The sequence below is a fragment of the Pontibacter russatus genome (genome assembly GCF_009931655.1).
GTDB classification, from domain to species: Bacteria; Bacteroidota; Bacteroidia; order Cytophagales; family Hymenobacteraceae; genus Pontibacter; species Pontibacter russatus.
On sequence record NZ_CP047984.1, the window covers coordinates 3,817,327 to 3,874,997 of the forward strand.

Annotated in this window: 49 protein-coding genes (1 of these 49 running past the window's edge); 29 read left to right on the forward strand and 20 right to left on the reverse strand. The window is 56.0% G+C overall.

The genetic code is table 11. From position 1 onward, the window contains the following. Positions 1–151: 151 nt before the first annotated feature. From GSQ62_RS15925 to GSQ62_RS15955, 7 genes are all read left to right on the forward strand, one after another. The gene (locus GSQ62_RS15925; RefSeq protein WP_237586685.1) at positions 152–889 is read left to right on the forward strand and encodes an SDR family NAD(P)-dependent oxidoreductase; all 738 of its coding nucleotides are present in this window, start codon (positions 152–154) and stop codon (positions 887–889) included. Positions 890–1,143: 254 nt separating this feature from the next. Beyond that, complete coding sequence (locus tag GSQ62_RS15930; RefSeq protein WP_161890423.1) at positions 1,144–1,404, forward strand: DUF4212 domain-containing protein; 261 nt, start codon at positions 1,144–1,146, stop codon at positions 1,402–1,404. Positions 1,405–1,431: 27 nt separating this feature from the next. Further along, positions 1,432–3,123, forward strand: coding sequence for a sodium:solute symporter family protein (locus GSQ62_RS15935; protein WP_161890424.1), 1,692 nt, complete (start codon positions 1,432–1,434; stop codon positions 3,121–3,123). A 260-nt stretch (positions 3,124–3,383) separates the two neighbouring features. After that, complete coding sequence (gene acs, locus GSQ62_RS15940; RefSeq protein WP_161890425.1) at positions 3,384–5,282, forward strand: acetate--CoA ligase; 1,899 nt, start codon at positions 3,384–3,386, stop codon at positions 5,280–5,282. A 393-nt stretch (positions 5,283–5,675) separates the two neighbouring features. Next, on the forward strand, positions 5,676–6,344 hold the full coding sequence (locus GSQ62_RS15945; RefSeq protein WP_161890426.1) for a hypothetical protein: 669 nt from the start codon (positions 5,676–5,678) through the stop codon (positions 6,342–6,344). A gap of 136 nt (positions 6,345–6,480) precedes the next feature. Next, positions 6,481–6,771: a nucleotidyltransferase family protein gene (locus GSQ62_RS15950; protein ID WP_161890427.1), complete on the forward strand. Its 291-nt coding sequence runs from the start codon at positions 6,481–6,483 to the stop codon at positions 6,769–6,771. A 27-nt stretch (positions 6,772–6,798) separates the two neighbouring features. Further along, positions 6,799–7,122, forward strand: a complete 324-nt coding sequence (locus GSQ62_RS15955) for a HepT-like ribonuclease domain-containing protein (protein WP_161890428.1) — start codon at positions 6,799–6,801, stop codon at positions 7,120–7,122. Between the two features lie 190 nt (positions 7,123–7,312). Here GSQ62_RS15955 and GSQ62_RS15960 read toward each other — a convergent pair whose 3' ends face one another. From GSQ62_RS15960 to aroQ, 5 genes are all read right to left on the reverse strand, one after another. Further along, complete coding sequence (locus GSQ62_RS15960) at positions 7,313–8,023, reverse strand: tRNA1(Val) (adenine(37)-N6)-methyltransferase (RefSeq protein ID WP_161890429.1); 711 nt, start codon at positions 8,021–8,023, stop codon at positions 7,313–7,315. Positions 8,024–8,297: 274 nt separating this feature from the next. Beyond that, positions 8,298–8,762 (reverse strand): ribonuclease HI, encoded by a 465-nt coding sequence (rnhA, locus tag GSQ62_RS15965; RefSeq protein ID WP_161890430.1) that lies wholly within the window; start codon positions 8,760–8,762, stop codon positions 8,298–8,300. A gap of 207 nt (positions 8,763–8,969) precedes the next feature. Beyond that, complete coding sequence (locus GSQ62_RS15970) at positions 8,970–9,530, reverse strand: MarC family protein (protein WP_161891484.1); 561 nt, start codon at positions 9,528–9,530, stop codon at positions 8,970–8,972. Between the two features lie 124 nt (positions 9,531–9,654). After that, a complete protein-coding gene (locus tag GSQ62_RS15975) occupies positions 9,655–10,716 on the reverse strand; it encodes an aminotransferase class V-fold PLP-dependent enzyme (protein ID WP_161890431.1) in 1,062 nt (353 codons plus the stop codon). A gap of 84 nt (positions 10,717–10,800) precedes the next feature. After that, positions 10,801–11,256: a type II 3-dehydroquinate dehydratase gene (gene aroQ / locus GSQ62_RS15980; RefSeq protein WP_161890432.1), complete on the reverse strand. Its 456-nt coding sequence runs from the start codon at positions 11,254–11,256 to the stop codon at positions 10,801–10,803. Positions 11,257–11,439: 183 nt separating this feature from the next. On the opposite strand from aroQ, the gene xerD reads away from it, so the two are divergent. Next, positions 11,440–12,339, forward strand: coding sequence for a site-specific tyrosine recombinase XerD (gene xerD, locus GSQ62_RS15985; RefSeq protein ID WP_161890433.1), 900 nt, complete (start codon positions 11,440–11,442; stop codon positions 12,337–12,339). Between the two features lie 154 nt (positions 12,340–12,493). On the opposite strand, the gene GSQ62_RS15990 is transcribed toward xerD, so the two are convergent. The 3 genes from GSQ62_RS15990 to GSQ62_RS16000 are packed head-to-tail and all read right to left on the reverse strand — an operon-like array spanning position 12,494 to position 15,329. After that, positions 12,494–13,900, reverse strand: a complete 1,407-nt coding sequence (locus GSQ62_RS15990) for an NAD(P)(+) transhydrogenase (Re/Si-specific) subunit beta (RefSeq protein WP_161890434.1) — start codon at positions 13,898–13,900, stop codon at positions 12,494–12,496. Positions 13,901–13,908: 8 nt separating this feature from the next. Further along, positions 13,909–14,199, reverse strand: a complete 291-nt coding sequence (locus tag GSQ62_RS15995) for an NAD(P) transhydrogenase subunit alpha (RefSeq protein WP_161890435.1) — start codon at positions 14,197–14,199, stop codon at positions 13,909–13,911. Further along, a complete protein-coding gene (locus tag GSQ62_RS16000; RefSeq protein WP_161890436.1) occupies positions 14,196–15,329 on the reverse strand; it encodes a Re/Si-specific NAD(P)(+) transhydrogenase subunit alpha in 1,134 nt (377 codons plus the stop codon). The genes GSQ62_RS15995 and GSQ62_RS16000 overlap by 4 nt, the downstream gene beginning before the upstream one ends. A gap of 719 nt (positions 15,330–16,048) precedes the next feature. On the opposite strand from GSQ62_RS16000, the gene GSQ62_RS16005 reads away from it, so the two are divergent. Further along, entirely contained in the window at positions 16,049–16,582 is a 534-nt protein-coding gene (locus tag GSQ62_RS16005; RefSeq protein WP_161890437.1) for a TetR/AcrR family transcriptional regulator, read from the forward strand. Positions 16,583–16,765: 183 nt separating this feature from the next. Here GSQ62_RS16005 and GSQ62_RS16010 read toward each other — a convergent pair whose 3' ends face one another. From GSQ62_RS16010 to kduI, 9 genes are all read right to left on the reverse strand, one after another. Next, positions 16,766–18,064, reverse strand: a complete 1,299-nt coding sequence (locus GSQ62_RS16010) for a TRAP transporter large permease (RefSeq protein WP_161890438.1) — start codon at positions 18,062–18,064, stop codon at positions 16,766–16,768. A gap of 155 nt (positions 18,065–18,219) precedes the next feature. After that, positions 18,220–18,714 (reverse strand): TRAP transporter small permease, encoded by a 495-nt coding sequence (locus tag GSQ62_RS16015; protein ID WP_161890439.1) that lies wholly within the window; start codon positions 18,712–18,714, stop codon positions 18,220–18,222. 9 nt (positions 18,715–18,723) lie between these two features. Continuing rightward, positions 18,724–19,779 (reverse strand): TRAP transporter substrate-binding protein, encoded by a 1,056-nt coding sequence (locus tag GSQ62_RS16020; RefSeq protein ID WP_161890440.1) that lies wholly within the window; start codon positions 19,777–19,779, stop codon positions 18,724–18,726. Next, complete coding sequence (locus tag GSQ62_RS16025; RefSeq protein WP_161890441.1) at positions 19,779–20,453, reverse strand: bifunctional 4-hydroxy-2-oxoglutarate aldolase/2-dehydro-3-deoxy-phosphogluconate aldolase; 675 nt, start codon at positions 20,451–20,453, stop codon at positions 19,779–19,781. The genes GSQ62_RS16020 and GSQ62_RS16025 overlap by 1 nt, the downstream gene beginning before the upstream one ends. A gap of 35 nt (positions 20,454–20,488) precedes the next feature. After that, positions 20,489–21,502 carry a sugar kinase gene (locus GSQ62_RS16030; protein ID WP_161890442.1) on the reverse strand — a complete coding sequence of 338 codons (1,014 nt, stop codon included), beginning with the start codon at positions 21,500–21,502 and terminating at the stop codon, positions 20,489–20,491. 178 nt (positions 21,503–21,680) lie between these two features. Continuing rightward, positions 21,681–23,096 carry a tagaturonate reductase gene (locus GSQ62_RS16035; protein WP_161890443.1) on the reverse strand — a complete coding sequence of 472 codons (1,416 nt, stop codon included), beginning with the start codon at positions 23,094–23,096 and terminating at the stop codon, positions 21,681–21,683. A gap of 82 nt (positions 23,097–23,178) precedes the next feature. Beyond that, a complete protein-coding gene (locus GSQ62_RS16040; RefSeq protein WP_161890444.1) occupies positions 23,179–24,228 on the reverse strand; it encodes a LacI family DNA-binding transcriptional regulator in 1,050 nt (349 codons plus the stop codon). A 42-nt stretch (positions 24,229–24,270) separates the two neighbouring features. Next, on the reverse strand, positions 24,271–25,059 hold the full coding sequence (locus GSQ62_RS16045) for a gluconate 5-dehydrogenase (protein WP_161890445.1): 789 nt from the start codon (positions 25,057–25,059) through the stop codon (positions 24,271–24,273). 7 nt (positions 25,060–25,066) lie between these two features. Then, positions 25,067–25,906 (reverse strand): 5-dehydro-4-deoxy-D-glucuronate isomerase, encoded by an 840-nt coding sequence (kduI, locus tag GSQ62_RS16050; RefSeq protein WP_161890446.1) that lies wholly within the window; start codon positions 25,904–25,906, stop codon positions 25,067–25,069. 1,182 nt (positions 25,907–27,088) lie between these two features. On the opposite strand from kduI, the gene GSQ62_RS16055 reads away from it, so the two are divergent. The 4 genes from GSQ62_RS16055 (at position 27,089) to GSQ62_RS16065 (ending at position 33,493) form a co-directional block, all read left to right on the forward strand. Then, positions 27,089–28,447 carry an alpha-L-fucosidase gene (locus tag GSQ62_RS16055; RefSeq protein ID WP_161890447.1) on the forward strand — a complete coding sequence of 453 codons (1,359 nt, stop codon included), beginning with the start codon at positions 27,089–27,091 and terminating at the stop codon, positions 28,445–28,447. Between the two features lie 281 nt (positions 28,448–28,728). After that, positions 28,729–28,839 carry a twin-arginine translocation signal domain-containing protein gene (locus GSQ62_RS20885; RefSeq protein ID WP_237586687.1) on the forward strand — a complete coding sequence of 37 codons (111 nt, stop codon included), beginning with the start codon at positions 28,729–28,731 and terminating at the stop codon, positions 28,837–28,839. A gap of 26 nt (positions 28,840–28,865) precedes the next feature. Further along, complete coding sequence (locus tag GSQ62_RS16060; RefSeq protein ID WP_237586690.1) at positions 28,866–30,002, forward strand: Gfo/Idh/MocA family oxidoreductase; 1,137 nt, start codon at positions 28,866–28,868, stop codon at positions 30,000–30,002. A gap of 71 nt (positions 30,003–30,073) precedes the next feature. Next, positions 30,074–33,493, forward strand: a complete 3,420-nt coding sequence (locus tag GSQ62_RS16065; RefSeq protein WP_161890448.1) for a family 16 glycoside hydrolase — start codon at positions 30,074–30,076, stop codon at positions 33,491–33,493. An 89-nt stretch (positions 33,494–33,582) separates the two neighbouring features. Here GSQ62_RS16065 and GSQ62_RS16070 read toward each other — a convergent pair whose 3' ends face one another. After that, positions 33,583–34,458 carry an AraC family transcriptional regulator gene (locus tag GSQ62_RS16070; RefSeq protein WP_161890449.1) on the reverse strand — a complete coding sequence of 292 codons (876 nt, stop codon included), beginning with the start codon at positions 34,456–34,458 and terminating at the stop codon, positions 33,583–33,585. 278 nt (positions 34,459–34,736) lie between these two features. Between GSQ62_RS16070 and fucP the strand changes: the two genes are divergently transcribed. The 10 genes from fucP (at position 34,737) to GSQ62_RS16120 (ending at position 47,137) form a co-directional block, all read left to right on the forward strand. Continuing rightward, a complete protein-coding gene (gene fucP, locus GSQ62_RS16075; protein ID WP_161890450.1) occupies positions 34,737–36,071 on the forward strand; it encodes an L-fucose:H+ symporter permease in 1,335 nt (444 codons plus the stop codon). Between the two features lie 90 nt (positions 36,072–36,161). Continuing rightward, positions 36,162–36,503: an L-rhamnose mutarotase gene (locus tag GSQ62_RS16080; protein WP_161890451.1), complete on the forward strand. Its 342-nt coding sequence runs from the start codon at positions 36,162–36,164 to the stop codon at positions 36,501–36,503. A gap of 21 nt (positions 36,504–36,524) precedes the next feature. Then, positions 36,525–37,289: an SDR family NAD(P)-dependent oxidoreductase gene (locus GSQ62_RS16085; RefSeq protein ID WP_161890452.1), complete on the forward strand. Its 765-nt coding sequence runs from the start codon at positions 36,525–36,527 to the stop codon at positions 37,287–37,289. A 93-nt stretch (positions 37,290–37,382) separates the two neighbouring features. After that, a complete protein-coding gene (locus tag GSQ62_RS16090; RefSeq protein WP_161890453.1) occupies positions 37,383–38,240 on the forward strand; it encodes a fumarylacetoacetate hydrolase family protein in 858 nt (285 codons plus the stop codon). Further along, positions 38,227–39,060: an amidohydrolase family protein gene (locus GSQ62_RS16095; protein ID WP_161890454.1), complete on the forward strand. Its 834-nt coding sequence runs from the start codon at positions 38,227–38,229 to the stop codon at positions 39,058–39,060. The genes GSQ62_RS16090 and GSQ62_RS16095 overlap by 14 nt, the downstream gene beginning before the upstream one ends. A gap of 13 nt (positions 39,061–39,073) precedes the next feature. Continuing rightward, positions 39,074–39,862, forward strand: a complete 789-nt coding sequence (locus tag GSQ62_RS16100; protein WP_161890455.1) for an L-fucose dehydrogenase — start codon at positions 39,074–39,076, stop codon at positions 39,860–39,862. A gap of 134 nt (positions 39,863–39,996) precedes the next feature. Then, positions 39,997–41,016 carry a zinc-binding alcohol dehydrogenase family protein gene (locus GSQ62_RS16105; protein WP_161890456.1) on the forward strand — a complete coding sequence of 340 codons (1,020 nt, stop codon included), beginning with the start codon at positions 39,997–39,999 and terminating at the stop codon, positions 41,014–41,016. A 118-nt stretch (positions 41,017–41,134) separates the two neighbouring features. Then, a complete protein-coding gene (locus GSQ62_RS16110; protein ID WP_161890457.1) occupies positions 41,135–42,787 on the forward strand; it encodes a UxaA family hydrolase in 1,653 nt (550 codons plus the stop codon). Positions 42,788–42,820: 33 nt separating this feature from the next. Beyond that, positions 42,821–43,273, forward strand: a complete 453-nt coding sequence (locus GSQ62_RS16115) for a hypothetical protein (protein ID WP_161890458.1) — start codon at positions 42,821–42,823, stop codon at positions 43,271–43,273. A 432-nt stretch (positions 43,274–43,705) separates the two neighbouring features. Continuing rightward, positions 43,706–47,137, forward strand: coding sequence for a HEAT repeat domain-containing protein (locus tag GSQ62_RS16120; RefSeq protein ID WP_161890459.1), 3,432 nt, complete (start codon positions 43,706–43,708; stop codon positions 47,135–47,137). Positions 47,138–47,210: 73 nt separating this feature from the next. Here GSQ62_RS16120 and GSQ62_RS16125 read toward each other — a convergent pair whose 3' ends face one another. Both GSQ62_RS16125 and GSQ62_RS16130 read right to left on the reverse strand, forming a co-directional pair. Next, positions 47,211–47,702: a VOC family protein gene (locus tag GSQ62_RS16125; protein WP_161890460.1), complete on the reverse strand. Its 492-nt coding sequence runs from the start codon at positions 47,700–47,702 to the stop codon at positions 47,211–47,213. Between the two features lie 139 nt (positions 47,703–47,841). Next, the gene (locus GSQ62_RS16130) at positions 47,842–48,543 is read right to left on the reverse strand and encodes a DsbA family oxidoreductase (protein WP_161890461.1); all 702 of its coding nucleotides are present in this window, start codon (positions 48,541–48,543) and stop codon (positions 47,842–47,844) included. 359 nt (positions 48,544–48,902) lie between these two features. On the opposite strand from GSQ62_RS16130, the gene GSQ62_RS16135 reads away from it, so the two are divergent. From GSQ62_RS16135 to GSQ62_RS16155, 6 genes are all read left to right on the forward strand, one after another. Next, positions 48,903–50,444, forward strand: coding sequence for an alpha-N-arabinofuranosidase (locus GSQ62_RS16135; RefSeq protein ID WP_161890462.1), 1,542 nt, complete (start codon positions 48,903–48,905; stop codon positions 50,442–50,444). Positions 50,445–50,608: 164 nt separating this feature from the next. Next, entirely contained in the window at positions 50,609–51,472 is an 864-nt protein-coding gene (locus GSQ62_RS16140) for a family 43 glycosylhydrolase (RefSeq protein ID WP_237586693.1), read from the forward strand. Further along, a complete protein-coding gene (locus GSQ62_RS20890) occupies positions 51,444–51,593 on the forward strand; it encodes a hypothetical protein (RefSeq protein WP_237586695.1) in 150 nt (49 codons plus the stop codon). The genes GSQ62_RS16140 and GSQ62_RS20890 overlap by 29 nt, the downstream gene beginning before the upstream one ends. A gap of 565 nt (positions 51,594–52,158) precedes the next feature. Beyond that, entirely contained in the window at positions 52,159–55,734 is a 3,576-nt protein-coding gene (locus GSQ62_RS16145; protein ID WP_161890463.1) for a PVC-type heme-binding CxxCH protein, read from the forward strand. Between the two features lie 82 nt (positions 55,735–55,816). Beyond that, complete coding sequence (locus tag GSQ62_RS16150; protein WP_161890464.1) at positions 55,817–56,689, forward strand: sugar phosphate isomerase/epimerase family protein; 873 nt, start codon at positions 55,817–55,819, stop codon at positions 56,687–56,689. Positions 56,690–56,766: 77 nt separating this feature from the next. Then, positions 56,767–57,671 carry the 5' portion of a Gfo/Idh/MocA family oxidoreductase gene (locus GSQ62_RS16155; protein ID WP_161890465.1) on the forward strand. Its footprint extends 220 nt past the window's final position, so 905 of the gene's 1,125 nt are visible here — the first part of the coding sequence; it begins with the start codon at positions 56,767–56,769; the stop codon falls past the right edge of the window.

The following is a 57,671-nucleotide window of genomic DNA, read 5'->3' on the forward strand; positions in this document are numbered from 1 at the left end:
GCGAGTATGCCATATGCGCAAAAACTAATTGATAGTGGTGCATAAATATTCCCATATACAGGTCAGCCTGCTACTTCCGCAACCACCGTATTTAATATCTTGCCCCGCCTTACATCCGTACATGCTAATTCCTAATTTTTAATTTCTTATCGTGAAAGCAGTGAACATCTATATCATCACAGGAGCCAGCAAGGGTATTGGCAAGGCAATAGCAGAAGAACTGTTAAAGGACGGAAACAACCAGGTGGTGGGCGTGCAGCGGACCAACAGCATCAGCCACCCGAACTACCGCCACCAGCCCCTGGATTTCTCTGACATCGATGCCGTGGAGCACAACCTCCAAAAAGTATTTCTGCCTTACCCGGGTGCCGCCAGGCTGGTGCTGGTGAACAATGCCGGTGTGCTGGGAGACATCGGGTATATAGGCGAAGGGATGCCGAACGAGCGCTTCGAGTTTGTCTTCGATGTGAACGTGGTGGTGCCAGCCATGCTGATGAACACCTTTCTGCAGGTATATAAAGATCATCCGGCGCAGAAAGTGGTGGTGAACGTGAGTTCCGGTGCGGGAAAGTACCCCGTGGACGGTTGGGCCAGCTACTGCGCCTCCAAAGCCGCTATTGATATGCTGTCGCTGACGGTGCAGAAAGAGCAGGAGGTGCGTGGCACCAGTACCCGCATATATGCCCTTTCGCCGGGGGTGGTGGATACGGCCATGCAGGAGAGCATCCGGGAAGCCGACGCCAGCCGGTTCAGTGCCGTGGAGAAGTTCCGGGATTACAAAGCCCACGGAGAGCTGGCCTCGCCGGAGGAAGTAGGCCGGAAGATCGTGCACTTCCTGTATAACACGGAAAACTATAAGGAAGTAATTGTGTCGGTGCGGGATATGTGAGGCCATATATGACACCATATGGCGCAAGCCTTCTGGCTCGTGCGCTATAGTTGCTTTCCAACATTCCTGGTGTCCGGAATGTCACAGCCATATAGCCCCGCCCGGAAAGGCGGGGCTTTCCGCTTTTGGAGGGATAGACAAATGTTAACAGAAGCGGAGGAAAACGGCTTCATTTATATCAGATTTTGCAAATGTTTGCTTAACTGCGCTGAAAAAAGTAATTTATTCCGGCAAATCATCAGAAGCTACCCAATATGGATCACAAGGCAAGCATGCAGCAGTACTGGAAGCGCAACGTGCGCATCCTCCTCACCCTGCTGGGGATATGGTTCATTGTTTCGTTCGGGTGCGGCATCTTGCTGGTCGACGAGCTGAACCGGTTCCGGCTGGGCGGCTTTAAGCTCGGTTTCTGGTTTGCCCAGCAGGGCGCCATTTACTTCTTCGTACTCATCATCTTCGCCTACGTGTGGCTCATGAACAGGCTCGACCGCGAGTTTGACGTTGACGAAGCATAACCTCCCTCACACCTAAACAAATCCGAAATGGGAATTTTAACCTGGACATACATTCTGGTGGGGCTGAGTTTCGCCCTTTACATCGGCATTGCCATCTGGTCGCGCGCCGGCTCCACGAAAGAGTTTTATGTGGCGGGCGGCGGCGTGTCGCCGCTGGCGAACGGCATGGCCACCGCCGCCGACTGGATGTCAGCGGCCTCCTTTATCTCCATGGCGGGCCTCATCTCCTTCATGGGCTACGACGGCTCGGTTTACCTGATGGGCTGGACGGGCGGCTACGTGCTGCTGGCCCTGCTGCTGGCGCCCTACCTGCGCAAGTTCGGCAAGTTCACCGTCCCTGATTTTGTGGGCGACCGCTATTATTCCCGGACCGCGCGGCTGGTGGCCGTGGTCTGCGCCATATTCATCTCGTTTACCTATGTGGCGGGGCAGATGCGGGGCGTGGGCATCGTGTTCTCCCGTTTCCTGGAGGTGCAGATAGAGACGGGCGTGGTGATCGGGATGGTGATTGTGCTGTTTTATGCGGTGCTGGGCGGCATGAAGGGCATTACCTACACGCAGGTGGCGCAGTATTGCGTGCTGATTTTCGCCTATATGGTGCCGGCCATTTTCATCTCGCTCATGCTCACCGGCAACCCCATCCCGCAGCTCGGCCTTGGCAGCGAACTGAAGGAGGGTGGTTATATGCTGGACAAACTCGACGGGATGCTGACGGAGCTGGGCTTCGCTGCCTTCACGAGCGGGAGCAAGGCCACCATCGACGTGTTCTTTATCACAGCGGCGCTGATGGTGGGCACCGCCGGGCTGCCGCACGTGATCGTGCGCTTCTTCACGGTGCCGCGCGTGCGCGATGCCCGGATGTCGGCTGGCTACGCGCTGGTTTTCATTGCCATTTTATATACCACCGCGCCGGCCGTCGGAGCTTTCGGGATGTACAACATGCTGCAGACCACCAGCAACCAGCCCATAGCCGATATGCCCCAGTGGGTGACCAACTGGCAGAAAACGGGCCTGATTGCCCTGGACGACAAGAACGGCGACGGACGCATCCAGTATGTAAAAGGCCCGGAGCAGAACGAGCTGATCATCGACAAAGACATCATGGTGCTGGCCAACCCCGAGATTGCGCAGCTGCCCAACTGGGTGATTGCGCTGGTGGCGGCGGGCGGGCTGGCGGCGGCGCTCTCCACGGCGGCGGGCTTGCTGCTGGTTATCTCCACGTCCATCTCCCACGACCTGCTGAAGAAGTCTTTCATGCCGGATATCTCGGAGAAAAGCGAGTTGATTGCGGCCCGCGTGGCCGCCGCTGTAGCCGTGATTGTCGCGGGGTATTTCGGCATCAACCCGCCGGGCTTTGTGGCCGAGGTGGTGGCTTTTGCCTTCGGCCTGGCCGCCGCGTCGTTTTTCCCGGTCATCATCATGGGCATCTTCTCGAAGCGCATGAACCGGGAGGGGGCCATCGCCGGGATGGTGACCGGGCTGGTGTTCACCATCGCCTATATATCCTACTTCAAGTTCATCAGCCCCGAGATGGACAAGCCTGAGAACTGGCTGTTCCATATATCGCCGGAGGGCATCGGGACGCTGGGGATGATCCTGAACTTTGCCGTCTCCTTCGCCGTCTCCCGGATGACGCCGCCTCCGCCCGTCGCTGTGCAGGAACTGGTGGAGGAGATACGGGTGCCGCGCGGTGCAGAAGCCGCCGCCGTGGCGCATTAGCACCGCCGCCTCCAGTGGAAGGAACGGCAGACAAAAGCAGCCTGTGCAGGTGCTTTTGTCTGCCGTTTTGCCTAACTTATATCGGAGCGGCCGCATATTTCCTGCCGCCCCGCCGCAGACAGGCCTAATACAGTTGTTTGAACACAGGAACCAGCGGGGAGCCACGGTCGCGTAGGATTTATATATCCCATGCCGCAGATGGACTGCGTATATATAAAAGCACTCAAAATATATAGTACCGCATATAAACACTTTGCTTTATGACGAACTACCAGATTAAAACCTATGAAGAATACCAGCAAGCCTATGCCCGTAGTGTAGAGGACCCGGAGAGTTTCTGGGCCGGCATCGCCGACACCTTCACCTGGCGCAAAAAGTGGGACAAGACGCTGGAGTGGAATTTTCAGGAGCCGGACATCAAGTGGTTCCAGGGAGGAAAGCTCAACATTACCGAAAACTGCCTGGACCGCCACCTGAAGACGCGCGGCAACAAGCTGGCCCTGATCTGGGAGCCGAACGACCCGAAGGAGCGTTTTATCCGCTACACCTACCGCGAGCTGTACGAGAAGGTCTGCCAGTTTGCCAACGTGCTGAAGAAGAACGGCGCGAAGAAGGGCGACCGCATCTGCATTTATATGCCCATGATTCCCGAGCTGGCTTTCGCCGTGCTGGCCTGCGCCCGCATCGGTGCCGTTCATTCGGTGGTGTTCGCCGGTTTCTCCGCCTCGGCGATGGCCGACCGCATCAATGACGCGCAGTGCAGCATGGTGCTGACCTCTGACGGCCTGAACCGCGGCGCCAAACAGATACCCGTGAAGCGCGTGGTGGATGAGGCGCTGGAGCACTGCGCCTCGGTGCAGAAAGTGATTGTGGTGGAGCGCCTGGGCTGGGCCGTGAACATGGTGGAGGGCCGCGACGTGTGGTACCATGACGAGGTGCAGGGGGTGAGCAAAGAGTGCCCCGCCGAGGAGATGGACGCCGAGGACATGCTCTTTATTTTATATACCTCCGGCTCCACGGGCAAGCCCAAAGGCGTGGTACACACCTGCGGCGGCTATATGGTGTACGCCCAGTACACGTTTATGAACGTGTTTCAGTACCAGGAGAGCGACGTGTACTGGTGTACCGCCGACATCGGCTGGGTGACGGGCCATACCTACCTGCTGTACGGGCCGCTGCTCTCGGGGGCCACCACGCTCATGTTCGAGGGCGTGCCCACCTACCCCGACAATGGCCGCTTCTGGCAGGTGGTGGACAAATTCAGCGTCTCGATTTTCTATACCGCGCCAACGGCCATCCGGGCGCTGATGGGCGGCGATATCGAGGATGTGCTGTCCTACAGCCTCGACTCGCTGCGGGTGCTCGGCTCGGTAGGAGAGCCCATCAACGAAGAGGCCTGGCACTGGTACCACACCCACGTGGGCAAAAACCGCTGCCCGGTGGTGGACACCTGGTGGCAGACCGAGACGGGCGGCATCATGATATCTTCGCTGGCGAACGTGACGCCCACCAAGCCTGCCCACGCCGCCTATCCGCTGCCGGGGGTACAACCCATTCTGGTGGATGCCGAGGGAAATGAAATCACAGAGAACGAGGTGGAGGGCTACCTGTGCATGAAGTTCCCGTGGCCAGGCATCATCCGGACCACCTACGGCGACCATGAGCGCGCCCGCCTCAGCTATTTCTCCACCTACAAAGGCCTCTACTTTACCGGCGACGGCGCCAAGCGCGACGGGAACGGCCTGTACCGCATCATCGGCCGCGTGGACGATGTGATAAACGTGTCGGGGCACCGCTTCGGGACGGCTGAGATTGAGGAAGCCATCAACCACAACGAGCACGTGGTGGAGTCGGCGGTGGTGGGCTACCCACATGATGTGAAAGGGCAGGGCATCTATGCCTTCGTCATTTGCAGAGACGTACCGGAGCATGTAGATTGGTTGCGGGCAGAGATTGTGGAGACGGTGGTGGAGAAAATAGGCAAGATAGCGCGGCCCGACAAAATCCAGATTGTGAGCGGCCTGCCCAAAACGCGCTCCGGCAAGATCATGCGCCGCATCCTGCGCAAAGTGGCCGAAGGCGACACCTCCAACCTCGGCGACACCTCCACGCTGCTGGACCCAGCGGTGGTTGACGAGATAAAGGAAGGAGCGTTGTAGCGCTGAGGAAAGCTCTTGTTGAAAAATCCTGCAGCTCATACTGCAGGATTTATATTATGGTAAAAGAAGGGGGTTGTTGGGTTTTGAATGATATTTTTTCTGCGGATAGCTTTTTTATAATGATACTTACTTTACCATTTGCTGTTAATTATGAAAGTAGAGAAAAAATTATATTTATGTAGGTTTTATCATGAAACCTGTCTAGAGTTTCCGGTAAGAGCTTAAATCAGGGTTTGAAACAGCTTTCAAAGCTGCAATCACTTCAAAATCTATGATTTTTAAGGCACAATTGAGACTATTTTACTGCTGACTCTATTCATATGGTATCAAAAACCGGCAAAAATCAGAAACCCTAAACAGCTTCATGTTGTGCGAAATAAATGATAAAATAAAATGAACAGAATAGATGAAGTAGAAACAGGAGGTATAGATGTTCATCCTTTCGCATTCTATCCTGAAATGATTCAATGGAAGCTTCAACAAAAAAATAATGTAACAATAGAGCACTTGCACAAGTCCTTAGCAATCTCGATTATTATTGACTGTGCATGTTTAATAGAGGGAGTACTTAATATAATTAATAAAGAATTGCTTCAGGACGCACGGCACTCAAAAAATTCACTACAACATCGGTTACTAACTCTATTAGAGCAACGCCTTGAAAAGGGTCAATTTAGTGAATATACTAATATATATAGTACTCTCGTGGGTAGGGAGATAAAAGTTTTGGTGGGAAATGAATCTTGGAAAAGCATTGTGACATTGTTCTCTTTTAGGAATAATTTGGTTCATGGAAACGTAATTGAAATTACCGAACATAAATCAAATCGAGGAGTTAGGGTTGAAGTTTTTAACACCTATAAAAGAATTTATGAATATCTTCTGGAGAAGAAGTTGATTGATGTATATACTCTCGAACCTGAAAACCTTTTGTTCAACGAAAGTATTTTATCATTCTTCTATGAATCAACAATAGGATTTATCAGAGTGTTAGTGAAAAATGCGCCTAAGCGCTCACAAGACTATATAAGAGAGATGACTACCTTTTTAGAGAGTAAATAAGGCCATATTGGGGAGGAGGCATTTTTGTATTTGTTCCTTTTGGACGCTGAAGTAATGAAAATATAGACTTGGAATATCATGTTTTTTAAAAGCAACTAATCATATATATAATATTCCAAAACAGTTATAATAGGGTATGATTACAAAGTATGACATTCTCTCCAAACTGAAAGAGCTGAAACCAGCACTTAACAGAGACTATGCGGTTAAAGAAATTGGATTGTTCGGTTCATTTTCGGACGATTCGTACAATGAGCACAGTGACATTGACTTACTGGTGGAACTGGAAAGGCCTATCGGGTGGAAATTCTTCTCCCTGGAGCTATACCTCGAGAAAATATTTGGCCGAAAAATCGACCTGGTGACTAAAAATGCGCTCAAAGACCAGATCAAAGACGGTATCCTGCAGCAAGTTGAATACGTGTAAGTGAAGAGGAATAGAAGAACATATAGAATGTATCTTGAAGACATTCTTGTGTCTATTAACCGCATAGTTGAATATATGGAGGGGTATACCTTTGTTGACTTCAAGAGAGATCATAAAACAGTTGATGCGGTGATTCGGAATTTCGAGGTTATCGGAGAAGCCTCAAATAAATTGCCGAAGGAAATAAAATCAAAATATCCGATGGTTCCTTGGGCTGAGATGTACTTGTTGAGAAACAAGATTTCTCATGAGTACTTTGGAGTTGACTTTGAAATAATCTGGGATGTTGCCACGAATCATTTACCTGACAATAAAATTCAAATAGAAGAAATATTGAATAAAGAAAAGTAAAGAAGCAAACTAATGCCGGGCAGTTTTAGGTAAGACTAAGCAATTTTCCCCGCTATAACTCTCTTACTTATCTTGCAAACAGCTAAGGGAAGGCTATTTCACAACAACTAACAATTACCAATCAGCAATTCCCACTACCTTGCCTCCAAGGCATATCCTATGCCTATATGTAATCACCTTTTAAAGCACGCTACAAATGCAGGTAATACGGCTGCAGCAGTGCTATAAACTCCTGTGTGTAGGTTGCCTTGTCGGCCTCCCGTATATATAGCCGCCTGCTTAGAGGCTGGCCTACAGGGGCAAAGCCGAATGTCTGGATATGGCGGATGCACTTGCCGCCTCTATAGGTGAAGACCTCCACCGTTTCTGCTAAGTGAAAACCGTATGCCTGCGCCGCTTTCTGAAAAAGGGCCGCTTCGGCAGGTGGGAGCAAGAGGAACAGGTGGCCCTGCGGCGTGAGGTGCTGCCGTGCGAAATGCAAGATGTCCTCGAAAAGCAAGTCGCCGGTGTGGCGTGCGGTATTTTTGGCCGCATTCTCTGATTTGAGCGAGGCCAGGAAAAACGGCGGGTTTGATAAAATCACGTCATAGGGCTGCTGTGCCGCATAATGTTGTAGCGGCTCAGCGTGCAGCCGAAGCCGGTCAGCCCAGGGACTCACCGCGAAGTTCTCCCTCGCCTGCACCTGCGCCTCCGGATTTATTTCCACGGCATCCACCACAGCCTCGCTTCGCTGCGCCACCATCAGCGACAGCAATCCGGTGCCTGCCCCAATGTCCAGCACCCGCCGCGCACCCGCCACATCTATATAAGCCCCGAAAAGGCAGGAATCCGTACACACCTTCATCGCACACCTGTCCTGCGCTACCCGGAACTGCTTAAACTGGAAAAAGTCGTTTGGCATGGGGAGGAAGTCTTGAATGAGTGATTCAGTGATTGAGTGAATAGAGAGAATTTTGAATGAGCGGAGATTGGTATATATAGAATTTGAAAGGCTATCCTGAAATCATCTAGGCTCAGATAGTTAATGTTCTTTGCAACTTGCCCACAAGATCCCCCGAATCAAGTTCGGGATTTACCACTTGCAGGACGACAGATGAGGGGGAAAAGAATTTATTCAGTTATTCAATTATTCAAAATTCACTCATCCACTCAACCACTCATTCAAAATTCAGAGCTCAACCCGGCTGCGAGGCACCGGACTCGAAGCCCTGGTCGATGAGCAGGCTGGGGGAGAGGGCGCTGGCAACGGCCAATTCGTCGCAGCGTTCGTTTTCGGGATGGCCGTTGTGGCCGCGTATCCACACAAATTTTACCTGGTGCTTCGGGTAGATGCGCAGGAAACGGGCCCACAGGTCGGCGTTGGCTTTGCCCTTGAAGCCTTTCTTCTGCCAGCCGAACACCCAGCGCTTTTCCACGGCGTCCACCACGTATTTTGAGTCGGAGTAAACAGTAACGGGCATGCCGGGCTTGGTGATGGCCTCCAGCCCCACAATCACGGCCAGTAGTTCCATGCGGTTGTTCGTGGTTTTGCGGAAGCCCTCGCTCATTTCCTTTACATGCTGCTTCCAGCGCAAAATCACGCCATAGCCGCCAGGGCCGGGGTTTCCGCGGGAAGAGCCGTCTGTAAAAAGTTCGATCATGGGTTAGTTTTGAATGAGCGGATGAGTGATTGAGCAAATTAATTTTGAATGACTGACTTTTGAATGACTGAATAATCTTTCCCCTGATAAATCATCCTATATGGGGCCTGGTGGCTGGGCATAAACCGCTTACTACCTAAAGCTATATCCTCTCGACTTAAATACAGGCTCCATGAATTCAATTGTTCAAAACTCAGTTATTCATAATTATAAATTCGTCTTGAAGAGCTTGATAGCGATGGCCAGCAGGATGATGCCGAAAATCTTACGGAGGGCGTCGGCACCCGACTTGCCGAGCTTTCGCTCTATGTAGGCCGAGCCTTTGAGCACCACATATACGAAGCCCAGGTTTAGGACAATGCCCACCAGCACGTTCGGGAGGGAGTAGGCGGCGCGCAGCGAGAGGAGCGTCGTCATGGTGCCGGCCCCCACGATCAGCGGGAACGCCAGCGGCACAATGGAGCCGCTCTTCGACTCCGGGTCACTGTGGAAAAAGTCCTTTCCCAGGATCATCTCCAGGCCGATCAGGAAGATGATGATGGCCCCGGCCATGGCGAAGGATTGGAAATCAATGGCGAACAGTTTAAGGATAGACTCGCCCAGGAACAGGAACGCGATCATCAGGATGGCAGACACAATGGTTGCCTTGCCCGACTCTATACGGCCCTCGCGCTTGCGCAGCTCGATGATGATGGGGATGGAGCCGATGATATCGATGACGGCAAAGAGCGTGAGCGTGACAGAAGCTATCTCCTTGAAACTAAAAATGTCGTTTAAGTTCACCTTATTTATATATGCGGAGTTGCGCGGGTTATATATAAACAGGGTAGTTATTTACCGTTGTCTTATATATAGCCACGCCACCTTGTCTCAAGCCGCAAAGGTAGTAGACTTAAGCGTAATAGTGCAGGAAAAAGCGCTTCAGTTCTTCGTACTCTTCGTCGAGGATAGCCGGAAAGTTGGCAATGCGGAAGGTATTGCGGGCCCAGGGGCCGTAGCCGTTGCCCAGGCGCATGTCATGGGACAGGGCGCGCTTCTTCAACTCGTCCACCAGCTTCTCGCTTCCCTGCAGCGCCAGCACTGTTTTAGACCGCACCTCCTCGTTCTCCACCAGCAGCGTGATATCCGTGAACTGCGCGAAAAAGGCATATAAATCCTGTGCCCTGGCGGTCAGCTCCCCGTCAATGGTCTTGATAAAGGGTCGGTCTTCGAGCACGCGCTTCATCAGGTACAGGTTGAGCACGTTGGGCGTGTGCGTGGTCTGGTAATTCAGCATCTTCTCATATATAGAAACCATGCTGTTATAGTGTGCCCGCTCGGCTATTTTCTTCGCCCGGAAAATGGTGCGCGGCGAGCAGGCCATCACGGCCAGCCCGGCGGGCAGGCCAAAGCACTTCTGCACCGAGGCAAACCATATATCCGCCTTAATCATTTTGAGGTTGAGACCCGCCATGGAAGAGGTCGCGTCCACGGCAATCAGGGTGTCGCGGAAACGGTTGTGCAGGTTCAGGATGCAGGTAGGCGTCACCTGCGTGCCGTTCGATGTCTCGTTCTGCGTGAAGCAGATCAACTCCGTATCCGGGCTCACCTGTACCTCATGCACCGGCATGGGGCTGTTCAGGTCAAACGCAAATCCCTCGGAATTGGGGCGCAGCTTTTTAGCATACTGAAACCACTTCTCCCCGAACGAGCCGTTGTATATATGGGAGCTCTTGTTTTTGGTGAGGCTCTGGATGAGTATTTCCCAGCACTCCGTGGCCGAGGACGTGAAGAAGATGTGGTAGTCCTGCGGAATGTTGAGCCTGCGCCTGATAAGCCCGACCAGGTCGCGCGACAGCTGCACGAACTGATCTCCTCTGTGTGGCGTGCTCATGATTCCTTCGTCATACGCGTCTACCAGGTAGTTACGTACTTCAGGGTATACTTTGGAGGGGCCTGGATAGAAGTTGAGCATGCGCGTAAAGGTATTGAATTTATATAGTAATAACTATATATAATCTTGGTGAAAAAGCTGACGCCTGTATAACGGCCAGGCAAGCTAATTCTTTGCACCGAACCCGATTTGTTTTGGCTTCAGGCGCTCAAAGTACTGAAGCGCAAGCCGGTAACTTTCCAGTCCGAAGCCGCTGATGCTGCCTTTGCAGTAAGGCGCGATCATGCTCTTGTGGCGGAAGGCCTCGCGGGCGTATACGTTGGAGATGTGAACCTCCACCACCGGCACCTCTATCGCCTTGATGGCATCAGAGAGGGCCACGGAGGTATGGGTGTAGGCGCCGGCGTTAAAGATGATGCCTTTGTAGTCGCTGAAGCCCACCTCATGCAGCTTGTCTATCAGCGCGCCCTCCGTGTTCGACTGAAAGTAGGAGAGCTCCAGCGCCGGCAGGTCTTGCTTCAACTCCTCAAAATAATCTTCGAAAGAGCGGCTGCCATATATTGATTTCTCGCGGTGGCCCAGCAGGTTCAGGTTCGGGCCGTTCAGGATAAGGATCTTCATAGGTTGGGTATCGTATTGCAAATTTCCGAGGCTACAAAGGTACGTATTAAGTATCTTTGCTGTTGGAAAATTGTTTGATTGTTGGATGTGTAAATTGCTGCGGGAACATGAATGTCACCTTAACAAGTGCATTTTACTCATCCTAATTCATAATTTCTAATTTTTAATTTCTAATCTTATTTCGTGAACTGGCCTGTCTGCATCAAACAATTCGAGGAGTACCTGAAGCTGGAGAAGTCGCTCTCGCGCCACTCCGTGGAGGCCTACCTGCGCGACATCGGGAAGCTAGCGGATTTCCTGGACATGAAGAAGCTGCGGGTGGCGCCCGAGCATATAACGCCTGCCATCCTCCGCGACTTTCTGGAGTGGATTGGGGAACTGGGGATGACACCCCATTCGCAGGCCCGCACCCTGTCCGGCATCCGCGCCTTCTACAAGTTCCTGATCATGGAGGACATGCTGCAGAACGACCCCACCGACACCATCGAGGCGCCAAAGCTGCGCCGCAAGCTGCCCGACACACTGCACTTCCATGAGATAGAGCAGATGCTGGCCGCCATCGACCTGTCGACGCCAGAAGGCACCCGCAACCGCGCCATGCTGGAAACGCTTTATTCCTCCGGGCTGCGCGTCACCGAGCTGCTCGACCTGAAAATCAGCAACCTCTACGAGGACATGGGCTTCCTGAAGGTGGCCGGTAAAGGCGACAAAGAGCGCCTGGTGCCGATTGGCCGCGATGCCCTGAAGCACATCCAGCTATATCGGGAGGGGGTGCGCTGCCACCTTACCATCAAAAAAGGCCACGAAGACGTTTTGTTCCTGAACCGGCGCGGGGCCAAAATGTCGCGCGTGATGATGTTCATGATCATCAAAGAGGTGGCCGCCAAAGCCGGCATCCAGAAAACGGTGAGCCCGCACACTTTCCGCCACTCCTTCGCCACGCACCTGATAGAAGGCGGCGCCGACCTGCGCGCCGTGCAGGAAATGCTGGGCCACGAGTCTATCACCACTACCGAAATCTATACGCACCTGGACAGGGACTACCTGAAGCAGGTAATCAAGGATTACCACCCGAGAAGTTAGTTTGATTCTGGCAAGGGGCTTGCAGGAACCCCCGAACTGCTTCGGGGCAGGTGCGCACATTGCGAGGTCTGTACTATATATAACCAAAAGCAAAACACCCTCACAACTTTAGAGATTGTGAGGGTGCTTTTATTATGGGGAAGGAGTACAGCCTTTAAGCAGGCATCAGTTCCTTCAGTTCGCTTACCACTTTTGTCATCGAGGACTTCGCGTCGCCGAAAAGCATCAGGCAATTGGGGTAACCAAACAGCTCGTTCTCGATGCCCGCGTAGCCAGCGCTCATACCGCGCTTGCAAACGATGACGGTGCGCGCCTTGTCGGCGTTCAGAATCGGCATGCCATATATGGGGCTGGCCGGATTGGTGCGGGCGGCAGGGTTCACCACGTCGTTGGCGCCGATGATCAGCGCAATGTCGGTGTTGGCAAACTCGTCGTTTATCTGGTCCATCTCAATCAGCTTGTCATACGAGATGTTGGCCTCCGCCAGCAGCACGTTCATATGTCCGGGCATGCGGCCCGCCACCGGGTGTATCGCAAACTTCACAGAAATGCCCCGCTTCTCCAGCATATCGGTCAGCTCGCGCACAATGTGCTGCGCCTGCGCCACGGCCATGCCATAGCCCGGCACAATAATCACGGAAGAGGCAGATTCGAAGAGCATGGCTGTTTCTTCCACGCCCACCTCTTTCACCACAATGTCCTCGCCACCGCCGGCCGCGGCCGCGGAAGAGCTTGTCTGCCCGAAGCCGCCCAGCAGCACGTTTACAAGCGACCGGTTCATGGCCTTGCACATAATCTGTGTCAGGATGATGCCGGAGGCACCCACGAGCGCACCCGCAATGATCAGCACCTGATTGTTGAGCACAAAGCCCGTAGCGCAGGCGGCAATACCGGAGTAGGAGTTGAGCAAAGAAATCACCACCGGCATATCGGCACCGCCAATCGGAATGACCGTCAGCACACCCAACAGCAGGGCAATCACCAGCACCCCCATCATCCAAATCTCCACATTCGGCTGCAGCACCACCAGCACCGACAGCGCCAGCGCTGCCAGGAACAGGATGGCATTGATGGCGTGCTGCCCGCTGAACACCACGGCCCGGCCGTTGATGAGGCCTTTCAGCTTTCCGAACGCCACCAACGAACCCGTGAGGGTAACGCAGCCGATGATGACGCTGATGATGATGGTGACGCCCACCACCATTTCCATGCTGTAGCCCGCATCGTGCGCCATGCGCCAGTATTCGGAGGTAGCCACCAGCACCGAGGCAGCACCACCGAAGCCGTTGAAGATAGCCACCATCTCCGGCATCGAGGTCATTTCCACGCGCTGCGCTATCACCGTGCCGATAACGGAGCCGATGAGGATGGTCACGAAAATTTCGGTATAGCTCAGTATCTGGCTGTCGAGCAGCGTCACGAGCACGGCAATCAGCATCGCTATAGCTGATATGAAATTACCCTGGCGGGCAGTGGATGTCTTGCCCAGCATCTTGATGCCGATGATGAACATCACCGAGGCAATCAGGTAGGCAATCTGTATGATTAAAGCTTTTTCCATGAGGTTTCTTACTTCTTTTTCTTCTTAAACATCTGCAACATGCGGTCCGTCACCACATAGCCGCCCACCACGTTCAGGGTAGCCAGCAGCAGCGCGGCAATCGCCATCCACTTGCTCACTGACCAGTCTTCCGGCCCGGCGGCCACAATGGCGCCCACAATGGTGATGCCGGATATGGCGTTGGAGCCGGACATCAGCGGCGTGTGCAGCGTGGGCGGTACCTTGGAGATAAGCTCGAAGCCCACGAAACTGGCCAGCACCAGCACGTAAAGAAGTACAATTAGTGTTTCTGCATTCATACTGTTTTAGCTAATATTTCTCTTGTAAACTGATGTACCAACTCTCCCTGGTGCGTGATCAGCGAGCCTTTGGTCACTTCCTCGTCCATCTCCCACTTAAAGCCGTCTTTGGTGGCCAGGTGGAGCAGCAGCGTGCTGATGTTTTTGGCGTACAACTCGCTGGCATTCACCGGCACCATGGCGGGCAGGTTCGACTCGCCGATAATGGTCACGCCGTGGCGCACCACCGTCTGGTTAAACTCGCTCAGCGCGCAGTTGCCGCCCGACTCCACGGCCATATCCACAATCACGGAGCCCGGTTTCATGCTGGCCACCATCTCTTCCGTTACCAGCAGCGGCGCTTTTTTGCCGATGACCAGGGCCGTGGTAATCACCAGGTCGGCATCTGATATGTGTTTAGAAATGAGTTCTTTCTGTTTCTGAAGGTACTCGGCGGACACCTCGCGGGCATAGCCGCCCTCTGTTTTCACGCCCTCGGCCTGCACCTCCAGGAAGCGGCCGCCCAGCGACTCTACCTGCTCCTTCGTCTCGGGGCGAACGTCGGTTACCTCCACCACGGCCCCCAGGCGCTTGGCGGTGGCCACCGCCTGCAGGCCGGCCACGCCCGCCCCGAAGATGAGCACGCGTGCCGGGGTAATGGTGCCGGCCGCCGTCATCATCAGCGGGAAGATCTTGCCCAGGGCGTTGGCCCCCAGCAGCACCGCTTTGTAGCCTCCCAGGTTGGCCTGCGAACTCAGGGCGTCCATCTTCTGGGCGCGCGAGATGCGCGGCACGGCGTCCATGGCGAAGGCGCTGATGTTCTTGCTCAGGCATATATCCACCAGCTCGGGCACGGTGTAGGCATACAGAAACGAGATGAGCGCGCTGCCGTCCCGCATCAGCAGGGCTTCCTCCGGGGTGGGGGCGTTTACCTTCAGCAGCACGTCACTGTCTTTCAGCAGCGCAGCCCTGTCAGGGAAAATGATGCCGCCAGCGTCTTCGTAGGCACGGTCGTAGAAGCCGGAAGCATGGCCGGCGTCGCTTTCAATACCGCATTTAAAACCGGCTTTTGTGAGTGACTTCACCACGTCCGGTGTCAGGGCCACCCTTCTTTCGGATAGTTTCCCCTCTTTAAGTACAGCTATATTCAAGGATTGTATATATTAAGTGTGACTTGAGATTTTAGTAGTTTTGTATAGTTTCGGCCCCTGCACTGTGCATGGGAATCGAAACTGCGGGAGCGGCGCAGGCATGCACGCTTTCGATGCCATGCTCACCCGGGCCTTGCTTCAAACAAAGCCGCCGTTAGCCCTGTTATGTGTTCAGTTGCCACACATGAGAGGCCTGCCCCTACGGTAATTGCGCCTAAACGATTAGCTAATTTAGCAAAATTTTCAATAGGGCTGCACTAATGTTGGGAATGTGGCCGAAAAACTGCTGCATTTTTGAAAAAAGAGATGAAAAAGCGTTCCAGAACATGCTTTTCCGGTAATTTATATGTGCCCCGTCATACTTTTCATGTAAGCTACGAGGATGTCTTAGAGCAAATGGGAAGCGCATAGCCCCATGAGGCAGGAACAGGACCGGCAGAGATACCTGCGCGTTTCCTTTGTGTTAATTTAGGGCTTTTTAGATGGTGTTTCCGCCCACAGTGCTTAATTTTGGGCAGTTGTTTATACGTACAAGAATATTTCATGCTTCGCGTTATATAGCTGTTTAGGCATAAAACGATGATCCCCAGTAGAGGAATTCCGTATCTTCTTATTTATGAAGGGTATAGACGGCCTTTGCGGGGCTCTTGGTCCTGAGTCAACACACGGTGCCCGGGCAGGTATCAGCACAGAGGCTGAAAACATTTCGCTATTTCAAGATGCTTAAAACGAAGAAAGAGATTATTTTAGAAACGGCCCTGAATCTTTTCGCTGACAAAGGATATGAGGCCACACCCACCAGCCTGATTGCGAAGGAGGCGGGGGTGTCGGAGGGCCTTATCTTCAAACACTATATCAGCAAAGAGAACCTGCTGGAGGCGGTGGTGAAGGCCGGTTACAGGCGCATCACTGACAGAAGCAAGGGCCTGGTAGTGGAAGAGGACCCGCACAGGCTGATTGAGACCGTGCTCGACATGCCCCTGAAACTGGTGGAGGAGGAGCGCAACTTCTGGCGCATGCAGTTCCGCCTCGTCGATGAGGAGATCTCGCAGAAACACCACATGCGCTACTCGCAATCCGTGATGCAGAAGCTGGAGGGCGCGTTTAAGAAGCTGGGCTACGCAGAGCCGGAACTGGAGACGGAGATTCTGATGCTGCTGGTAGAGGGGCTGTGGCGGATGTACCTGCTAAACGAGGACAAGGGCCACTTCGTGAAAATGCTCGACCTCATCAAGGCCAAGTACAGAAAGTAGCTTATAGATGCCATATATGCTGCTAAGCCGGTATATATAGAAGAGAGATAGAAACAAGCGCAGCACTCACAGGGCCATATCCTTTTGTGAGTGCTGCGTTCTTTATGTGTCGGCCATATATAAAATGTAAATAACTTGTAGTCGGGCAAGGAAATCTCCCGCCGCACTTCCAAACCGGCCCTGCTACAAACCAAATGCCCGCGGCAGCCAGAGGCTGAGTTCGGGTATATACGTCACCAGCAGCAGCGCCGCCACCATGGCAATAAACAGCGGGATGAGCGGACGGATCACTTTGCTGATGCTTACCTCGGCCACCCCGCACCCCACGAAAAGCACCGAGCCCACCGGCGGCGTGCACAGGCCGATGCACAGGTTCATCACCATGATGATGCCGAAATGCACCGGATCGACGCCGAGTTCGCGCACCACCGGCAGAAAGATCGGCGTGAAGATCAGGACCGCCGGCGTCATATCCATAAACACACCCACAAAAAGCAGAATCAGGTTGATGATGATGAGGATGACGATTTTGTTGTCGCTGATGGACAGCAAAGCCTCGCTGAACGCCTGCGGAATGTTGGCATACGACATCACCCACGACATGCCCATCGAGGTGCCGATCAGCAGCATCACGATGGCGGTGGTGATGACGGTGTGAATCAGGATATCCGGCAAATCGCTCGACTTTACCTGCCGGTATACCACCATCGAGAGAATAAATGTATATAGCACAGCCACGGCCGAGGCCTCGGTGGCGGTGAACACCCCAGCTATAATGCCGCCAATGACCACCACCAGCAGCAGCAGGCTGGGCACGGCATCAAGAAAACGGCGGATTACTTCTTTCAGCGAGGTTCTGTCGCCCACCGGGTATTTCTTCTTGTAGGATATATAGCCCGCCACCAGCATCAGCACCACCCCCAGCAGGATACCGGGTATATAGCCGGCCACGAACAAAGCCGCGATGGACACACCGCCGCTGGCCAGGGAATAGACGATGAGGATGTTGCTGGGCGGGATGATCATGCCCGTGGTGGCCGAGGTGATGTTCACCGCCGCGCTGAAAGGCCTGGAGTAGCCCTCCTTCACCATGCGTGGGTTCATGATGCCTCCGATCGCCGAAGCGGCCGCCACCGCAGACCCCGAAATAGCGCCAAACAGCATGCAGGCTACAATATTCACGTAAGCCAGTCCGCCCGGCAAAGTGCCCACCAGACTTTTGGCAAAATCGATGAGGCGCGAGGCAATGCCGCCCCTGTTCATGAGCTGCCCCGCCAGAATGAAGAAGGGGATGGCGAGCAGGGCGAAACTGTCGAGGCCGGTGGCCATGCGCTGGGCAAGGGTGGTGAAGGCAGCCTCCGGGGCAATGCTCACCAGCATGGTCAGCAGCGCGGCAATACCGATGCAAAAAGCGATGGGCACCCCTAAGACAAGCAGTGCGATAAAGCTGATGACCAGTACGAGTATTTCCAGGAGTTCCATGTATGTCTTTTATATATAGCCTGCTGGCGTTTGGGTATGAGATTTGAATTGAGGGACTATATAAGCTTGCCGCAAATGAAGAGGTACATGCCCGCCAGTTGGTCTGAATGCTCCATTCCTACATTCGGGAAGTCTGTTGTCTTGCGTCTCGGCGTCTACATCATCTCCTTGCCTATTTCCTCCGGCTCTTCCGGGCTTTCGGTGAGGCCCGCGAGGCTGTAGTAGATGATGAGCAGGCCGCTCAGGGGCACCACCATATATACATAGCCCAGCGGCACGTTCAGCGCAGCAGACGTCTGCCGCAGCGTCAGGGTGATATAGACGAGGTTGATGCCGCCCCACACCATCGCAAACAGGGCAAAGAGGGCCACCAGCACATGGATGAGCACGTTCAGGTTGCGCTGCTTTTTGCCCTCCAGGCTGGCTGGCAGCAGGTCGATGGCCAGGTGCATGCGCTTGCCTGTCACGTAGCTCGCCCCCAGCAAACTCACCCATATCAGGAGATACCTTGACAGTTCGTCGGTGAAGGAGCTAGGCGAGCGCAGGATAAACCGGGAGCCCACCTGCCACAGCACGTTCAGGACCATGGCCGCCATCAAAACGACCAGCACCCAGTACAGGCCCCTGTCCAGTCTCTCTCTGAATTTCATATCGTTCAACTATTTTGTGGTGAGGGGAGCAGGCTGCTCCGGTTTATCTTTCCCGGCGGCCTGTATTCGCTTGAGGAGAACATATACCTCCGGCTCATTTTTGTAGCTCTCGTACAGCGGCTCCACCTTTTCGGCGAAAGGCGCCTTGTCGGGATAAGTGACCTCAACACCGGCCTTTATCACCTCCCGCAGCGCTTCCTCCTCAGCCTCCTGCCAAAGTTTTTGCTGCACCACCGCCGACTCTTCTGCCGCCTCCTGCAGCCATTGCTGCTCCTGTGGCGTCAGTTTTTCCCAGACTTTGGTGCTGATCAGCAGGATGTCCGGCACCATGGTGTGCTCGTTCAGGGCGTAGTGCCGGGCCACCTCGTAGTGCCGGGCGAGGTAAAAAGTGGGCGGGTTGTTCTCGGCCCCGTCCACCACCCCCTGCTGCAGGGCCGTATATATCTCGCCGGTGGAGATAGGCGTGGCGGCTCCCCCAAACGCATTCACCATCTGGATGGCAGTGTTGCTTGCCTGCACCCGTATCTTCAGGCCCTTCAGGTCGTCGGGAGTGTTGATGGGTTTGTTGGCCGTGTAAAAGCTCCGGCTTCCGGCATCGTAGTACGTCAGGCCGCGCAACCAGTACTGTTCTCCCTCCGTCAGAAGTTCCCGGCCGATCTCCCCCTCCAGCACATCGTAATAATGCGCCTTGTCGCGGAAAATGTAGGGCAGGCTCAGCACCTTAAAGTTCGGGGAAAAACTTTCCATGGTGGCCGCAGACACCTTGGTCATCCCCAGGCTACCGATCTGCAGCAGTTCCACCGCCTCCCGCTCGCTGCCCAACTGTGAGTTGGGGTATAGCTTTATCGCCAGCTCACCGCCCGATTTCTCCTTTAACTTTTCAGCCATATATAACATCGCCTGGTGTACCGGGTGCGACACCTCCAGGCTGTGCGCCAGCTTTATCTCCTTTGTTTTGGAGATTTCCTCACAGGAGGAGGCCAGCAGCAGCAGGGTAAAGGCGCAGAGGCTGAGCAGCAGCTTCCGGAGTTTCTGAAGAGAAGGGGAACGGGGATATGGAGCCATTACTTTTTCCTCACCTTTCGGATGGTTTCCAGCGCGGCGCGTGTCCGTTCCTCCAGCTTGGCGAAATCCTGCGCGGCGATGAGGTCTTTGCTGATGAGCTGGGAGCCCATGCCCACACAATGCGCGCCGGCGGCAAACCAGGCCCGCAGGTTCTCTTCCTTCGGCTCCACGCCGCCTGTGGGCATGATGCTCGTCCAGGGGCAGGGGCCTTTGATGGCGGAGATGAAATCCGGGCCACCCACCTGCTGTGCCGGGAAAATCTTGATGACCTCGGCACCCAGTTCCTCCGCCCGCGATATCTCGGTCAGGCTGCCGCAGCCGGGCGCCCACATAATCTTGCGGCGGTTGCAGACGATGGCCATCTCCTCCTTCAGCACCGGCGACACGATGAAATCGGCGCCGCATTGTATATAGAGGGCAGCGGTGGGCGCGTCCACCACCGAGCCAACGCCCAGCATCAGCTCCGGGAAGGAGGCGCGGGCATGTTTGATGAGCTGCGCAAAGGTCTCGTGGGCGAAGTCGCCGCGGTTGGTGAACTCAAACACCCGCACCCCGCCGTCGTAGCAGGCTTGCAGCACCTGCTTGCAAATTTCCAGGTCGGTGTGGTAAAACACTGGGACCATGCCTGTCTCCGCCATTTTCAAGGCTACTTCTATCCGGCTGAATTTTGCCATAATTGCTTTGTCTATATATAGTTCAGATGAAAAAATCAACGCACGAGCTTGCCGGAGGTGTTGCCGTTCAGCAGGGCCTCCACCTCTTCCACGGTCGCCAGGTTGGCGTCTTTCCGGATGGTGTGCTTCAGCACCGAGGCGGCCACGCCAAAGTCCAGCGCTTTCTGGTCGTTGGCGTAGGCCAACTGGCCATATATAAAACCGGCCATGAAGGCATCGCCGCCCCCAATTCTATCCACAATGGGGTTGATGTCGTAGGTCTGGGTCTCGAGCATCTGCTGGCCGTCCCACAGCATGCCCGACAGCGTGTTGTGCGTGGCGCTGACGGAGCCGCGGGTGGTGTTCACGATTTTCCGCACTTTCGGGAAGCGCGCCATGATCTGGCTGAAGACGGAGGCAAGTTCGTTTGCCTCGGTTTTTCTGGGGCTGATGTTCAGGATGTCCTTTGCGTCGCCTTTGCCGGAAACGATGATGTCGCAGCCGGCAATCAAGTCGGGCATGACCTCGCTGGCGGTTTTGCCGTACTGCCACAGGTTTTTCCGGTAGTTGATGTCCGCTGAAACGGTCAGACCTTTTTGGTTGGCCACTTCGATGGCTTTGGCGCAACAGGCGGCGGCCCCGGCCGAGATGGCCGGTGTGATGCCCGTCCAGTGGAACCAGCCGGCGTCGGCGAACACCACGTCCCAGTCAATCATATCCGGCTCCAATGCTGCGAAGGCCGAGTGGCTGCGGTCATAGACCACTTTGCTGGCCCGCACGCTGGCACCCGTCTCCAGGAAATAAATGCCGAGGCGGTCGCCGCCGTACAGGATGTGCTGCGTGTCCACGCCGTATTTCCGCAGCAGGTTGGTGGCCGCCTTGCCGAGCTCGTTGTCGGGGAAGCGCGTCACGTGGGCAGCGCCGACGCCTAATTGAGCCAGGGAGACGGCCACGTTCGCCTCGCCGCCGCCGTAGGTGGCCTCGAAGTGCGTGGATTGGATGATGCGCGCGTAGTCTGGCGTGGAGAGCCGGAGCATGATTTCACCGAATGTGATAACCTTTTTTCTCATATCGGAATTTGATATATAATGTAGCGTTGTGGTAGCAGCTATTCTTTATCCGGGCTGCGTGTCGGCAGCTTCTCGGTGAATGTATATATGGTGTATGTATATATAGCTCTTTGTTGCCTGGTTACAATGTAAAAAGTATTCCGGACTTCTGCAGCGCCTGCCGCAGATTAGCCCCGTTTTACAGCCGTTTGCTACTTTGCTCCATCTGCCGGACAACGTTTGCCTGCAGTCCTGGCACCTGGGTCAGATCAATTCCCCAGAACTCTGTGTTGGAGAGCACCGCAGCTGCCACCGCGGCAATGTCGCCTTGCTGCCAGGCCTTCTCGAAAAACTGCAGCACCTCGGGCGAGTCGTTCAGCGGGATTTTTTCACCGTGCCATGCTCCCCTGTAGAAAAGAATCAGGGCGGCCAGGGCGTGCAGCAGGCGCTCCGGCAGTTGGCCCCTCCGTGCTATATAGGCCAGCACCGACGGCAGCACGCGTACTTTATACTTCGAGATGGAGTTCAGGGAAATGGAAAGCAGCTCGTGCCGGATGAAGGGGTTCCGGAAACGCTCCAGCACATCTGCGGCGAACTGCTTCAGTTCCTCCCCCGGCCTGTCCAGCGTCGGGAGAACCTCCTCATATATGGCCTCCCGGATAAACCGGCCTACCTGCGCGTCCTCCACCGCCTCCTGCACCGTGCGCAGGCCGCGCAGGTAGGCCACCGGCACCAGCGTGGTGTGGGCGCCGTTCAGGATGCGTACCTTGCTGGTGCGGTAAGGGGTGAGGTCGCGCACGAATTTCACCTGCAGGCCCGCTTCCTCTGCCGGGAATTCCTGCTTCACCGACTCCGGCGCCTCGATCACCAGCAGGTGGTACGGTTCTGCCGTTACCACGAGCTGATCTTTGTATCCAAGTTCCTGCTGCACATCTTCTATGGTGTCCTGCGGGAAACCGGGCACGATGCGATCCACGAGGGTGTTGCAGAAGATGACGTGCTCCTTCACCCAATCCGTGAATTCCTGTGGCAGGCTCCAGGTGTCTGCGTAGCGCAGCACGATATGGCGCAGCGTGTCTCCGTTGTTTTCAATCAGCTCCGTCGGGATGATAATCAGGCCTTTCTCTCCTGCGCCACCGAAATGCTTGAAGCGGCGGTGCAGCATAGCCGTGAGCTTGCCGGGGAAGCTGGCGGGGATGGCATCCGGGCCCGTGTCATGCTCGTCATATATGATTCCTGCCTCGGTGGTGTTGGAGAAGATGAACCGGAGGTCCGGGTTCTCGCCGCGCTGCAGGTACGCTTCGTAGTCGTCGTAGGGGTTCAGGGCGCTGGCAAGGCAGGTGATGAGCCGCTGCTGCTGCGTCGGCTTACCGCCCTGGATGCCCTTCAAGAGCACATGGTAAAGGCCGTCCTGCTGCTGCAGTGTTTCGATAATCCGGCGGCTCCTGTCGCGGGGCTGTACCACATCCACCGCCCCGTTGAAGTTGGTCCGCTCGTTCAGCACGTCAATCATCCAGTCCACGAAGCCCCGCAGGAAATTGCCCTCCCCGAACTGCAGTGCCTTCACCGGGCGCTGTTGTTTTATACCGGCTGTCTCTCTGTTGAGTGGTTTCATTATAGGTTCATGTTTTGCAGGTGCCTGACTTTATATATATATAAGCCAGCCTCTCCGTGCTGAAAGTTTACAATCCTGCGGTTTATATATGGCCTGCCGCTGGCGGCTTTATCCTCAGAGACGATTCCCTGACAATCAGCTCCGGCTTCAGCACTATCTTCTGGGGCAACGGCTTCCTGTCATCCGCTTTCAGGTGCTCGAAGAAAAGCTGGGCGGTCCTTTTGCCCATCGTCAGGCTAAATTGGTCCACGGTCGTCAGGGCCGGGTCCGTGAAGCAGGTGAACGGCTCGTTGCTGAACCCGGCAAGCGCCACCTCCTCCGGTATCTTTATCTTGTTTTCCTTCAGCACCTGCATGGCCCCCATCGCGCCGTAGTCGCTGGCGGAGAAAACGGCGTCCGGTCTGTGCCGGAGCTGCAGCAACTGCTGCATGCTCTCGCGGCCGTCCTCCAGTTGCAGGTTGCTCTTCACCACCAGTTCCTCGTCGTAGGCAATGCCGTTGTCTTTCAGGGCGTCTGCGTAGCCGCGCAGGCGCTCTTTAAAGATGCTCACTTTCCTGGGACTCGTGAAGTGGGCGATGCGGCGGCAGCCCTGTTGCACCAGGTGCTCCACCACCTGGTAGGCCCCCAAGTAATCGTCTATCATCACCTGGCTCACCTCCAGCAGGTCGGTGGTGCGGTCGAAGAGCACCAGCGGAATACCCTCTTGCTGGATCTTTTTATAATGGTCGAAGACCTCCGTGTTTTTGCCGATGGAGGCGATGATGCCGTCCACGCGGGCGCTCAGCAGCGCGTCGATGGTCTGGATCTCCTTTTCGTAGTTGTCGTACGACTGGCAGATGATCACCTTGTAGTCCAGTTTGTTGGCCACCTCCTCGATGCCGCGCACCACCGAGGCGAAAAAGGCCCGGTCGGCGGTGGGCACAATGATGCCGATGATGTGGCTCCGGCCATGCCGGAGCGCAGCCGCGATGTTGTTGGGCTGGTAGTTCATCTGCCTGGCGGCTTTGTGAACGGCCTTGCGGGTGGCCTCGCTGATGCGCGGGTTGTTGTGGAGGGCGCGCGAGACCGTGGAAGCCGTGATATTGAGCTTCTGGGCTATGTCGTGGATAGTTACCTTGGACTTGTGCTCCATATCCGCTTTGAAAGCTCCCCGCGGCGAGCGGGAAAAGCTTTGCTACTGCTCGTTTCGTGGTTTGCCGATGGTGGCCAGAATGCCCCCGTCCACGTAGATGATTTGCCCGTTCACAAAGTCGCTGGCCCTGCTGGACAGGAAAACGGCGACGCCCTCCAGGTCACTGGGGTCGCCCCAGCGCCCTGCGGGGGTGCGGTTGATGATGAAGTCGTGGAACGGGTGGCCCTCCACCCGGATGGGGGCTGTCTGGTCGGTGGCGAAGTAGCCGGGCCCGATGCCGTTCACCTGGATGTTGTGCCGCGCCCACTCGGTGGCCAGGTTGCGCGTCAGCATCTTCAGGCCGCCCTTTGCCGCCGCGTAAGCCGACACGGTGTCGCGGCCCAGCTCGCTCATCATCGAGCAGATGTTGATGATCTTCCCCTGCTTCCGCTCCACCATATAGCGGGCCACATGCTTGGCCATGATAAAGGGGGCCGTCAGGTCCACGTCCAGCACCTTCCGGAATTCCTCCACCTCCATCTCCAGCGCGGGCACCCGTCGAATCATGCCGGCGTTGTTCACCAGAATGCTGATAGGGCCCACCTGCTGCTCTATCAGCGCAATGTTCGCTTTGGCCTGCGCCTCGTCCGTCACGTCAAACAGGAAGCCATGCACGTCAAAGCCGTCCTGCCGGTAACTCTCCAGCGCTTTCTCCATCTTGGCGGGCGTGTTGCCGTTGATGACGAGCGTAGCGCCCGCCTTGCCCAGGCCTTTGGCCATAGCCATGCCCAGGCCGTGCGTGGCGCCCGTAAGCAGGGCGACCTGACCCGTTAAATCAAACAAACTGTTCATCTGCCTCTTATTTTAAATCAGTGGGGGCCACCTTGTCCATGTCGTTGTAGTCGAGGTTCTCGCCGGCCATGCCCCATATAAAGGAGTAGTTGGAGGTGCCTGCGCCGCTGTGGATAGACCAGGGCGGGGAGATGACGGCCTGCGTGTTCTTCACGAACAGGTGGCGGGTTTCCTGCGGCTCTCCCATGAAATGCGACACCACCTGGTCTTCCGGCAAATCGAAGTAGAGGTAAGCCTCCATGCGCCTGTCGTGGGTGTGGGCGGGCATGGTGTTCCACACGCTCCCTTTCTGTAATTCGGTCAGGCCCATCTGCAGCTGGCAGGTTTCCACCACCGAGTTGATGAGCAGCTTCCGGATGATGCGGTGGTTGGAGTTCTCGAGCGCCCCCGTCTCCACCGTCTCCGCCTCGTTTAGCGACACCTTTTTAGTGGGGTAGGCGTGATGCGCCGGGGCGGAGTTGAAGTAGAACTGCGTTTTGCCGGAGGCGGCCGGGTGAAAAATCACCTCCTTCACGCCCTTTCCTATATATAAGGCCTCCTTGTTGTCGAGTGAAATCGTCTCGCCGTCTACCGTCACGGTGCTGGCGGCGCCAATGTTGATGATGCCCAGTTCTCTTCTGTCCAGGAAGTTCTCCGAGCGAAGCGTCGGGATTGTTTCCAGTTTTAGTGGTCCTGCGGCGGGCTGTGCGCCTCCTATTATCAGGCGGTCATATAGCGTATACACCATCCGAATGCTGTCCTGCTGGAACAGGTCCTCAATCAGGAAGGCCTCACGGAGCTTTGCGGTATCGTAAGTTTTGCTGTCGGCGGGATGGATGGCGTGTCGGACGGTGTAGTGCATACGCATAGTTTTGGACATATGAATGTAAACGTTTGCGCAAATTATAATTTATTCTGACTTATGCTATAGCCCTACGATTTTTTGTGCCAAAGGCACCTTCAGGCTTGTACTGGTGCGGAAGTGTCATTATTTTTGACTAATCCTTAAAGTGCTACGCGGATATGCATTTTAGCAGAGGGAGTAAGATTTGTTTAAAGATCAGTTGGAGCCGGAATAAATTGTTTTTGCCATACAACCGATTGCACACACGGTTTGAGGTAGTTTGTAGAGATAAGCCATCCGACACTGCCGCCTTGCCTATCCGGTGGTAAAACAGCCGCTCTGACGGAAGAGATGGGAGGTAGTGGCCCGGCACCCATGGCCAACGCCGGTTTCTGGACAGCCCGCAGTCCAGAAACCGGGCATATAGAAAGCTTGCCTGTTACTTGATGGGGCATTCGATAAGGAGGTGCATGATGACATTCAATGGCTTTTTCAGAATTAGGAACGCTTTTCAGCCAAAAGATTAGTCTTTATCATTTATCAAAATACAGCGTCTGCTCAAACAAAACACCCTTACTAACCAATTATCAGCTTTTTCTATTCATAGTCACCCCGTATATATACGCATATATACCGTCAGCTTTAGCGAAGCGGTAAAGGTGACTTATATAGCCGAAAGTTACGCTGCCGCTAAACCTGCGGCACGAACTGAATATTCCCCCTGAAGATGAGCCTCCGGCTAGTGGGTTATGTACCATCCCCGAAAATAAGTCGCCGCGATAGTTATATATGTGCAAAGGCAATACAAAGGGTAGCTGAAGAATCCTTCTTTAATCCGGCGTTTCCGCCGCATTCTCCGGTACGCGAGACCTTGCCTTCAGTCAGCCGTTGTAAAAGCATCCCTTGAGTAAGGATGGCAAATAGATACGATTAACACAACTACAGTGTATTTATCTATTTTTTTTAACAAGTAAGGGTTACTTCTTGCAAATACAATGAATATTACCTAAACTGTTACTTCAAAACCTGTGTGGTCGTACACATAATTGTATTTTTTGCTGATGGTGTAACGCAACGCGGCAATTGGCAGCTGCAGAATGACCTGACCGGGCTGATAGCAATCCTGTACAAAGAGAGAACAGGAAAGCTCGGAAGGCCCCAATGGCATCAGTCTCTGTGGTTGGTTACTGAATCTTATAAACACCCATGAAAAAGCATGCCTTAATTGCCCTTTTGGCTGTCGCCGTGTCCTCGTCAGCCCTCGTGGCGCAGGAACTGCCGAAACCGGAGCCGCGTCAGCTGGAGTGGCAAAAGCTAGAGACGACAGCCTTCCTCCACTTCACCGTGAACACCTACACGGGCAAGGAGTGGGGCGATGGGACAGAGGACCCACAAATCTTTAATCCCACTGAATTCGATGCGCGCAAACTGGTGAAGACGCTGAAGGACACCGGTTTTAAAATGGCGATCATCACGGCCAAACATCACGACGGCTTCTGCCTTTGGCCCTCCAAATACACCGACCACAGCGTGGAGAGCAGCCCCTGGAAAAACGGGAAAGGCGATATGGTGAAAGAAATCGCCGACGCCTGCCGCGAGTACGGCATCAAGTTCGGCTTCTACCTCTCCCCCTGGGACCAACACGAGCCCAGTTACGGCACCTCTACCTACAACGCTTTCTACAAGAACCAACTGCGCGAGCTGCTGACCAATTATGGCGAGGTGTCGGAGGTGTGGTTTGATGGCGCCAAAGGAGAGAACGCCAAGAACATGGAGTATGACTTTGACGGGTACTGGCAACTGGTGCGCGAGCTGCAGCCGCAGGCGGTCATGTTCTCGGACGTGGGGCCGGACGTGCGCTGGGTCGGGAACGAGACCGGCAACGCAGGCGAAACCTGCTGGTCCACGATAGACACCGTGGGCATGGCCCCCGGAAAAGCTGACCCCAAATACCTGAACACTGGCGACCCGGACGGCAAGCTGTGGATTCCGGCGGAGACGGACGTTTCCATCCGGCCGGGCTGGTTTTACCATCCCGAGGAAGACAGCAAAGTGAAAACCGGGAAGCAACTGGTGGATTTATATTACAAGTCTGTAGGCAGGAACAGCCTGCTGCTCCTCAACATTCCTCCCAATAAGAAAGGCCTCTTCGCGGAGCAGGACGTGAAGAGCCTGCATGATTTCAGAGCCATCCTTAACGAGACCTTCCGCACGAACATGGCGGCCGGAAAAGCCGATAAAAAACTGACCGACAAAGAACTCTCCTCCTATATAACCCTGAAAGAAAAGCAGCCGCTCGTGCTGGATTTCAAAAAGGAGATAGCCTTCGACAGGGCGATGTTCCAGGAGAACATTGCGGAGGGGCAGCGTAATATCGAGGCGTTGCTGGAATACTGGGACGGGAAGAACTGGCAGAAAATCGACCAGTTCTCCACCATCGGATATAAACGGTTGTTGCGGTTCCCGCAGGTGAAGACCTCGAAAGTGAGGGTGACGGTGCTGGGCGCCAAGCAGCCGGTGCAACTGGCCGAGATAGGCTTTTACAAAGCATCCGCGAGAGAATAGCTGAATGGAAAACAGGGCACGCCGCTACTATTGTCCATCAGTTTAGCAGAAGGTGATGCCGGAAAGGTCCGCCTCAGACCACCTGCCGGTGGTGGCAACCTTGCGATATGAGTAAGGCTAGGCCGCGGGAAAGGAGGATCGCGGCGGCGGCTGGAACTGGCAGGGGGCGTGCTGCTGAAAGTTCAGAAGCTGGTGAAAAGCGTTTTACGGATGCTGTCCATATATATCCGAAGGGTTAACTCAAAATTGAAACTGTACTGGCATATAATTATAAATTTTTCATGAAGACGAGTAAAGAGAACTCAAGAAGAGACTTTATAAAGAAATCCGCGGCCACCATCGCCGCCTTCACGATCGTTCCCCGCTTCGTGCTGGGGGGAGGGGCTACGTAGCCCCCAGCGACCAACTCACCAAAGCCGTGATTGGGGTAGGCGGCATGGGCCGCAACCACTTCCCGTACGGCGACACCCGGGTAGTGGCCATCTGCGATGTGGACCAGAACCACCTGAAGATAGCCACGGACATGCTGGGCAAAGGCGTGAAGACCTTTACAGACTACCGCGAGGTGCTGCAGCTGCCGGAGGTGGACATCGTACACATCGCCACTCCGCCGCACTGGCACGGCATCATGGCGGCCGACGCAGCCCGCGCCGGCAAGGACATCTGGTGCGAGAAGCCCATGACCCGCACCATCGGGGAGGGCAAGCGCGTGATGGAGGCGGTGCAGCAGCACGGCCGCATCTTCCGCCTCAACACCTGGTTCCGCTTCGACGACATCTTCTATGGCATGGGCACGCCCGTGAAGCCCATCAAGAAGCTTGTGGAGAGCGGCCTGCTCGGCTGGCCCCTGAAAGTGACGGTGGGCCGGGGCACAGGCTTCGACTGGAAGTTCTACTGGGTGGGCCAGACCAACCTTGAGCCCGCGCCGGTGCCGAAGGAACTGGATTACAACATGTGGCTCGGCCCTGCGCCCTACAAGCCCTACAACCCGCACCGGGTACACGCCACCTTCCGCGGCTACTGGGACTATGACGGTGGCGGCCTCGGCGACATGGGCCAGCACTACCTGGACCCCGTGCAGTACTTCCTGGGCAAAGACAACACCAGCCCCGTGTCGGTGGAGATAGACGCGCCGCAGCAGCACCCGGACGCGGTGGGCACTTGGCGCCGGATTACCTATACCTACGAGGACGGCTGCCAGATCATCCTCGACGGGGAGGGCAAGGAGGAAAACATGGCCTATATAGAGGGCCCCAACGGCAAGCTTTTCCCAGGCTTCCGCTCTGACATTCCGGATATATGGAAAAAGCTCGCGGCCTTCCCCGATCCGGAACCTCAGGTGACGGACTTTGTACAGGCAGTGAAGGAGCGGAAGAAATTCGCGCTCAACGAGGAGAACGGGCACAGGTCCTGTACCCTTGTGAACATCGGTAAGGCGGCAATTCATTTGGGCCGCTCCCTGAAGTTCGACCCGGTGAAGCAGGTGTTCATCGACGACGAAGGCGCCAACCGCCTGATTAACCAGCCGATGCGAGCCGATTGGACAATCGTGTAACAGCGCTGTAGAGCCACCTGAAATTATTCTGTTTATATCCTATATAACAATATTCTATTTTGAAATCTGACATGAGAAAAATAGCGCTACTTTTTATTGCCCTGCTTACCGTGAGCACAGCGGTAACCGGGCAACGGAAGGACGACAAGCGGACACTTGCCACCAAGATAGCCGACCTGCTGGCTGAGATGCCTGCCAACGACACCGAGCAGTTTAACGCCAGCATGAGCGAGATTGCCGCCATGGGCAAAGAGGGGATTGTGGCGATGGCCGGCATGATGGTGGACCCGGAGCAGGGAGACAACACCGGGCTGGAGTACGCCCTCGGCGGCTTCTCCTATTACGTGGTGCAGCCGGGCCAGGAAGAATGGCGGCAGTTGAGCGTGGACGCCTACTGCCAAGCCCTGACGGCAGCCGGAAACGAAGAGAACAAAGCCTTCCTGATCAGGCAGTTGCAACTGGTGGGCAATGACGCCGCGGTGCCCTGCCTGCAGGCATACCTGAGCGACGCCCGCCTGTGCGCGCCCGCCGCAAAGGCCCTTATCAACATAAACACGCCAAAAGCCAGCCAGGCGCTGCTGCAGGCCCTGCCCAAGGCGCAGGAAGACTGTCAGCTGACGCTGGTGGAGGCCCTGGGCGACACCCGGACGGCAGAAGCCGTGGCGGTAATCACTCCGCTGGCCACCAGCCAGGACGAAAAGCTCCGGAAGCTGGCGCTATATGCCCTGGCGAACATAGCAGACCCTTCGTCTGAGGCAGTGCTGGCGAAGGCCGCCGCGGAAGACGGCTTCACTTTTGGGCGCGACAACGGCACTGCTGCCTATCTGCTTTACACGCAGCGCCTGGCAGAGAGCGGAAAGCAGCAGCAGGCGACAGAGATAGCCCAGTCGTTGCTCAGCAGCACCGGCCAGGACGCGCAGGTGCATACCCGCACAGTGGCGCTGGCCTTGCTCACAGACATGCAGGGTGAGCAGAACATGCCCCTGTTGCTGGCTGCAGCATCGGACGGGAACCCGGAGTACCGGGCTGCCGCGCTGAAGTTCGCAGGTGACTATATCACGCCTGCCACCACGGACATGTGGGTAAAGAAGCTACGGAAGGCAGAGCCGGAGGCAGCCGCTGAAATTATCACCATGCTGGGCATGAACCATGCGGAGGCTGCCATGCCGGCTGTTATCAAAGCGCTCCGCAGCAGAAAGGACGAGGTAAAGCTGGCCGCCATCGGGGCGGTGGGCCGGATGGGTAACGCAGAGGCGCTGCCCAGGTTGCTGAAAGCCATCCGCAAAGGCGACTCAACAGAAATAGCCGCCGGAAGGGAGGCCCTGTTTATCATGGAAGCGGAGGGGCTGACAGACGCCGTGGCCGATGCGCTGCCGAAGATGCCGGAGGAGGCCCAGGCGGCCATGCTTCAAGTATTGGGGCACCGTGCGGCCAGCGGAAGAATTGACGATGTGTTTGCCTTTGTGAAGGATAAAGATGCCGGGGTTCGGATGGCCGCGCTGGCCGCGCTGGAGCAGATGGTGACGAAGGAGCACCTGCCCCGCCTCTTCGCGTTACTTGGCGAGACAACCCAGCCGGAAGAGGTGCTTGCCGTGCAGGACGCCATTGTGGCCGCCGTGCAGGGGTTTGAGGACCAGTCAGAGCGTGCAGCGCTCGTGTTGCAGCAAATGGAGTCTGTTCCGGCGGAGAAGAAACCCCTGTACTTTAACATACTCGCCAGCATCGGCGGAGAGGAGGCACTCGAAACGGTAGTATCTGCCTTCAACGCCGGCGACGCCGCCACCAAGGCGGCCGCCGTGGCTGCCCTGGCACAGTGGTCGGACATAAGCGCGGCCACTGAACTGTACCGCATCAGCGAGAATCCCGCCAACGCCGAGTACCTGGACCGTGCGCTGCGTGGATTCGTCCGCGCGATCAGTGTGTCGGATTACCCGGCCGCACAGAAGGTGCTGATGTTGCAGGAGGCGATGGCGGTCGCCAACACGCTGGAGCAGAAACAGCTGATACTGAAGGAGACCGGACGCAACAGAACGTTCCCGGCCCTGGTTTTCGCGGGCGAGTACCTGCAGGAGCGCGGTTTGCAGCAGGAGGCCGCCATGGCCGTGATGAGCATCGCCCTCTCCGACACCAGTTTCCAGGGCGACATCGTGCGCGATTTGCTCAACAAGACTGTGGAGGTGCTGCAAGGCCCCGACAGCGAGTACCAGAAAGAGTCCATCCGCAAGTTCCTGAACGAGATGCCGAAGGGCGAAGGATTTGTGTCGCTGTTCAACGGCAAGGACCTGACCGGCTGGAAAGGCCTAGTGGAGGACCCGATTAAGCGCGCGAAGATGGACGCCAAAACGCTGGCCGCGAAGCAGAAGGTAGCCGACGAGGAGATGAGAAGGGACTGGAAAGTGGAGAACGGGGAGATAACGTATGTCGGCAAGGGCTACAACAACCTGGTGACAGAAAAGCAATACGGCGACTTCGAGATGTTCGTGGACTGGAAGATATATGACGACGGCAAGAAACAGGGCGACGCCGGCATATACCTGCGGGGCACGCCGCAGGTGCAGATGTGGGACACGTCCCGCGTGGCAGACGGCGCGCAGGTGGGCTCCGGCGGCCTGTACAACAACCAGGTGAACCCAAGCAAGCCGCTGAAGGTGGCCGACAACCCGCTCGGCGAGTGGAACAACTTCCACATCATCATGAAGGGCGACCGCGTAACGGTTTACCTCAACGGCGAGCTGGTGACGGACAACGTGATACTGGAGAACTACTGGGACAGGAGCAAGCCTATCTTCCCGATAGAGCAGATAGAACTGCAGGCGCACGGCTCCCCGGTGGGCTACCGCAACATCTATATCCGCGAGCTTCCGAGGCAGGAGCCCTTTGAGTTAAGCGCTGCTGAGAAGAAGGAAGGTTTCAAGGTGCTCTTCGACGGCACCAACATGCACAACTGGCAGGGCAACACCGCCGACTATGTGATTGAGGACGGGGTAATGGTGGTGCGCGAGCCAAAGTTCGGCAGCGGGGGCAACCTGTACACCAAAGAGCAGTACGGCGACTTCGTGTTCCGCTTTGAGTTCATGCTCACGCCCGGCGCCAACAACGGCCTGGGCATCCGCACCCCAATGGAAGGCGACGCCGCCTACGAGGGAATGGAGATTCAGATACTCGACAACGACGCACCCATCTACAAAGACCTGGAAGAATATCAGTTCCACGGCTCGGTATATGGCGTGATACCCGCCAAGCGCGGCTTCCTGAAATCTGTGGGGGAGTGGAACTATGAGGAGGTGATCGTGAATGGATCGAAAATTAAAGTGATCCTCAACGGCACCACCATCCTGGACGGCGACATCAAGAAGGCCGGCCAGAACGGCACGCTCGACGGCAAGAACCACCCGGGCCTGAAGCGCGACAAGGGCTATATCGGCTTCCTGGGCCACGGCTCCACCGTGAAGTTCCGCAACATCCGGGTGAAGGACCTGGGCAAAAAGTAAAATTTAAGTCCATATAAAAGCAGAATCCCCTGCCAGTATGTATAAACTGGCAGGGGATTCTGCTTTTATATGGAAGGGTATATATAATGCTATACCTCCACTTTCAGGTACTCCTGCTGATAACCCTGCGGGGTCTTGCCCATGATCTCCTTGAAGTTCTTGTGGAAGCAGCTGAAGTTGTTGAAGCCGCTCTCGAAGCAAAGCTGCTTGATGCTCATCTTGTTGTCCACAAGCAGCTTGCAGGCAAAGCCCACCCGTATCTCCGCCAGAAACTGGGAATAGGTCTTGCCGGTTCTCTCCTTGAAGTAGCGGCAGAACGAGTTGGGCGTCATGCCGGCGATACCGGCAATCTCCTCCAACTGGATCCTGCGCTTGAAGTGTGAAAGCGTGTGCTCATATATGGCATTGATGCGCTCGTTCTCCGCGGCCGAAAGGTCGGCCTGAAAGCCGATGGAGGAGAGCATCGTGAGTTCATCCTCCTCTGCAATGGCCACCAGGCACTTCAGCAGGGCTATCATCCGGTGAACGCCCTTTGTCCGGCACGCTTTCCCCATCAGTTTGCTCACCTTCTGCCCGGCACCGCCAGTTATCAGGATGCCCCTTTTGGCCCTGTCCAGCAACACTTTCAGCTGCTTGTTCTCGGGCAGGTGGAGAAACCGGTCGCCCCAGAAATTCTCCGTGAAGTGGATGGTGGTGGTGTAGGCAACCGCATCGTTGCTGTCGCGCAGGTAGATGTCGTCGAACCGCCAGTAGTGGGGCAGGTTTGCGCCCACCAGCACAATGTCGCCGGGGCGGAACCGCATGATGCTGTCGCCCACGAACTGCATGCCGCTTCCCTTATGGAAGAGAATCAGCTCCACCTCGGGGTGAAAGTGCCACCTGTTGTTCATATAGGGGATCATGTTCTGCCGGACGCTGAATGAACTCGTGGGCCCTGTTGCCACCTTTAGGAGCTGGGGTTTCATGGGGTATATGCCTGATTTGTGAGGAGTCTGGGGTAAATAAGGTAAAATAACATAACGATAGGTTAAATTATGCCTAAAAAGTTTCCTGAATTAGACATTACTTTAGAAATTGTAAGCTGAGTGAGCAGTTACAACGGCTTAGACTCTTGCCTGCTTTCTGCTTATATAGGTTTGATGCTTTAGCTTGGGCGGCATTTGGCGGCAGTTGCACCGCTTGCCCAGGAAGATAGGGCTTGCGCCCGGAAACGCGATAAAACTCAGGAAACATATATAAACGAATGGCGGCAGGCACCAACAAATCTTTCCTTATCAGGCCGGGCAACATCTGGCCCTTTCTGCTCATCACGAGCCTTTTCTTCCTCTGGGGCCTGGCCAACAACATGACGGACACGCTGCTGGCGGCGTTCAAGCGCATCATGAGCATGTCCGATTTCCAGACCTCCTGGATTCAGCTGGCCTTTTACGGCGCATACTTTTGCCTCGCGCTGCCTGCGGCCATCCTCATCAAGAAATACACCTACAAAACCGGCATCCTGGTGGGGCTGGGCCTGTTCATTTTGGGCTCGCTGCTCTTTTACCCGGCCAGCATCACGATGACCTACAGCCACTTCCTGATTGCGCTCTACGTGCTGGCCGGTGGCCTGTCGATATTGGAGACTGCCGCTAACCCGTATATCGTGGCGATGGGGCCGGAGGAGACAGGGACCCGGCGTCTCAACCTGGCGCAGTCCTTCAACCCCATCGGTTCCATTACGGGCGTGCTGCTGAGCAAGGTGTTCATTCTCTCCCAACTCAACCAGTCCAGCGCCGAGGAACGGACGGCGATGAACCCGGAGCAGCTGGCCGCTATGCAGTCGGAGGAGTTGGCGGCGGTGATGGGGCCCTATGTGGGTGTGGCGCTGTTCCTGGTGCTTATCTGGCTGGCCGTGAAGTTCACGGATATGCCCAAAGCCTCAGACGCCGATACCAGGCTGGACCTGCTGCCCACCTTCAGGCGCCTGCTCAAAAGGCCTCATTACGTGTGGGCCGTGGTGGCGCAGTTTTTTTACGTAGGAGCCCAGATTGGCGTGTGGTCGTACAGCATCCGGTATGTGATGCAGGAAATCCAGCTGAACGAAGACGAAGCCTCCAGCTACTATATGGCCGCCCTGATCCTGTTCATGGTTTCCCGCTTCATCTTCACGGCCCTGATGAAGTACATCAGCCCGCGCAACCTGCTGCTGATAAGCGCCGTGGCGGCGTCTATTTGTACGCTGCTGGTGATATATGGCAGCGGCTATCTGGGGGTATATGCCCTGACGGGTATCTCCGGTTGTATGTCGCTGATGTTCCCGACCATCTATGGCATGGGCATCCGGGGCCTGGGCGACGATACCAAGATTGGCGGCTCTGGCCTGATTATGGCGATTCTGGGCGGGGCCCTTATCACCTCTGTGCAGGGCTATGTGTCGGACGTGACGCAGGACATCAGTCTGGCCTTTTACGTGCCGCTGGTTTGCTTCGTGGTGGTGGCGCTGTATGCCATCGTGTCGGGCAGGCTGGAGCCCAAAAGCAGCAGGCCGGGAAGCGAGGCCGAGGCGCTGCCAAACGACTCGTTTCAGAAGGTGGGCTAAAGGCGCGGGTTTATATATAAAGCAGGTGTGTGGACGGAGCGCAGGCCATATATAAAATAACTGCTATCCGTCATATATAAAAATTGAGAAATGAAACGATATTGCCTGGCGCTGGACCTGAAAGACGACCCTGCGCTGATAGCGGAATATGAGCAGCGGCACCAGGCCATATGGCCGGAAATCAGGCAGAGCATCCTGGACGCGGGTATCACGGTGATGGATATCTACCGGTTTGGCAACAGGCTTTTCATGATTATGGAGACGGAAGATTCCTTCAGCTTTGAGAAGAAGGCGGCGATGGACAAGGCAAACCCGACGGTGCAGGAATGGGAGCAACTGATGTGGCAGTACCAGCAGGAGATTCCGGGTGCGCAACCAGGGGAGAAGTGGGTGGTGATGGACAGAATGTTCTCGTTGCAGGAAAAGGATTAATCAAGAAGTTATATATAAACTATGTTCCAACTGAACAACAAGACGGCGCTGGTTACGGGCGGCGGTAGCGGCATCGGGAAAGCGGTGGCGCTAACCTTTGCGCGCCAGGGTGCCACCGTACACATACTGGACGTGAACCAGGAAAACGCCGCCCAAACGGTAGCGGAGATTACAGACGCGGGCGGCGAAGCCGCAGCCCATACCTGCGACGTGACTAACCAGCAGGAAGTGGTGGAGAAATTCCGCAGTATCGGCAAGCTGGATATACTCGTCAACAGCGCCGGCGTCTCCCACATCGGCAAGCTCGAGACCACGCAAGAGCAGGATTTTGACCGTGTTTTCCAGGTGAACGTGAAAGGGGTATATAACTGCCTGTTCGCGGCCATCCCGCTGATGAAGGAAAACGGCGGCGGGGTTATCCTGAACCTGGGGTCTATTGCTGCCTACCTGGGCCTGCCCGACCGTTTCGCCTACTCCATGAGCAAGGGCGCGGTGCAGTCCATGACCGTGTCGGTGGCTAAAGACTACCTGCACGACAACATCCGCTGCAACAGCATCTCGCCCGCGCGGGTACACACGCCTTTCGTGGACGGCTTCCTGGCGAAAAACTATCCCGGGCAGGAAGAGGAGATGTTCCAGAAGCTCTCAAAAACACAGCCCATCGGCCGCATGGCGAAGCCCGACGAGATAGCCGCCCTCGTCCTCTACCTCTGCTCCGACGAAGCCTCCTTCATTACCGGCAACGACTACCCCATTGATGGCGGCTTTGTGAAGCTGAATAATTAGGTTGGCTGATTGTCAGTATATGGCTACTACTTCAATAACATCAAAATTATAAACCATACGGGCTTCTATATAGAAGAGGCCATACCAAATACTATGAAATTAATACGCTACGGAGAACCAGGAAAAGAGAAAACAGGAGTCATAATCAATGACGAGCACTACGACACATCTGCCTTTGGGGAAGACTACAACGAGCAGTTTTTCGAGTCAGGCGGCCTTGCGCGGCTGGAGCAGTTTGTGAAGGAGAACGAAGGCAAATTAGAGCGTGTGCCGGAGAATGCCCGCCTCGGCAGCCCGGTCGCGCGCCCTTCCAAAATCCTCTGCATCGGTCTCAACTACGCCGACCACGCCAAAGAAACAGGCGCCAAGCTGCCTCCCGAGCCGGTGATTTTCATGAAGTCCACCACTTCGCTGGCAGGGCCGAACGACGACATCATCATCCCGAAAAACTCCGTGAAAACGGACTGGGAAGTGGAACTGGCCTTTGTGATGGGCAAGAAAGCAAGTTACGTGGACGAGGCCGAGGCGATGGAATACGTGGCGGGCTACTGCCTGCACAACGACGTGTCGGAGCGGGAGTTCCAGTTGGAGCGCAACGGCACCTGGGACAAAGGCAAGGGCTGCGATACCTTCGCGCCACTCGGCCCGTTTCTGGCCACGAAAGAGGAAGTAGCAGACGTGGACAACCTGCGCCTGTGGCTGAAAGTGAACGGCGAAACCATGCAGGACGGTAATACCGCCAACTTCATCTTCCGGATTCCTTTCCTCATATCCTACGTGAGCCAGTTCATGACGCTGCTGCCGGGCGATGTGATTTCGACCGGAACACCCGCCGGTGTGGGCCTGGGCATGGATCCGCAAGTGTACCTGAAGCCGGGCGATGTGGTGGAGTTGGGGATAGACGGTCTGGGCACGTCGCGGCAGCAGGTGAAGGCATATGCCAAGGCTTGACGCGCACCAGCATTTCTGGAAGTTCGATCCGGTAAGAGACAGCTGGATAACGGAGGATATGGCTGCCATCCGGCGGAATTTCGGACCGGAAGACCTGCAGCCTGTGCTGCAGCAGCACGGCTTTGACGGATGTGTGCTGGTGCAGTCGGCAGAGCCGGAGCACGAGAACGAATACCTGCTGGAGCAGGCAGCAAAGCATGATTTTATAAAGGGCGTGGTCGGCTGGGTTGATTTCTTCTCGGAAACGCTGGAAGAGCGGCTGGCACATTATGCCAGCTTTGAAAAGCTAAAAGGCTTCCGGTATATCCTGCAGGGCGCTGAAGACCGGGCGCTGATGCTCCGCACCGAATTCAAACAAGGCATCCGGAAGTTGCAGCCATACGGTTTCACCTACGACGTGCTGATATATCCGGACCAACTAAAGTACGCGGAGCTACTCGTTGCTGCCTTCCCAAATCAGCCTTTCGTGCTTGACCATATGGCTAAGCCCTATATAAAAGAAGGCCAAATCGACGAATGGAAGCGGGATATAAACGCCCTGGCGAAGCATGAGAACGTGAGCTGCAAAGTGTCGGGTATGGTAACAGAGGCCGACTGGAAAAGCTGGATGAAAGAAGACTTCACGCCCTATATGGATGCGGTGGTGGAGGCCTTTGGTACCGGCAGGTTGCTCTACGGGTCCGACTGGCCTGTTTGTCTCGTGGCCGCCACCTATGGTGAGGTGCTGGGCATAGCGCAGGATTATTTCTCCGCCTTCAGCCAGAACGAGCAGGAGGCTGTTTTCGGCGGGAACGCCGCGAGGTTTTATAACCTTTCTTAACACAAATTTATATATGGATTTAGGGCTGAAAGATAAAGTAGTCATCGTGTCGGGAGGTGCAAAGGGCATCGGCAAAGGCATTGGGCAGGTGCTCGCCGCCGAAGGAGCCATCCCCGTCATTATCGGAAGAGATGAGCAGGACAATGCCGGTGCAGTGGCCGAAATCGAAGCGGCGGGAGGACGGGCTTTCCAGGTGGCGGCAGAGCTGTCACGGCCGGAGGAATGCGATAAGGCTGTACAGGCGGTGGTGAAGCAGTTTGGTCGAATAGAAGGATTGGTCAACAACGCGGGCTACAACGATGGCGTGGGGCTGGAGAACGGCAGCTACGAAAAGTTCATGGCCTCGCTGCACAACAACCTGGTGCATTATTACCTGCTGGCGCACTACGCGCTGCCTTACCTGAAAGCATCCAAAGGGGCCATCGTCAACATCAGCTCCAAGACGGCGGAAACCGGGCAGGGCGGCACCTCGGCCTACGCGGCGGCTAACGGCGGGCGCAACGCGCTGACGCGGGAGTGGGCCGTGGAACTGGCCAAGTACAGCATCCGGGTGAACGCCATTATCGTGGCCGAGAGCTGGACGCCCGCCTACGACAAATGGATACGGACACTAGCAAATCCGGAGGAAAAACTGCAGGAAATCACCGCGCGCATTCCGCTGGAGCACCGGATGACCACCCCCGAGGAGATTGCCAACACCGCGGCCTTCCTGCTCTCCGAAAGGTCCAGCCATACCACCGGGCAATTGATTCATGTGGACGGCGGCTACGTGCATTTAGACAGGGCCATGGCGAACGCGTAGGCCATATATAAGTACCAAACAAAATCAACCGGCACGCTCCATAGAAGTCTCTTCTATTTAAGGCATTGATAAATAACGATATATGATACAAAAGTCTTGCGCCTTGCTACCTGTTACCTGTGTCCTTTTTTAACATGAAAACACTCGTGTGTACCACACCCGGCAAGCTTGACTATGCGGAGGGGGAGAAGCCGGAACTGGCAAAAGGCCGGGCCATCATCAGAATGAAGCGCATCGGCATCTGCGGCACAGACCTGCATGCTTTTGAGGGCACGCAGCCTTATTTTTCCTATCCGCGCATTCTGGGGCATGAGCTGGCCGGGGAGTTGGTTGACTTCGATGACGCACCCGGTTTTCAGGCTGGAGAGGCCGTTACGTTTGTCCCCTACTTTAGCTGTGGCCACTGCATTGCCTGCCGCACCGGTAAGCCTAACTGCTGCGCCAGCATCCAGGTGTGCGGCGTGCATATAGACGGCGGAATGGTAGAGTTTCTTTCGGTTCCTTCCGCCGCCCTTGTCCATGGCGAAGGGCTGAGCTACGACGCCCTGGCCCTGGTGGAGCCGCTGGCAATCGGGGCGCATGGCGTGAGGCGCGCAGCCGTGCAGGCGGGCGAATTTGTGCTGGTGGTCGGGGCGGGTCCCATTGGCCTGGGCACGATGGAGTTTGCCCGTATCGCCGGAGCCCACGTGATAGCCCTGGATATAAACGAGGCGCGCCTGGAATTCTGTAAAGAGAAATTGGACATTCCGCATACTGTTCACGCAGGCGCTGCCGATGTGGAGGCGCAACTGCAGCGCATCACGCAGGGGGATATGCCAACCGTCGTGATAGACGCTACCGGCAACCAGAAGGCTATCAACAACGCATTCCGGTATATGGCGCACGGCGCGCGCTATGTGCTGATAGGCTTGCAGAAAGGCGACATCTGCTTCAGCCATCCCGAGTTCCACAAGCGCGAGGCCACTTTGATGAGCAGCCGCAACGCCACCCGCGCTGATTTTGAGCATGTAATATCCTCCATGAAAAAGGGATTGATTGACCCCACCACCTATATCACCCACCGGGTTATGTTTGATGACGTGGCCCGGGAGTTTGAGGGCTGGCTGAGCCCCGAATCAGGTGTTATCAAAGTGATAGTGGAAGTGGGTAGTTAGGAGTATGAAGAGCGGAGTGTATTTAGGGCTGCCTGCTGCATCTTTGCCTTCACTTTTTTGTTATAGAGGCTGCAGATGTCTTTGCAGCAATCAGTAGCTATAGATTAATCTTTTGAAAATGATAAGTAAAATTTTAAAGGTGCATCCGCAGGATAACGTGGTGGTGGCCTTAGCGGACCTGGAAGCAGGGGAGGCCGTGGTTTATGGGGAAGAAAGTTACCTGTTGAAAAGTGCTGTCCCTGCCAAACACAAGTTTGCCACCGTGGATTTGCCGAAGGGAGCGGAGGTAACCATGTACGGCGTGCTGGTGGGTAAAACGGAGACGGACGTGCCCGCAGGTTCCCTGCTCACGACGGCCAACCTCAAACACGCTGCGCAGGACTTCACCACCGGCGAGCGCAAAACAGCCTGGCAGCGGCCGGACGTTTCGAAATGGGAGCAGATGACCTTCAACGGCTTCCACCGCGCGGACGGCAGCGTCGGGACGGCGAATTACTGGCTGGTGGTGCCGATGGTGTTCTGCGAGAACCGCAACCTGGATGTGCTGGAGGAAGCGCTGGTGAATGACCTCGGCTACGGCCGCAACAAGCGCTACCAACTGCAGGCGCGGCAACTCATCGAGCTCTATAAAACCGGCAAAAGCGTGGAGGAAATCCTGCAGGCCGATATAAACCTCATCAACCCGCAGCAGGCCTCGCACCGCCTGTTCCCGAACGTGGACGGCATCAAGTTCCTGACCCACGCGGGCGGCTGCGGCGGCACGCGCCAGGATGCGCAGGCTCTGTGTGCCCTGCTGGCGGGCTATATCACGCACCCCAATGTGGCCGGCGCCACCGTGCTGAGTCTGGGCTGCCAGCATGCCCAGGTGGCCATGCTGCAGGAGGAAATCAGCAAGCGCGCGCCTGTGCTCGGCAAACCTTTTTACGTGCTGGAGCAGCAGGAAATTGGGTTTGAGACAGACATGCTCTCCGAGGCCCTTAAAAAAACATTCGCCGGGCTGATGCAGGCGAACGGGAACGTGCGACGTCCCGCCCCGCTCAGCAAACTGTGCCTTGGCCTGGAGTGCGGCGGCTCGGACGGTTTCTCGGGCATTTCGGCAAACCCGGCCATCGGCTACACCTCCGATTTGGTGGTTGCCCTGGGCGGCTCGGTCATCCTGTCGGAGTTTCCGGAGTTGTGCGGCGTAGAGCAGAATCTGAGCGACCGCTGCGTGAACGTGGAAGACGCGGAGCGCTTTTCTTACCTCATGCGCACCTACAACGATCGGGCCCATGCCGTGGGCTCCGGCTTCGATATGAACCCATCTCCCGGCAACATCAAAGACGGCTTGATTACGGATGCCATCAAATCGGCGGGGGCGGCCAAAAAAGGAGGCACTTCGCCGGTGACGGCGGTGCTGGATTACCCTGAGAAAGTGACCAGACCGGGCCTGAACCTGCTTTGTACGCCCGGCAACGATGTGGAATCCACCACAGCCGAAGTGGCATCGGGCGCTAACATCGTGCTCTTCACCACCGGTCTGGGCACCCCAACCGGCAATCCCATTGCCCCCGTTATCAAGATTGCCACCAACACAAAGCTCTACCACAAGATGCGCGACATTATCGACATCAACACCGGCACCATCACCGAGGGCGAGGAAACGATAGAGCAGGCGGGAGCGCGCATCCTCGACTATATCATCCGGGTAGCCAGCGGCGAAGAGGAAGTAGCTGCCGTGCGCCACGGGCAGGACGACTTTATCCCCTGGAAAAGGGGTGTTTCGCTTTAAAATCATTGCGATAGTTAGCTCCAATAGAATAGAATGAAGAAATGCCTTTTATTACTCCTTTTAACATCTTCCTGTGATTTTGCTACACATGACTCACGTCTGTCATTAGATGAATCTAAGGCTATGTCTTATGTGCTTGTAAATTATAAGGAAAGCGGCTATTACAAGATTAGTATTGGTGAAGATAAAAGTTATACTATTGAGTACTATTGTAACGATAGTGTGAAAAATATAAATGGGTTTCTCGATTCATCAGAAAGCAAAAGTTTAAAAAAGATGGTCGGTAGCATCGCCTTTGATACTACAGTTAAAATTGTGAAACTCCACCACAGTCATGAGGAATTCAGTGAATTCGACTTGCAGTTAAAGGATGGTAGAATAATTAGCGATGTGTACATTAATGAGGGGAGAGAAGGCTTAAAAGAGCTTTTGCATACAATTACTATGGAAAGAATTGGATGTGAAAAACTAAAAGAACTACAGTAGCTAACACGGCACAGGCCCCATTCTCGGCTACGCCTCGTTCGCATGTACTAAACGGTTAATTTATATAACACGAAGCTCTATCAGGTGATCAGAAACCAAGCAGTATAGAACCTGTTGATCACGAGGTGTATGCCCCGCTCTAAGGCGGCATATATGGGATCAGAGGTGTTTTGTTAAAACTGTTAATTAAACACTAATTATTCAGCTTTGTTCCTTATATTGCTTTGTAGTATATGGTGATAGCAGGGCACCCGGTATCTGTTAAGCTTTGCTTAAAGGCATATAATCCAGAGCGAAGCCATATATAAATCGCAGGGGCACGAGCCGCATGGAGGTAAAGCTATATATAGAGCGCATCTTCCCGGCCTGTTGTCCCTATATAGCATCGTACCAACTCAGTATCCTATAAAACTCTTTCTTAGATAACTCTTCATGAAAAAGGCTGTTTTAGCAACCCTGAAAAGCAACCGAAAGTCGCTCTGGCTGGCCGCTTTAGTTCCGGGCATCATCCTGTCGGGGTGCAAAGAATCGGAACCTGTAGACACGCGGATAGAGACCATGGCGCCCGAGCAGGCCGCCCAGCAGGCTGCCTCCATCGAGAGCACCGTTACCCCCGAACTCGCCGATGGCCTGACACTCCGCCTGTGGGGCGTGGATTCGCTGGTGGCAGACCCGATTGCGATAGACATGGACGACCAGGGCAGGCTGTACTATACCCGGACCAACCGGCAGAAGAACTCGGAGTTCGACATACGGGGGCACCAGGATTGGGAAATCGGGTCGATACAACTGCAGACCGTGGAAGACAAGCGGAAATTTCTGCACAAGGTGCTCTCGCCCGAAAACAGCAAGCAAAACGAGTGGCTGGCCGACCTGAACAAGGACGGCTCGCACGACTGGCGGGACATGACGGTGGAGAAGGAGCACGTTTATCGCATCGAGGACACCTCGGGGGACGGCATAGCTGACAAATCGCAACTGGTGGTGGAGGACTTCAACGATGAGGTGACCGATGTAGCCGGGGCCGTGATGGCCTATGGCGACGACCTTTTTGTGGGCGTGGCGCCCGACCTGTGGCGGATAAAGGATGAGAACGGAGACGGCGTGGCGGATAAGAAAACGTCCATCTCCCATGGCTACGGCATCCACGTCGGGTTTGGCGGCCACGGCATGTCAGGCCTTGAAATGGGCCCCGACGGCAAAGTTTACTGGGGCATCGGCGACATCGGCTTCAACGGCACAGGCCCGGACGGGCAGAAGTGGGAACATCCGAACAGCGGCGTCATCGTGCGCGCGAACCCCGACGGCAGCGACTTTGAGGTATTTGCCCACGGCCTCCGCAACACCCACGAGTTTGTTTTTGACGAGTACGGCAACCTCATCAGCGAGGACAACGACGGCGACCACCCGGGAGAGAAAGAGCGCCTGGTGTACGTGGTGAACGGCTCCGACACTGGCTGGCGCACCAACTGGCAGTTCGGCAAATACCGCGACCCGGACAATAACACCTATAAAGTGTGGATGGATGAGCAAATGTACAAACCACGCTTTGAGGGGCAGGCAGCCTATATAACGCCGGCCATTGCCAACTACGTGAGCGGTCCTGCCGGCATGCTCTATAATCCCGGCACCGCCCTCAGCCCGAAGTACAAAAACACCTTTTTCATTGCCGAGTTTGTGGGCAATCCCGCGCAGTCAGGCATCCACGCGTTTAAGCTTAAGCCGAAGGGCGCTTCCTTTGAACTGGGGGAAACGGAGAAAATCATGAGTGGCGTGCTGGCCACCGGTATCGACTTTGGTCCCGACGGTGCCATGTATGTGGCCGACTGGATTGACGGCTGGAACACGAAGAACCACGGCCGCATCTGGAAAATGGACGATGCGGACGGAGCTGCCTGGGCCGAGCGCCAGCAGACACAGAAATACCTGGCCGAGGATTTTACAAAGCGAGAAGACAACGAGCTGGGCGAATTGCTGAAGAACCCGGACATGCGCGTACGCCAGAAAGCCCAGTTTGAGCTAGCGAAACGCGGCTCCGACGGTGCCGACGTTTTCAAGGAGAGCATCAACCAGACAGCGCACCAACTAGCCCGCGTGCACGGCATCTGGGGTATCAGCCAGTTGGCCCGCGAGGACAAAGAATATGCAAAACTCCTGCTGCCCCTGCTGAAAGACAAGGACCCTGAGATACGGGCACAGGCCGCCAAATGGCTGGGCGACGTGCGCTATGCGGAGGCAGGAGCGGCCTTGGTGCCGCTCCTGAAAGACCCGAACAGCCGTGCCCGTTTCTTCGCCGCAGAGGCGCTGGGGCGCATCGCCTACCAGCCCGCTGTGCAACCAATCATCGAATTGCTGAAGGCCAACAACGACGAGGACGCTTATATACGCCACGCCGGTAGCCTGGCCCTGGCGCGCATCGGAAAACCTGCCCCGGTACTGGCCCTGGCCGATAGCCCTTCACGCGCCCTGCGCATCGCTGCCGTGGTGGCCCTGCGCCGCATGCAGCACCCCGGCGTCGCTAACTTCCTGAAAGACGAGGACGAATATATCGTGACGGAGGCCGCGCGCGCCATCAACGACGATCTCTCCATCAAAGAAGCGCTTCCGGCGCTCGGCAATGTGCTGCAAAATACCCGCTTCACGAACGAGGCCCTGCTGCGGCGCGCCATCAACGCCAACCTGGAGGTAGGCACGCCGCAGGCCATGCAGAACCTGCTTGACTACTCGCAGAAAGAAGGAGCCCCGGTGGCGATGCGCGCGGAAGCCGTGGCGGCACTCAGTACTTGGGCCAAACCTTCGGTGCTGGACCGCGTGGATGGACGCTACAGAGGTGAGATCAAACGCGACCCGGTACTGGTGAAAAACAAAGTAACAGATGCCTTCATTAAACTGACAGGCCATCAGGAAGCACCGCTGCGCCTGAGCGCTGTAAAAGCCATCGGTAAACTCGGGATAAATCAGGCATCTCCACAGCTGTTTGCGCTTTTAAAGAATGACAAAAACCCGGAGGTGCGGGTAGAGGCCCTGAATGCATTGGCAACCGTTGAAGATCCGCAGATTGGCAAAGCCATCGAGCAGGCCCTCTCTGATCCGGAAAAGAGCGTGCGGGTAGCCGGGCTGGATATGCTGGGGAAGACAGACATCCCGGAAGATATGATGGTGAACCTGCTGGCCGATGTAATCAGCAAGCGAACCCCGGAGGAGAAACAGGCCGCTGTGCTGACCCTTGGCTCCCTGCCAGTTAAAAACACACAGCCGGTGTTCGAGGAGATGCTGACGAAAATGGAAAACGGGAAGCTGCCTGCTGAGATTCACCTGGAACTGGCCGAGGCGATTGACAGCACTGGATCCGAGCAACTGATGGCCCGTTACAAGGCAATCAGCGCGAAGCAGTCGCCGGACGCTGTGGCCGCCGCTTTTGAGGGAAGCCTGTTTGGGGGCGATGCTGACCGGGGCAGGAGAATTTTCTTCAGCCATCAGACGGCGCAATGCATCCGATGCCACTCCTACGACGACCTGGGCGGCAACGCAGGCCCGCGTCTGAACGGCGTGTCTAACAGGCTGACACGGCCACAACTACTGCAGGCGCTGATAGAGCCGAGTGCACGGCTGGCCCCGGGCTACGGCATGGTGACGGTCGAACTGAAGAACGGAAAGTCGGTGAGCGGTGTGCTGCAGGGCGAGAAAGAGAACACCCTTGCCGTGAAAGTAGGTGGCCAGCCGGACACGCTTATCCAGAAAAGCGATATAGCGAACAGGGTGGATGCCTCCTCCAGTATGCCGAACATGCAGCACCTTCTCACCAAAAGGGAGATACGCGATGTGGTGAGTTTCCTGGCTACCTTAGAGGAAGATCATATATAAGCAATATATAAAACATAACAAAAAAGAGCGGGTTATATATAACCCGCTCTTTTTTTATGCTGCTGTAGCAGCCTCACTCCAACTCTTTCAGCAAACTTTCCAGGTCGAGCGGGCGCGTGTACATGTCCAGGGAGCCATCCGGTTTGGAGGGCCATTTTTCTTTCGGGCGGTCCCAGTACAGTTCTACGCCGTTGCGGTCCGGGTCGGCGAGGTAAAGCGCCTCCGACACTCCGTGGTCTGATGCCCCGGAGAGTGGGTATTCCGCATCCAGCAACCGGCGGAAGATGGTAGCCAGGTCCTTGCGGGTGGGGTACAGGATAGCAGTATGGAAAAGGCCAGTGCTGCTGGCAGGCGGCGGCGCCCCGTTTTTGCTGTACCAGGTGTTCAGCCCAATATGGTGATGGTAGCCTCCCGCCGAAATGAAAGCGGCGTCCTTCCCGTAAGTAGTGGTCAGCTCAAAACCGAGCAGGTCGCAGTAGAATTTCAGGGCGCGGTCGAGGTCGGCCACCTTCAGGTGTACATGCCCGATTTTTGTCTGGGCAGGAACGGTATATTGCTCGTCCATAGGTATAAGCATTGGGTTCTGTATATGTAATTTGGTATATATAAAAAGAGCTGAAGATTTATATCCTCAGCTCCAATATCGGTTCATATAGAAGTGCCTGCGGTGCAGGAACTGGGGTTGTTTTTTATACGCAAACTGCTTAGCAATTGCCGTTGATGTCGCAGCTGCCGCCCTCTGTCACAATCTCTTCCAGGGCAGGCGCCACCTGGGCGAACACCTGGTGGAACGTTTCGGCGGGCTGCGCCCCGCTAATCAGGTACTTGTCGTTGATGATGAAGGCCGGTACGCCTGTGATGCCCGCCGACTGCGCCCACTGCTCCATCTCGCGTACTTCCTTTTTCCCCGCTTCGCCGCTGAAGAAGCCTTCCAGCTTTTCCGCCGGAATGCCGTTGGCGATACCAATCTCTGTCAATAGCGCTATGTCGTTCATGTTCAGGCCTTCAGTAAAGTAGCTGTAGAAAAGCGCATTCGCCACCTGCTCCTGCACGCCGCACTGGCCCGCCAGCCATATTAGCCGGTGACCGTTGAAGGTATTGTTCACAGTGGTCAGCTTGTCGAAGTTGAACTCGATGCCGTCGGCTGCGCCCGCTGATTTCAGGCGCTGGTTCATCGACTCTATCTGGGTCAGAATCTGAGGGCCGTAGTTATTCCGGAAATACTCCAGCCGGTCCATGCCTTCCTGGGGCACGTTGGGGTTCAACTCAAATGGCTTGAAACTTACCTCAAATTCGTACTTTTTGTTTGTCTCCGCAATGGCCTTGTTCAGGCGCTGTTCTCCCACATAGCACCAGGGGCAGTTGATGTCGGATACAATGTCTATTTTGATTTTCTGCTTGTTCATCTTTTATCTCTTTATATATGAAGCTCCCGCTGCTCCGCATTTATATGTAACCGCGAGTGTTTTAGGTATGGGGAGCGGTTGGGATGCTATTTATATGTAGTAACATTAAAATCCAGCGTTTTGTTTAACTTTTAGGCACCGGTTTCATATATGCTGCATGCTGCGGGCATTGCGCCTGTAAGCTTGGCCAGCGGCGGCAGGGAGCCCTCCGGCACCAGGGCCGGAGAGGGCAGCAGATTTTAAATGAAATTTTCGGCCGATATCTTTTTAAATGTATATCAAACACTTATATTGAGGTGTCGAAAGATCGGGGCACCGCCGTGTGCTTCCCCTAGTCGTTTAAACAAAGCAATTCCAGCATGAAAAAAACAGCTACCACTTTTCTGGCGCTTGCCTGCAGCCTTTCCGTTTTTGCGCAAAACTCCGGCGAGCTCACCGTGCCCGCCAAACCAGACCACGAGATCAACCGCCATATATACGGCCACTTCGCCGAGCACCTGGGCAGGTCCATCTACGGCGGCTTCTATGTGGGAGAGGATAATACGAAAATTCCCAACACCAACGGCGTGCGCAACGATGTGGTGGCCGCGCTCAAGAAGCTGAAAATCCCGAACCTGCGCTGGCCCGGCGGCTGCTTCGCCGACACGTACCACTGGAAAGACGGCATTGGCCCGAAAGAGGATAGGCCAACGATAGTGAACACCTGGTGGGGCGGCGTGACAGAAAACAACAGCTTTGGCACCCACGACTTCCTGAACATGTGCGAACTGCTGGGCACAGAGCCGTACCTGGCTGGCAACGTGGGCAGCGGCACCGTGCAGGAACTGGCCGACTGGGTGCAGTACGTGAACTTCGGGGGCGTGAGCCCGATGTCGAATCTGCGCCGCGAGAATGGGAGGGAAGAGCCCTGGGACGTGAAGTACTGGGGCGTGGGAAACGAGGCCTGGGGCTGCGGCGGCAATATGACGGCCGAATACTACGCCAACGAGTACCGCAAATATGCCACCTTCGTGTCGGACTGGGAAAACACCGGCAACCTTTTCCGCATCGCCTCCGGCGCCAGCTCCGATGACTACCATTGGACAGAGGTGCTGATGAAGAACATCCCGAAGAGCCTGATAGAGGGCGTGGCGCTGCACCATTACTCCGTCATCGACTGGGAGAAGAAGGGCCCGTCCACCACGTTCACCGAGGAGCAGTATTTCACCACCATGCAGCGTGCGCTGCTGATGGAGGAGCTGATACAGAAGCACACCGCCATCATGGACAAGTACGACCCGGAGAAGAAGATTGCGCTGGTGGTGGATGAGTGGGGCGGCTGGTACGAGGTGGAGCCGGGCACCAACCCCGGCTTCCTGTACCAGCAGAACACGATGCGCGACGCCATGATAGCCGGCGCCACGCTCAACATCTTCAACAACCACAGCGACCGCGTGCGCATGGCCAACCTGGCGCAGGCCATCAACGTGCTGCAGGCAGTTATTCTCACGGACGAGGAGAAGATGCTCCTGACACCGACCTACCATGTGATGGAGATGTACAACGTGCATCAGGACGCCGCCTGGCTGCCGCTCACCATCAAGAGCGAGAGCTATGCGGTGGGCGATGCCAAACTGCCAGCCATATCCGGCTCGGCCTCTAAAGACAAAAATGGGCTGACGCATATATCGCTGGTGAACATCGACGCCAAAAAAGCGCAGGAGGTCTCCATCAACATCGACGGTGCGAAATACAAGAACGTGACCGGCCGCGTACTGACGTCCAAGAAGCTGCAGGACTACAACACCTTCGAAAAGCCCGATGCCATTAAGCCCGAAAACTTCAAAGGCGCCAAACTGAAGGGCGATGACCTGACCGTGAAACTGCCGCCTTTCTCGGTGGTGGTGCTGGAGCTAAAGTAAAACAGCATATCAACAGGGATTTATATAGCTAAGCTTCAAAAGTATATAGGTGAAAGAAACCGGCCTCCGAAGCTTGCTGAATTCGGAGGCCGAACGGAAGCGACTGGTTTATATATAGCCAGCATGCTAGCCGCTTCTTTATCTCCGGTTTGCCAGGCAGGCTTATGAAACTGACTTTTACGTGCTGGCTGCCCTTGCTGCTGGCACTGGCCATGGGGGCTTCGGCGCAGGACCTGCAACAGAACATACGGGTACATGATCCGGTGCTGATAAAGCAGGACAGCATTTATTGCCTTTTTGCTACCGGCCGCGGCATTGCCGTGTGGTCCTCCAGCGATATGGAAAACTGGCGGCGGGAGGATCCGGTTTTCCCGGAGGCGCCCGTGTGGGCCGTTGCGGCAGTCCCGACTTTCAGGAACCATGTATGGGCACCGGACACCAGCCATCACAAGGGCAGGTACTATCTCTACTATTCCGTCTCTGCCTTCGGCAAAAACACCTCCGCCATCGGGCTGGCCACCAATACCACGCTCAACCCGGCCGATGAGGATTACAAGTGGGAGGATCACGGGAAGTTAATCCAGTCAATCCCTGGGAAGACGAACTGGAACGCCATCGACCCGAACATGGTGACGGATGAGTTGGGCACTCCCTGGCTTTCCTTCGGCTCGTTCTGGGGCGGTCTGAAACTGGTGAAACTGCGCAAAGACCGCATGAGCATCGGAGGGCGCACAGATAACCTGCCGACCATTGCGAGCCGCAGGAAGAACGATGCTGCAGAGGCTGGTGCCAATGCCATCGAAGCGCCCTTTATCTTCCGGAAAAACGGCTATTATTACCTCTTTGCCTCCATCGACTACTGCTGCAAGGGAAAAGACAGCACTTATAAAATGATAGTGGGCAGGGCAAAGGATATACAAGGTCCTTACCTGGACAGGGAAGGTGAATCCATGCGCGAAGGCGGCGGCACCCTGGTGCTGGCAGGAGATCAGGACTGGCATGGGGTGGGGCATAACGCCGGTATATAGCTTCGGCGGAAATGACTATATGGTCTTTCATGGGTATGATGCCTCAGACGAAGGAAAAGCGAAGCTGCGGATAAAGGAACTGACCTGGAGCAGCGATGGCTGGCCTGAAGTAGCGGAATAATCAGTTTCACCGCCCTTTCCGGCGCGGGCATCTTTCTGGTGGCCGCGCCGGAAGTTATAGCAGTAGGGAGCCTGATACTGAGGAAGTGAGAAATTTAGCTGGTGCGCCGCAAGTATCTGCTATTCATATATCCCTGACCATATATAATCCGGCATGGGCAGAAAGCTATTTTTTATAGTACCCCCGATACGGCGGTGTGGTATGAAGCGGACTTACGATTAAACCGGCTGCTGAAGCGGAGCCATCACCCCATTATTCCCATAGATGCAGGGCTTGCTTTTCATTTCGGTCCTGGAGTTACGCCATAAAGTGACCAATCACAAAAAATTAGTGATGTGACAGGAACATAATTTTGGAATTATAGATTTTGTTTTGCTATATTTATAAATGTCTTAATAACATTTATACAGGTGTTAAAGAGCGGGCCTTACTAGTATATATAAATTAGGGAGCAAACAGCTGCATTAGCCGCCTGCGCGCCGGGTTATCTGAACGGGGGCGGCGCGGGCAAAGCATATATAATCACCGGCACGATCAAATGCCTTCCTTAATAGAAACAAATAGCATGAGAAAAATTTTAAGCATAATCGCAGTTATTAGTTTGGTGCTTTGGGGCTGCTCCCAGCGTTCTCAGACAGGCAGAAGCGCCACGGCGGAGGCACCCGCCAAGCGGATAGACATCCTTTTCCTGGGGCACGAGAGCAAGCACCACGACTCTGAACGCTTCTTCCCGATGCTGGCCATGCCCCTGTTCCAGGAGGGCATCAGCCTGCACTACACCGCCGACCCGGCCGACCTGACGGCCGAGAACCTGAAGAACTACGACGGGCTGATGCTCTACGCCAACCACACCAAGATAACGCCGGAGCAGGAGCAGGCCGTGAAAGCGTTTGTGGAGGGGGGCAAGGCGCTCATTCCCATCCACAGCGCCTCTTTCATGTTCCAGAACTCCGACTGGTATATAAATGCCGTCGGCGGGCAGTTCAAGTCGCACAAGGTCGGCACCTTCACGGCCGATATAACCAAGCCGGAGCACCCCGTGATGCAGGGGCTCAGCGAATTTGAGACCTGGGACGAGACCTACGTACACCACAAGCTGAACCCCGACATGACCGTGCTGATGGAGCGCGTGGAGGGAGACCACCACGAACCATGGACCTGGGTGAGAGACCAGGGCAAGGGAAAGGTGTTCTACACCGCCTACGGCCACGACGAGCGCACCTGGGGCAACCCCGGCTTCCATGCGCTGGTGGCCAGCGGGGTGAAGTGGGCCGTGAGTGACGAGGCCAAAGAGCGCCTGGCGCGGCTCAACATACCAACGCCCACCTTCGAGGAGGCCAACATCCCCAACTACGAGCAGCGCGACCCGGCTCCGAGGCTGCAGCACCCGCTCTCCGCAGAAGAGTCGCAGAAACTGATAAAGGTGCCGGTTGACTTCGAACTGCAGCTTTTCGCCTCCGAGCCCGACATTGTGAACCCTATCGCTATGGCATGGGACGAGCGGGGGCGGCTGTGGGTGATTGAGACCAAGGACTACCCCAACGAGATACGCACCGATGACGGCAGGGGCGACGACCGCATCAAGATACTCGAGGACACAGACGGCAACGGCAAGGCCGACAAAGTAACCGTCTTCGCCGAAGACCTCAACATCCCCACCAGCATGGTGTTCGCCAACGGCGGGGTGATTATCTCCATGGCCCCGCACTTCGTCTTCCTCAAGGACACAGACGGCGACGACAAAGCCGATGTGCGGGAGAACATCATGACGGGCTGGGGCAAGAGCGACACGCACGCGGGCCCCTCCAACCTCAAGTACGGCCTCGACAACAAGATATGGGGCGTGGTGGGCTACTCCGGCTTCCAGGGAACGGTGAATGACAGGGAGATGTCCTTCAGCCAGGCAGTCTACCGCTTCGACCCGGACGGCGGGGGGCTGGAGCACCTGGGCAGGACGACCAACAACACCTGGGGCCTGGGCTTCTCCGAGGAGTTCGATGTGTTCATCTCCACGGCCAACGGCCTGCACAGCGCCTACTTCGCCATGCCTAACCAGTACACAAAGCGGGCAGTGGCTGGCGGCTCGGGCAACACGGTATATAGAATCGACACGCATTACGACATGCCGCACATCACGCCCTACCTGCGCCAGGTGGACTGGCACGGCGGCTACACCGCCGCGGCGGGGCACAACATCTACACCGCCCGCGACTACCCCAAATCCTTCTGGAACAGTGTGGGCCTGGTGGCAGAGCCAACTGGGCGCGTGCTGCACAAGGCGGTACTGGAGCGCAAGGGCGCAGGCTACACCGAAAAGAACGGCTTTAACCTGCTGGCCAGCTCCGACGAGTGGTTTGCCCCCGTGCATGCCGAGGTTGGCCCGGACGGGGCCATCTGGGTGGCCGACTGGTACAACTTTATCATCCAGCACAACCCCACGCCGCGAGGCTTCGAGAACGGGGAGGGCAACGCCTACGTGAACCCATGGCGCGACAGGCAGCACGGCCGCATCTACCGCCTCGTTTACAAAGGAGGCAAACCGCATGAGCCGATGCAGCTGAGCAAGGACGATACAGCAGGGTTGCTGGCCGCATTGAGCAACGACAACATGTTCTGGCGCACCACGGCGCAGCGTCTCATCGTGGAGAACCAGACAAAGGAGCTTATCCCCGGCCTCATCGCGCTCGCCAAAGACCAGCGCGTGGACGAGATAGGCCTGAACAGCCCGGCCGTACACGCCCTGTGGACGCTGCACGGACTGGGTGCCCTGGACGGCACGAACGCGCAGGCGACGGAGGCGGCTATGGCCGCCCTGTCGCACCCGGCTGCGGGCGTTCGGAAGAACGCGGTGCAGGTGCTGCCGAGAAACGAAGCGACGCTGGAGGCTATCCAGGAAGCAAAACTGCTCAACGACAGGGACCTGCGGGTGCGGATGGCCGCCGCGCTGGCCATCGCCGACATGCCCGCCTCGCCGGAGCTTGGAAAGTTGGTGTATGAGGCGAGCCTGAAACCTGAGAACGGGGAGGACGAGTACCTGCCGCAGGCGCTCTTCGCCGCCGCCCTCGCCCATCAGCCGGGCTTTATGGCGGCTGCCCCGAAAAACCTGTCCCTGGAGCGGCCGGACTCTGTGCTGAATCTCACCGAGCGCCTGGTCAAGAGCATGGGCCAGGAGCAGTACCGGCTCGACCGGTGGACCCCCATCCTGTTTCCGCCGGACGTGACGGGCAAAGAAATCACGGTGCGCGCCTCCATTGGGCCATCGGATGATGGTTTTGAAGGCGTTATCATGTCACAGGGCGACAAAGACGCCGGGTACAGCCTCTACGTGCAGGACAACAAACTGCACTGGCTGGTGAAGCAGAAAGGCAAGCCCTATATAGCCACCTCCACCACGGCACTGCCAACTGAGCGGTTCGACGCGGTGGCCAGGCTGGCAAACGGGGGCGTGATGACCATCAACGTGAACGGCAAAACCGTGGCTGAGGCCAAAGCCCCTTCGCTGTTCACCCAGCCGCTGGCAGAGGAGGAAGTGCGCGTGGGCCGCGATGTGAGAGAAGGAGAGAACAGAGTGGGCGATTACCCCGACAGGTTCTACTTTAAAGGCGAGTTGAGGAGAGATGCCAGCCTGGAGCTCAAGAAACCTGTTGAAGGAGCCAAGTCAAAAGGCAACACGACAGTGGCTGCGGTAACCCGGGATAAAAACGTAAGAGCGGTTTCCCCCAATACGAAACCGGCTGCTAAGACTGCCGCTACATCAACAGCAAAAGCGGCCACCGTCAGCATCAGGGTGGTGGAGCACGAGATGAAGTTCGACAAGGAGTCCTTCACCGTGAAGGCGGGCCAGAAGGTCACCCTCAACTTCTCCAACCCGGACTTCATGCAGCACAACTTCGTGCTCATCATGCCCGGTACGCTGGAGGAGGTGGGCAAGGCCGCCGACGCGCTGGCCCGGGATCCGAAAGGTGCCGAGAAGAACTACGTGCCGAACACATCACAGGTGATTGTCGCCACGCCGCTGGTGGACCCTCAAGGCCGGGAGACGCTGGTGTTCACCGCCCCCGACAAGCCGGGCGAGTATCCCTTCGTCTGCACGGTGCCGGGGCACTGGCGCCTGATGAACGGTATCATGAAGGTGGAGTAGCCGGGGGAGCAAGCCGATAAGGTGAAAAAGGACAGGCGCCCGCCGCCCATCAAATACACAGGTTATATATAAACCGGAAAGCATGAGTTTAGAAGGTATTAAATTCGGGGTGAGCACCTGGCTGTGGACCTCTCCCTTCAGCACAGAGACAGTTTCTCTCTTCCCGAAGATAAAGGAGATGGGCTACGACATGGTAGAGATACCGGTGGAGGACCCCGCCCTCATTGATGTGAAGAAGGTGAGGGAGGCGCTGGAGGAGAACGGACTGGGACCAATCGTCTGCGGAGCCTTCGGCCCAAGCCGGGATTTGACCCACGACGACCCCGCCTTCCACCAGACGAGCTTTGACTATATAGCCGCCTGCCTGGATATCTGCACGGGCCTGGGTGCTGGCTTCCTTGCCGGGCCCATGTACTCGGCCGTGGGCAAGGCCCGCCTGGTCTCCCCGGAGCGGAAGCGAGCGGAGTGGGACAGAGCCGTAACGAACCTGCGGAAAGTGTGCCAGATGGCAGAGAGCCGAGGGCTCGAGATTGCCCTGGAGCCCCTGAACCGCTTCGAGTCGGACCTGGTGAACACGGCGGAGGATGTGATGCGCCTGATAAACGACATCAACCACCCGGCGGCCAAGGTGCTGCTTGACGGCTTCCACATGAACATTGAGGAGCCAAGCATCGAGCGGGCCATCAAACTGACGGGAGAAAGGCTCGTCCATGTGCAGGTGTCGGAGAACTACCGCGGCACGCCCGGCACGGGACAGACCCGCTGGGAAGATTATCGGCGCGGGCTGGAAGCCATCGGCTATAAGGGCGCCATCTCCATCGAGAGTTTCACGCCGGAGGTGCAGGAACTGGCCGGGGCGGTGTGCATCTGGCGGCCGCTGGTGCCCAGCCAGGACGGTTTTGCCCGCGAGGGACTGCAGTTTCTTAAAAAGTGGGCCCAAGGTTTGGAGTCCTAAAAAAAGGAGGCGTCTGAGGAAATGCGTTCTAATACAAAGTAAATATCTGACCAACTGCTATACCTAAAACAGAGACTATGAGCCAGAAGAAAATAAACGTGGCGATTGTGGGCCTCGGGTTCGGGGCCGAGTTCATCCCCATCTACCAGAAGCACCCCAACGCCAACATGTACGCCATCTGCCAGCGCTCCCAGGACAAGCTCGACGAGATTGGCGACGCCTTCGGGGTTGAGGTAAGGTACAACGACTACGAGGAGCTGCTGCGCGACCCGAACGTGGACGCCGTGCATATAAACACCCCCATCCAGAGCCACGCCGCGCAGTCCATCGCGGCGCTGCGGGCGGGCAAGCACGTGGCCTGCACCGTGCCCATGGCCACCACCGTGGAGGAGTGCCGCCAGATAGTGGAGCTGGTGCGGGCGACGGGGCTGACCTACATGATGATGGAGACGGTCATCTACAGCCGCGAGTTCCTGTTCGTGAAGGAGATGTACGAGAAGGGGGAGCTGGGCAGGATACAGTTCCTCCGGGCCTCCCACCAGCAGGATATGGCCGGCTGGCCCGGCTACTGGGAGGGGCTGCCCCCGATGCACTACGCCACCCACTGCGTGGGGCCGGTGCTGGCGCTCCCCAAAGCCGAGGCCGAGTACGTCTCCTGCCTGGGCTCGGGCAGGATAGACGAGGAGCTGATCCCCAAGTACGGCTCGCCCTTCGCCATCGAGACCTGCCACATCAAGTTCAGGGGCTCAGACCTGGCGGCCGAGGTGACGCGCTCGCTCTTCAACACGGCGCGCCAGTACCGGGAGAGCTTCGATGTGTACGGCTCCAAAAAGAGCTTCGAGTGGACGCAGATAGAGCACGAGGACAGCGTCATCCACACGGGCGAGACGCCGGAGCGGGTGAAGATACCGGACTACGCGCACCTCTTGCCCGAGGAAATCCGCTCCTTCACGCAGGCCGGGGTATATGACTCGGACGACAA

Coding starts and splice junctions, on each gene's coding strand:
- GSQ62_RS15930 (WP_161890423.1), top strand. CDS start 1,144: ATGGATCACAAGGCAAGCATGCAGCAGTACTGGAAGCGCAACGTGCGC.
- GSQ62_RS15935 (WP_161890424.1), top strand. CDS start 1,432: ATGGGAATTTTAACCTGGACATACATTCTGGTGGGGCTGAGTTTCGCC.
- acs (WP_161890425.1), top strand. CDS start 3,384: ATGACGAACTACCAGATTAAAACCTATGAAGAATACCAGCAAGCCTAT.
- GSQ62_RS15945 (WP_161890426.1), top strand. CDS start 5,676: ATGAACAGAATAGATGAAGTAGAAACAGGAGGTATAGATGTTCATCCT.
- GSQ62_RS15950 (WP_161890427.1), top strand. CDS start 6,481: ATGATTACAAAGTATGACATTCTCTCCAAACTGAAAGAGCTGAAACCA.
- GSQ62_RS15955 (WP_161890428.1), top strand. CDS start 6,799: ATGTATCTTGAAGACATTCTTGTGTCTATTAACCGCATAGTTGAATAT.
- GSQ62_RS15960 (WP_161890429.1), bottom strand. CDS start 8,023: ATGCCAAACGACTTTTTCCAGTTTAAGCAGTTCCGGGTAGCGCAGGAC.
- rnhA (WP_161890430.1), bottom strand. CDS start 8,762: ATGATCGAACTTTTTACAGACGGCTCTTCCCGCGGAAACCCCGGCCCT.
- GSQ62_RS15975 (WP_161890431.1), bottom strand. CDS start 10,716: ATGCTCAACTTCTATCCAGGCCCCTCCAAAGTATACCCTGAAGTACGT.
- aroQ (WP_161890432.1), bottom strand. CDS start 11,256: ATGAAGATCCTTATCCTGAACGGCCCGAACCTGAACCTGCTGGGCCAC.
- GSQ62_RS15990 (WP_161890434.1), bottom strand. CDS start 13,900: ATGGAAAAAGCTTTAATCATACAGATTGCCTACCTGATTGCCTCGGTG.
- GSQ62_RS15995 (WP_161890435.1), bottom strand. CDS start 14,199: ATGAATGCAGAAACACTAATTGTACTTCTTTACGTGCTGGTGCTGGCC.
- GSQ62_RS16005 (WP_161890437.1), top strand. CDS start 16,049: ATGCTTAAAACGAAGAAAGAGATTATTTTAGAAACGGCCCTGAATCTT.
- GSQ62_RS16010 (WP_161890438.1), bottom strand. CDS start 18,064: ATGGAACTCCTGGAAATACTCGTACTGGTCATCAGCTTTATCGCACTG.
- GSQ62_RS16015 (WP_161890439.1), bottom strand. CDS start 18,714: ATGAAATTCAGAGAGAGACTGGACAGGGGCCTGTACTGGGTGCTGGTC.
- GSQ62_RS16020 (WP_161890440.1), bottom strand. CDS start 19,779: ATGGCTCCATATCCCCGTTCCCCTTCTCTTCAGAAACTCCGGAAGCTG.
- GSQ62_RS16025 (WP_161890441.1), bottom strand. CDS start 20,453: ATGGCAAAATTCAGCCGGATAGAAGTAGCCTTGAAAATGGCGGAGACA.
- GSQ62_RS16030 (WP_161890442.1), bottom strand. CDS start 21,502: ATGAGAAAAAAGGTTATCACATTCGGTGAAATCATGCTCCGGCTCTCC.
- GSQ62_RS16035 (WP_161890443.1), bottom strand. CDS start 23,096: ATGAAACCACTCAACAGAGAGACAGCCGGTATAAAACAACAGCGCCCG.
- GSQ62_RS16040 (WP_161890444.1), bottom strand. CDS start 24,228: ATGGAGCACAAGTCCAAGGTAACTATCCACGACATAGCCCAGAAGCTC.
- GSQ62_RS16045 (WP_161890445.1), bottom strand. CDS start 25,059: ATGAACAGTTTGTTTGATTTAACGGGTCAGGTCGCCCTGCTTACGGGC.
- kduI (WP_161890446.1), bottom strand. CDS start 25,906: ATGCGTATGCACTACACCGTCCGACACGCCATCCATCCCGCCGACAGC.
- GSQ62_RS16055 (WP_161890447.1), top strand. CDS start 27,089: ATGAAAAAGCATGCCTTAATTGCCCTTTTGGCTGTCGCCGTGTCCTCG.
- GSQ62_RS20885 (WP_237586687.1), top strand. CDS start 28,729: ATGAAGACGAGTAAAGAGAACTCAAGAAGAGACTTTATAAAGAAATCC.
- GSQ62_RS16065 (WP_161890448.1), top strand. CDS start 30,074: ATGAGAAAAATAGCGCTACTTTTTATTGCCCTGCTTACCGTGAGCACA.
- GSQ62_RS16070 (WP_161890449.1), bottom strand. CDS start 34,458: ATGAAACCCCAGCTCCTAAAGGTGGCAACAGGGCCCACGAGTTCATTC.
- fucP (WP_161890450.1), top strand. CDS start 34,737: ATGGCGGCAGGCACCAACAAATCTTTCCTTATCAGGCCGGGCAACATC.
- GSQ62_RS16080 (WP_161890451.1), top strand. CDS start 36,162: ATGAAACGATATTGCCTGGCGCTGGACCTGAAAGACGACCCTGCGCTG.
- GSQ62_RS16085 (WP_161890452.1), top strand. CDS start 36,525: ATGTTCCAACTGAACAACAAGACGGCGCTGGTTACGGGCGGCGGTAGC.
- GSQ62_RS16090 (WP_161890453.1), top strand. CDS start 37,383: ATGAAATTAATACGCTACGGAGAACCAGGAAAAGAGAAAACAGGAGTC.
- GSQ62_RS16095 (WP_161890454.1), top strand. CDS start 38,227: ATGCCAAGGCTTGACGCGCACCAGCATTTCTGGAAGTTCGATCCGGTA.
- GSQ62_RS16100 (WP_161890455.1), top strand. CDS start 39,074: ATGGATTTAGGGCTGAAAGATAAAGTAGTCATCGTGTCGGGAGGTGCA.
- GSQ62_RS16105 (WP_161890456.1), top strand. CDS start 39,997: ATGAAAACACTCGTGTGTACCACACCCGGCAAGCTTGACTATGCGGAG.
- GSQ62_RS16110 (WP_161890457.1), top strand. CDS start 41,135: ATGATAAGTAAAATTTTAAAGGTGCATCCGCAGGATAACGTGGTGGTG.
- GSQ62_RS16115 (WP_161890458.1), top strand. CDS start 42,821: ATGAAGAAATGCCTTTTATTACTCCTTTTAACATCTTCCTGTGATTTT.
- GSQ62_RS16120 (WP_161890459.1), top strand. CDS start 43,706: ATGAAAAAGGCTGTTTTAGCAACCCTGAAAAGCAACCGAAAGTCGCTC.
- GSQ62_RS16125 (WP_161890460.1), bottom strand. CDS start 47,702: ATGGACGAGCAATATACCGTTCCTGCCCAGACAAAAATCGGGCATGTA.
- GSQ62_RS16130 (WP_161890461.1), bottom strand. CDS start 48,543: ATGAACAAGCAGAAAATCAAAATAGACATTGTATCCGACATCAACTGC.
- GSQ62_RS16135 (WP_161890462.1), top strand. CDS start 48,903: ATGAAAAAAACAGCTACCACTTTTCTGGCGCTTGCCTGCAGCCTTTCC.
- GSQ62_RS16140 (WP_237586693.1), top strand. CDS start 50,609: ATGAAACTGACTTTTACGTGCTGGCTGCCCTTGCTGCTGGCACTGGCC.
- GSQ62_RS20890 (WP_237586695.1), top strand. CDS start 51,444: ATGGGGTGGGGCATAACGCCGGTATATAGCTTCGGCGGAAATGACTAT.
- GSQ62_RS16145 (WP_161890463.1), top strand. CDS start 52,159: ATGAGAAAAATTTTAAGCATAATCGCAGTTATTAGTTTGGTGCTTTGG.
- GSQ62_RS16150 (WP_161890464.1), top strand. CDS start 55,817: ATGAGTTTAGAAGGTATTAAATTCGGGGTGAGCACCTGGCTGTGGACC.